The organism is Kitasatospora sp. NPDC089797, from assembly GCF_040684795.1.
In the GTDB taxonomy this organism is placed as follows: Bacteria; Actinomycetota; Actinomycetes; order Streptomycetales; family Streptomycetaceae; genus Kitasatospora.
The window spans coordinates 113,073-168,521 of the sequence record NZ_JBFBGS010000015.1; the positions used below are offsets into that span (position 1 = coordinate 113,073).

Annotated in this window: 52 protein-coding genes and 1 riboswitch (1 of these 53 cut by a window edge); of the genes, 29 read left to right on the top strand and 23 right to left on the bottom strand. The window is 74.5% G+C overall.

Annotated features, from left to right (window positions below):
- Positions 1 to 771, top strand: partial view of an SDR family NAD(P)-dependent oxidoreductase gene (locus tag AB0O91_RS14335; protein WP_363431867.1) — the 3' portion only. The gene continues 63 nt to the left of window position 1, outside the view; only the last 771 of its 834 coding nucleotides appear in the window; its start codon lies off the left edge, out of view; its stop codon occupies positions 769 to 771.
- Positions 768 to 1,835, top strand: coding sequence for an S-adenosylmethionine:tRNA ribosyltransferase-isomerase (locus AB0O91_RS14340; protein ID WP_363431870.1), 1,068 nt, complete (start codon positions 768 to 770; stop codon positions 1,833 to 1,835). The genes AB0O91_RS14335 and AB0O91_RS14340 overlap by 4 nt, the downstream gene beginning before the upstream one ends.
- 107 nt (positions 1,836 to 1,942) lie before the next feature.
- Here the strand turns inward: AB0O91_RS14340 and AB0O91_RS14345 are convergent, their stop codons facing one another.
- From AB0O91_RS14345 to AB0O91_RS14355, 3 genes are all read right to left on the bottom strand, one after another.
- Positions 1,943 to 2,377 (bottom strand): nuclear transport factor 2 family protein, encoded by a 435-nt coding sequence (locus AB0O91_RS14345; RefSeq protein ID WP_363431873.1) that lies wholly within the window; start codon positions 2,375 to 2,377, stop codon positions 1,943 to 1,945.
- A gap of 144 nt (positions 2,378 to 2,521) precedes the next feature.
- Positions 2,522 to 6,205, bottom strand: coding sequence for a SpoIIE family protein phosphatase (locus AB0O91_RS14350; RefSeq protein WP_363431876.1), 3,684 nt, complete (start codon positions 6,203 to 6,205; stop codon positions 2,522 to 2,524).
- Positions 6,206 to 6,944: 739 nt separating this feature from the next.
- Positions 6,945 to 8,468 (bottom strand): MFS transporter, encoded by a 1,524-nt coding sequence (locus AB0O91_RS14355; RefSeq protein ID WP_363431878.1) that lies wholly within the window; start codon positions 8,466 to 8,468, stop codon positions 6,945 to 6,947.
- A 58-nt stretch (positions 8,469 to 8,526) separates the two neighbouring features.
- On the opposite strand from AB0O91_RS14355, the gene AB0O91_RS14360 reads away from it, so the two are divergent.
- On the top strand, positions 8,527 to 9,063 hold the full coding sequence (locus AB0O91_RS14360) for a helix-turn-helix domain-containing protein (RefSeq protein ID WP_363431881.1): 537 nt from the start codon (positions 8,527 to 8,529) through the stop codon (positions 9,061 to 9,063).
- A gap of 177 nt (positions 9,064 to 9,240) precedes the next feature.
- Here AB0O91_RS14360 and AB0O91_RS14365 read toward each other — a convergent pair whose 3' ends face one another.
- The 6 genes from AB0O91_RS14365 to AB0O91_RS14390 all read right to left on the bottom strand — a co-directional run bounded on the left by AB0O91_RS14365 (position 9,241) and on the right by AB0O91_RS14390 (position 15,882).
- On the bottom strand, positions 9,241 to 10,488 hold the full coding sequence (locus tag AB0O91_RS14365; RefSeq protein ID WP_363431883.1) for an alpha/beta hydrolase: 1,248 nt from the start codon (positions 10,486 to 10,488) through the stop codon (positions 9,241 to 9,243).
- A gap of 100 nt (positions 10,489 to 10,588) precedes the next feature.
- Complete coding sequence (locus AB0O91_RS14370; protein ID WP_363431886.1) at positions 10,589 to 11,773, bottom strand: thiolase family protein; 1,185 nt, start codon at positions 11,771 to 11,773, stop codon at positions 10,589 to 10,591.
- A 79-nt stretch (positions 11,774 to 11,852) separates the two neighbouring features.
- Positions 11,853 to 12,713, bottom strand: a complete 861-nt coding sequence (locus AB0O91_RS14375) for a hypothetical protein (RefSeq protein WP_363431888.1) — start codon at positions 12,711 to 12,713, stop codon at positions 11,853 to 11,855.
- A gap of 292 nt (positions 12,714 to 13,005) precedes the next feature.
- Positions 13,006 to 14,061, bottom strand: a complete 1,056-nt coding sequence (locus tag AB0O91_RS14380; protein ID WP_363431891.1) for a serine hydrolase domain-containing protein — start codon at positions 14,059 to 14,061, stop codon at positions 13,006 to 13,008.
- Between the two features lie 204 nt (positions 14,062 to 14,265).
- Complete coding sequence (locus AB0O91_RS14385; RefSeq protein ID WP_363431894.1) at positions 14,266 to 15,174, bottom strand: glycoside hydrolase family 19 protein; 909 nt, start codon at positions 15,172 to 15,174, stop codon at positions 14,266 to 14,268.
- Positions 15,175 to 15,465: 291 nt separating this feature from the next.
- Positions 15,466 to 15,882, bottom strand: coding sequence for an HIT family protein (locus AB0O91_RS14390; protein ID WP_363431896.1), 417 nt, complete (start codon positions 15,880 to 15,882; stop codon positions 15,466 to 15,468).
- A 192-nt stretch (positions 15,883 to 16,074) separates the two neighbouring features.
- Here AB0O91_RS14390 and AB0O91_RS14395 point away from each other — a divergent pair, with 192 nt between their 5' ends.
- A complete protein-coding gene (locus tag AB0O91_RS14395; protein ID WP_350517509.1) occupies positions 16,075 to 16,263 on the top strand; it encodes a DUF1508 domain-containing protein in 189 nt (62 codons plus the stop codon).
- A 99-nt stretch (positions 16,264 to 16,362) separates the two neighbouring features.
- On the opposite strand, the gene AB0O91_RS14400 is transcribed toward AB0O91_RS14395, so the two are convergent.
- Positions 16,363 to 17,058, bottom strand: coding sequence for an MSMEG_1061 family FMN-dependent PPOX-type flavoprotein (locus tag AB0O91_RS14400; RefSeq protein WP_363431899.1), 696 nt, complete (start codon positions 17,056 to 17,058; stop codon positions 16,363 to 16,365).
- Positions 17,059 to 17,270: 212 nt separating this feature from the next.
- Here AB0O91_RS14400 and AB0O91_RS14405 point away from each other — a divergent pair, with 212 nt between their 5' ends.
- The 11 genes from AB0O91_RS14405 to AB0O91_RS14455 all read left to right on the top strand — a co-directional run bounded on the left by AB0O91_RS14405 (position 17,271) and on the right by AB0O91_RS14455 (position 27,110).
- Entirely contained in the window at positions 17,271 to 17,585 is a 315-nt protein-coding gene (locus AB0O91_RS14405) for an antibiotic biosynthesis monooxygenase family protein (RefSeq protein ID WP_363431901.1), read from the top strand.
- Between the two features lie 254 nt (positions 17,586 to 17,839).
- Positions 17,840 to 17,967, top strand: a riboswitch (FMN riboswitch).
- A gap of 217 nt (positions 17,968 to 18,184) precedes the next feature.
- Positions 18,185 to 18,886: a riboflavin synthase gene (locus AB0O91_RS14410; protein ID WP_363431904.1), complete on the top strand. Its 702-nt coding sequence runs from the start codon at positions 18,185 to 18,187 to the stop codon at positions 18,884 to 18,886.
- Entirely contained in the window at positions 18,883 to 19,530 is a 648-nt protein-coding gene (locus AB0O91_RS14415) for a nicotinamide mononucleotide transporter family protein (RefSeq protein WP_363431907.1), read from the top strand. The genes AB0O91_RS14410 and AB0O91_RS14415 overlap by 4 nt, the downstream gene beginning before the upstream one ends.
- Positions 19,527 to 20,828, top strand: coding sequence for a bifunctional 3,4-dihydroxy-2-butanone-4-phosphate synthase/GTP cyclohydrolase II (locus tag AB0O91_RS14420; RefSeq protein ID WP_363431910.1), 1,302 nt, complete (start codon positions 19,527 to 19,529; stop codon positions 20,826 to 20,828). The genes AB0O91_RS14415 and AB0O91_RS14420 overlap by 4 nt, the downstream gene beginning before the upstream one ends.
- 31 nt (positions 20,829 to 20,859) lie before the next feature.
- Positions 20,860 to 21,333, top strand: coding sequence for a 6,7-dimethyl-8-ribityllumazine synthase (gene ribH, locus AB0O91_RS14425; RefSeq protein ID WP_363431913.1), 474 nt, complete (start codon positions 20,860 to 20,862; stop codon positions 21,331 to 21,333).
- A gap of 103 nt (positions 21,334 to 21,436) precedes the next feature.
- On the top strand, positions 21,437 to 21,709 hold the full coding sequence (locus tag AB0O91_RS14430; RefSeq protein ID WP_363431915.1) for a phosphoribosyl-ATP diphosphatase: 273 nt from the start codon (positions 21,437 to 21,439) through the stop codon (positions 21,707 to 21,709).
- A gap of 151 nt (positions 21,710 to 21,860) precedes the next feature.
- Positions 21,861 to 22,709, top strand: a complete 849-nt coding sequence (hisG, locus tag AB0O91_RS14435; RefSeq protein ID WP_363431917.1) for an ATP phosphoribosyltransferase — start codon at positions 21,861 to 21,863, stop codon at positions 22,707 to 22,709.
- 103 nt (positions 22,710 to 22,812) lie between these two features.
- Entirely contained in the window at positions 22,813 to 23,253 is a 441-nt protein-coding gene (locus AB0O91_RS14440) for a PH domain-containing protein (RefSeq protein WP_363431919.1), read from the top strand.
- 345 nt (positions 23,254 to 23,598) lie between these two features.
- A complete protein-coding gene (locus AB0O91_RS14445) occupies positions 23,599 to 24,942 on the top strand; it encodes a hemolysin family protein (protein ID WP_363431922.1) in 1,344 nt (447 codons plus the stop codon).
- A complete protein-coding gene (locus AB0O91_RS14450; RefSeq protein WP_363431924.1) occupies positions 24,939 to 25,982 on the top strand; it encodes a hemolysin family protein in 1,044 nt (347 codons plus the stop codon). Before AB0O91_RS14445 ends, AB0O91_RS14450 begins: the two co-directional genes overlap by 4 nt.
- Positions 25,983 to 26,123: 141 nt before the next feature.
- Positions 26,124 to 27,110 carry an NAD-dependent epimerase/dehydratase family protein gene (locus AB0O91_RS14455; RefSeq protein ID WP_363431926.1) on the top strand — a complete coding sequence of 329 codons (987 nt, stop codon included), beginning with the start codon at positions 26,124 to 26,126 and terminating at the stop codon, positions 27,108 to 27,110.
- Positions 27,111 to 27,170: 60 nt separating this feature from the next.
- On the opposite strand, the gene AB0O91_RS14460 is transcribed toward AB0O91_RS14455, so the two are convergent.
- Complete coding sequence (locus AB0O91_RS14460; RefSeq protein ID WP_363431995.1) at positions 27,171 to 29,183, bottom strand: AAA family ATPase; 2,013 nt, start codon at positions 29,181 to 29,183, stop codon at positions 27,171 to 27,173.
- A gap of 384 nt (positions 29,184 to 29,567) precedes the next feature.
- Positions 29,568 to 30,212, bottom strand: a complete 645-nt coding sequence (locus AB0O91_RS14465; RefSeq protein WP_363431998.1) for a hypothetical protein — start codon at positions 30,210 to 30,212, stop codon at positions 29,568 to 29,570.
- A gap of 304 nt (positions 30,213 to 30,516) precedes the next feature.
- On the opposite strand from AB0O91_RS14465, the gene AB0O91_RS14470 reads away from it, so the two are divergent.
- Positions 30,517 to 31,680 (top strand): acyl-CoA dehydrogenase family protein, encoded by a 1,164-nt coding sequence (locus AB0O91_RS14470; RefSeq protein WP_363431929.1) that lies wholly within the window; start codon positions 30,517 to 30,519, stop codon positions 31,678 to 31,680.
- A gap of 193 nt (positions 31,681 to 31,873) precedes the next feature.
- Here AB0O91_RS14470 and AB0O91_RS14475 read toward each other — a convergent pair whose 3' ends face one another.
- A complete protein-coding gene (locus AB0O91_RS14475) occupies positions 31,874 to 32,344 on the bottom strand; it encodes a hypothetical protein (RefSeq protein WP_363431932.1) in 471 nt (156 codons plus the stop codon).
- 229 nt (positions 32,345 to 32,573) lie between these two features.
- Here AB0O91_RS14475 and AB0O91_RS14480 point away from each other — a divergent pair, with 229 nt between their 5' ends.
- The 5 genes from AB0O91_RS14480 (at position 32,574) to fxsA (ending at position 37,573) form a co-directional block, all read left to right on the top strand.
- Entirely contained in the window at positions 32,574 to 33,014 is a 441-nt protein-coding gene (locus AB0O91_RS14480) for an Lrp/AsnC family transcriptional regulator (protein WP_350883567.1), read from the top strand.
- 31 nt (positions 33,015 to 33,045) lie between these two features.
- Positions 33,046 to 34,653 carry an amidohydrolase gene (locus AB0O91_RS14485; protein WP_363431935.1) on the top strand — a complete coding sequence of 536 codons (1,608 nt, stop codon included), beginning with the start codon at positions 33,046 to 33,048 and terminating at the stop codon, positions 34,651 to 34,653.
- 86 nt (positions 34,654 to 34,739) lie between these two features.
- Positions 34,740 to 35,192 carry an N-acetyltransferase gene (locus AB0O91_RS14490; protein WP_363431938.1) on the top strand — a complete coding sequence of 151 codons (453 nt, stop codon included), beginning with the start codon at positions 34,740 to 34,742 and terminating at the stop codon, positions 35,190 to 35,192.
- Between the two features lie 106 nt (positions 35,193 to 35,298).
- Complete coding sequence (lnt, locus tag AB0O91_RS14495) at positions 35,299 to 36,939, top strand: apolipoprotein N-acyltransferase (RefSeq protein ID WP_363432000.1); 1,641 nt, start codon at positions 35,299 to 35,301, stop codon at positions 36,937 to 36,939.
- 55 nt (positions 36,940 to 36,994) lie between these two features.
- Complete coding sequence (gene fxsA / locus AB0O91_RS14500) at positions 36,995 to 37,573, top strand: FxsA family membrane protein (RefSeq protein WP_363431941.1); 579 nt, start codon at positions 36,995 to 36,997, stop codon at positions 37,571 to 37,573.
- Between the two features lie 187 nt (positions 37,574 to 37,760).
- On the opposite strand, the gene AB0O91_RS14505 is transcribed toward fxsA, so the two are convergent.
- The 3 genes from AB0O91_RS14505 to AB0O91_RS14515 all read right to left on the bottom strand — a co-directional run bounded on the left by AB0O91_RS14505 (position 37,761) and on the right by AB0O91_RS14515 (position 40,326).
- The gene (locus tag AB0O91_RS14505) at positions 37,761 to 38,135 is read right to left on the bottom strand and encodes an RNA polymerase-binding protein RbpA (protein WP_350517527.1); all 375 of its coding nucleotides are present in this window, start codon (positions 38,133 to 38,135) and stop codon (positions 37,761 to 37,763) included.
- A gap of 276 nt (positions 38,136 to 38,411) precedes the next feature.
- The gene (locus tag AB0O91_RS14510) at positions 38,412 to 40,022 is read right to left on the bottom strand and encodes a hypothetical protein (protein WP_363431944.1); all 1,611 of its coding nucleotides are present in this window, start codon (positions 40,020 to 40,022) and stop codon (positions 38,412 to 38,414) included.
- Positions 40,023 to 40,131: 109 nt separating this feature from the next.
- Positions 40,132 to 40,326 (bottom strand): hypothetical protein, encoded by a 195-nt coding sequence (locus AB0O91_RS14515; RefSeq protein WP_097238968.1) that lies wholly within the window; start codon positions 40,324 to 40,326, stop codon positions 40,132 to 40,134.
- Between the two features lie 416 nt (positions 40,327 to 40,742).
- On the opposite strand from AB0O91_RS14515, the gene AB0O91_RS14520 reads away from it, so the two are divergent.
- From AB0O91_RS14520 to AB0O91_RS14535, 4 genes are all read left to right on the top strand, one after another.
- Complete coding sequence (locus AB0O91_RS14520) at positions 40,743 to 41,135, top strand: ankyrin repeat domain-containing protein (RefSeq protein WP_363431947.1); 393 nt, start codon at positions 40,743 to 40,745, stop codon at positions 41,133 to 41,135.
- Between the two features lie 24 nt (positions 41,136 to 41,159).
- A complete protein-coding gene (locus AB0O91_RS14525) occupies positions 41,160 to 41,678 on the top strand; it encodes a GNAT family N-acetyltransferase (RefSeq protein ID WP_363431949.1) in 519 nt (172 codons plus the stop codon).
- Between the two features lie 29 nt (positions 41,679 to 41,707).
- Positions 41,708 to 42,781, top strand: coding sequence for a serine hydrolase domain-containing protein (locus AB0O91_RS14530; RefSeq protein WP_363431951.1), 1,074 nt, complete (start codon positions 41,708 to 41,710; stop codon positions 42,779 to 42,781).
- A gap of 95 nt (positions 42,782 to 42,876) precedes the next feature.
- A complete protein-coding gene (locus AB0O91_RS14535) occupies positions 42,877 to 43,377 on the top strand; it encodes an NUDIX hydrolase (RefSeq protein ID WP_363431953.1) in 501 nt (166 codons plus the stop codon).
- Between the two features lie 10 nt (positions 43,378 to 43,387).
- On the opposite strand, the gene AB0O91_RS14540 is transcribed toward AB0O91_RS14535, so the two are convergent.
- The 3 genes from AB0O91_RS14540 to AB0O91_RS14550 form a co-directional block, all read right to left on the bottom strand.
- A complete protein-coding gene (locus AB0O91_RS14540) occupies positions 43,388 to 44,038 on the bottom strand; it encodes a vitamin K epoxide reductase family protein (RefSeq protein WP_363431955.1) in 651 nt (216 codons plus the stop codon).
- A gap of 110 nt (positions 44,039 to 44,148) precedes the next feature.
- A complete protein-coding gene (locus AB0O91_RS14545; RefSeq protein WP_363431957.1) occupies positions 44,149 to 44,967 on the bottom strand; it encodes a thioredoxin domain-containing protein in 819 nt (272 codons plus the stop codon).
- A gap of 142 nt (positions 44,968 to 45,109) precedes the next feature.
- Positions 45,110 to 45,784, bottom strand: a complete 675-nt coding sequence (locus AB0O91_RS14550) for a hypothetical protein (protein ID WP_363431960.1) — start codon at positions 45,782 to 45,784, stop codon at positions 45,110 to 45,112.
- Between the two features lie 157 nt (positions 45,785 to 45,941).
- Here AB0O91_RS14550 and AB0O91_RS14555 point away from each other — a divergent pair, with 157 nt between their 5' ends.
- Complete coding sequence (locus AB0O91_RS14555) at positions 45,942 to 46,817, top strand: CHAD domain-containing protein (protein ID WP_363431963.1); 876 nt, start codon at positions 45,942 to 45,944, stop codon at positions 46,815 to 46,817.
- Positions 46,818 to 46,878: 61 nt separating this feature from the next.
- Here the strand turns inward: AB0O91_RS14555 and AB0O91_RS14560 are convergent, their stop codons facing one another.
- Entirely contained in the window at positions 46,879 to 47,697 is an 819-nt protein-coding gene (locus AB0O91_RS14560) for a uracil-DNA glycosylase (RefSeq protein WP_363431966.1), read from the bottom strand.
- A gap of 148 nt (positions 47,698 to 47,845) precedes the next feature.
- Between AB0O91_RS14560 and AB0O91_RS14565 the strand changes: the two genes are divergently transcribed.
- The 3 genes from AB0O91_RS14565 (at position 47,846) to AB0O91_RS14575 (ending at position 49,963) form a co-directional block, all read left to right on the top strand.
- Entirely contained in the window at positions 47,846 to 48,856 is a 1,011-nt protein-coding gene (locus AB0O91_RS14565; protein ID WP_363431969.1) for a slipin family protein, read from the top strand.
- A gap of 77 nt (positions 48,857 to 48,933) precedes the next feature.
- A complete protein-coding gene (locus AB0O91_RS14570) occupies positions 48,934 to 49,386 on the top strand; it encodes a CBS domain-containing protein (RefSeq protein ID WP_363431971.1) in 453 nt (150 codons plus the stop codon).
- 70 nt (positions 49,387 to 49,456) lie between these two features.
- Positions 49,457 to 49,963, top strand: coding sequence for a hypothetical protein (locus AB0O91_RS14575; protein WP_363431974.1), 507 nt, complete (start codon positions 49,457 to 49,459; stop codon positions 49,961 to 49,963).
- Here AB0O91_RS14575 and AB0O91_RS14580 read toward each other — a convergent pair.
- From AB0O91_RS14580 to AB0O91_RS14590, 3 genes are all read right to left on the bottom strand, one after another.
- Positions 49,960 to 52,872: an FAD-binding and (Fe-S)-binding domain-containing protein gene (locus AB0O91_RS14580; RefSeq protein ID WP_363431976.1), complete on the bottom strand. Its 2,913-nt coding sequence runs from the start codon at positions 52,870 to 52,872 to the stop codon at positions 49,960 to 49,962. The two genes, AB0O91_RS14575 and AB0O91_RS14580, sit on opposite strands and share 4 nt — an antisense overlap.
- 90 nt (positions 52,873 to 52,962) lie before the next feature.
- Positions 52,963 to 53,967: a glycosyltransferase family 2 protein gene (locus AB0O91_RS14585; RefSeq protein WP_363431978.1), complete on the bottom strand. Its 1,005-nt coding sequence runs from the start codon at positions 53,965 to 53,967 to the stop codon at positions 52,963 to 52,965.
- A gap of 210 nt (positions 53,968 to 54,177) precedes the next feature.
- Positions 54,178 to 54,837, bottom strand: a complete 660-nt coding sequence (locus AB0O91_RS14590) for a transglycosylase SLT domain-containing protein (RefSeq protein WP_363431980.1) — start codon at positions 54,835 to 54,837, stop codon at positions 54,178 to 54,180.
- Positions 54,838 to 55,449 lie beyond the last annotated feature (612 nt).

Genomic DNA, 55,449 nt, shown 5'->3' on the forward strand with positions numbered 1-55,449 from the left:
CTCGGGCTGGCCCTCGCGCACGCCCTCGCCGCCGACGGCTGGCAGCTGGTGATCACCGCCCGCGGCGCGGCCGAACTGGCCCGGGCCGAAGCCGAGTTGGCGGTCGTCACCAGGGTCGTCGCGCTGGCGGGATCGATCGTCGACGACGACCACCGCGCCCACCTGGCCGAGGCCGCCGAGGCCCTCGGCGGCGCGAGCCTGCTGGTCAACAACGCCGGAACGCTCAACGGATCCGCTGTTCCGGGCGCCGAACCGCTGCCCCGGCTTGCCGACTTCCCGCTGCCGGACCTGCTGGAGGTCTTCGAGGTCAACGCGCTCGCCCCGATCGCGCTCACCCAACTCGTCCTGCCCCAACTGCGCGCCCACTCCGGGGCCGTCCTCAATATCAGTTCGGACGCCGCCGTGGTGCCCTACCCCGGGTGGGGCGGGTACGGCGCCGGCAAGGCCGCGCTCGACCTGGCGACCGCCGTGCTCGCCCGGGAGGAGCGGGAGTTGAGCGTCTGGGCGGTCGACCCGGGCAGCATGCGCACCCGGATGCTGGCGGAGGCGAGCCCCGGTGAGGACATCTCCGGTGAACCCCTGCCCGAGCGGATCGCGCCCGTCCTGCTCGGCCTGTGGCGCGACCGCACCCCCTCCGGCCGCTACCGTGCCGAGGACCTGGCGGCCGACCTCCCGGCCGTAGCGGGCCGAGCCGTGGTGGGCGGATCCCCGGTGGGCGGAGCCGCGGCGGGCCCGGTCGCGGCGCCGGACACCGCCCGGGGTGCACGATGACGACCCTGGCCGGGCTCGGCCTCGACGTCACCGTGCCGTCCGAACTCTCCGCCCGCGCACCGGCGGAGGCCCGCGGTACCGCCCGGGACGGGGTGCGGATGCTGGTCGGCCGGCGGGCGACGGGTGCGGTGGAGCACCGCCGCTTCACCGACCTGCCCGAGGTGCTGCGCCCGGGGGACCTCCTGGTGGTCAACAACTCGGCCACCCTCCCGGCGGCCGTGCCGGGCCGCCTGCCCGACGGGACCCCGGTCGCACTGCACCTCTCCTCCGCCCAGCCCGACCATCGGGGCGCCCACCTGGTCGAGTTGCGCCGGTCGGTGCCGGGCGCGGCGGCCGCCTACTACCCGCCGGCCGAGTCCCCGGCCCGTCCGGGCCTGCGGGTCACGCTCCCGGCCGGTGGCGCGGCCGAGCTGGTGCAGCCGTTCACGGCCCGCCTCTGGTACGCCGAACTCGTGCTGCCCGCACCCCTGGTGCGGTACCTGGAACTGCACGGCCGGGCGATCCGGTACGGGTACGTGGACCGCGACTGGCCGATCGAGGCCTACCAGACGGTCTTCGCGACCGTCCCCGGCAGCAGTGAAATGCCCAGCGCGGCCCGGCCGTTCACCGCCACGACGGTGGCCCGGCTGGCCGGCCGCGGGGTGCTGGTCGCGCCCGTCACCCTGCACACCGGGGTGGCCTCGCCGGAGGCGCACGAGGCCCCGTACGCCGAGCGCTTCCACGTCCCGGCGGCCACCGCCCGGTTGGTCGGCCACGTCCGGGCCGACGGCGGCCGGGTGATCGCCGTCGGCACCACCGTCGTGCGCGCCCTGGAGTCGGCGGTCGCACCGGACGGCACGGCCCAGGAGGCGGACGGCTGGACGGAGTTGGTGATCACCCCGGAGCGCGGGGTGCGCGTCGTGGACGGCCTGCTCACGGGCTGGCACGAGCCGCTGGCCTCCCACCTGCTGATGCTGGCCGCGGTGGCGGGTCGCCCGCTGCTGGCCGCCTGCTACCGGGAGGCCGTCCGACAGCGCTACCTGTGGCACGAGTTCGGGGACGTCAACCTGCTGCTGCCCGGTTAGCCGGGGCCGGTTCCCGGCGGGCCCGGGCGGCGGGTGGCTGGGGAGGCGGGTGGCTTGGGCAGCGGGTGGCTTGGGGGTCCGGACGGTGCCGGGCCTCGCCCGGCGGTTCAGGCCAGCAGGGTCTGCGCCACGTGGTGGGTGTCCAGGTACTCGCGGACGGCGGTGATCAGGCCGTTCTCCACGGTGAACACGCCCAGGCAGTGGTTCTCGTACGCCGCGCCGTTGGCGGCCGTCCCGACGGCGGTCCACTCGGCCACGGCCTGCGGGCCGTCGGCGAGGACGGCGGTGAGGGTGAGGACCGGCAGGCCGTCGGCGGCGAAGAGGGTGCCGACCCGGCCGAGGAAGTCACCGAAGATCTCCTGCTTGCCGCGCCAGGTGCGGGAGAGCGCGAGGCCGCCCGGGTAGGTCCAGGTGGCGTCCTCGGCGAACAGGGCGACGGCGGCGTCGAGTTCGCCCGCGGCGAGCCGGGTGACGTACTCGGTGACGACGGTGCGGGCATCGGTGTCGGCGGCAGTGCCGGTGGTGGTGTCGGTCTGCGGCATGGCGGGCTCCTGGTCGCGGTGGTCCGTCCGGTCCGTTCGGCCCGTCCGGTCCGGCCGGGGTCCCTCCGGCCGTGGCACCAGCAAAGCCCCGCGGCCGCAGCCGTGGCCAACAACCCCGGGAGAACACCGACAACCACCGGTTGTTCAGGCAGCCGGGGCCTCCGGCGGCAGCTCCAGCTCGAACCAGACCACCTTGCCGTCCGCGGTCCGGCGACTGCCCCAGCGGTGCGCCAGTTCGTTGACCAGGTGGATGCCGCGCCCGCCCTCGTCCTCGCTGTGGGCGCGCCGGATCCGGGGCGCCTCGTCGTCCCGGTCGGCGACCTCCACGGTGAGCACCCCCCGGTCGCAGAACAGCCGCAGCTGGGTGGGGGATCCGGCGTGCACCAGGGCGTTGGTGAGCAGTTCGCTGGTGAGCAGCTCGGCGGCGTCGGTGAGTGCGGCCAGGCCCCACCCGGCGAGGGTCTCGCGCGCGAACCGGCGCGAATGGGCGACCATCGCCCGGTCGCCGCTGAGCGGCAGGACGGCGATCCGGTCGGCGCCCTCCGGGCGGACCTGCGCCATGATGACGGCGATGTCGTCCTCGGCGGTCGGCCCGGTGAGCCGGGTCAGCACGGCGTCGCAGGTCTGCTCCAGCGAGTGGCGCCGGTCGGCGACCGTCCGGCAGAGCAACTCCATTCCCTCGTCCAGGTCGTGGCCCCGGCGCTCGACCAGCCCGTCGGTGTAGAGGGCCAGGATGGCCTGCTCGGGGAGGGTGAACCCGACGCCCTCGAAGGGGACTCCGCCCACGCCCAGCGGCGCGCCGGGCGGCAGCTCGACCAGCCGGGCGTTCCCCTCGGTGTCGGCGACCACGGGCGGCAGGTGGCCGGCGCAGGCGGCGCTGCAGCTGCGGTCCGCCGGGTCGTAGACCACGCAGACGCAGGTCGCGAACTGGCCCTCGCCGAGTGCCGCGGTGGCCTCGTCCAGCCGGTGCAGGACCCGGGTCGGGTCCAGCTCCAGGGTGATCAACGTCCTCGCCACCGTGCGGAGTTGCCCCATCGTCGCGGCGGCTCGGATGCCGTGGCCCATCACGTCGCCGACGATCAGCGCGACTCGCCCGGACGACAGCGGCACCACGTCGAACCAGTCGCCGCCGACCTCGCTGACCACGCTGCTGGGCAGGTAGCGGTAGGCCAGTTCGAGGCCGAGGGTGCGATGGATCTCCTGCGGCAGCAGGCTGCGCTGGAGGGTCAGTGCGGTGTCGCGCTCCCGCCGGTAGAGCCGGCCGTTGTCGATCGCCAGCGCGGTGCGGGCGGCCAGCTCCTCGGCCAGCGACCGGTCCGCCGGCCCGAACGGCACCGGATTGCGGGTGCGGACGAACTCGGCGCCGCCCAGCACCAGTCCACGCGCCACCAGCGGCACCATCAGGTACGAGTGCACCCCGGCGGCCAGTCCCGGCTGCACCCGGTCGGGGGAGGCGACGATCCTCCGCAGCTCCTCCTCGGTCACCTCGGAGACCAGGATCGAGCGGCGGGTGCGCAGGCTCTGCGCGTACACCTCCGCGGACTGCGAGGTCTCGCCCAGCTGGTCGGAGGACGCCGTCAGGCCGCTGTCCGGTCCCGAATCGCCGACCGCCACCGCGCGCATCAGCACCGGCCCGGTCCGCGGCACCGGGCCCGGCTCCTCGCCGCCGAGCACGGCGTCGCGCAGGTCCACCGTGACGAAGTCGGCGAAGCGCGGAAGCACCACGTCCACCAACTCCCGTGCGGTGCGGTGCAGATCGAGGGTCGTGCCGATCCGGTTGCTGGCCTCGTTCAGCAGGCCCAGGCGCTGCTGGGCGGCCCAGGCCTCGTCCAGCGCGCGCTGCCGGGCCGCCGCCGCGTCGCGTTCGCGGGTGAACAGCAGCGCGTTGTCGATCGACACCGCCGCCCGCACCGCCAACTCCCCGGCCAGGGCGAGGTCCTCGTCCTCGTACGGGCGCTCGACCACCGTCCGGTAGAAGCCCGCGACGCCGACCGGATTGCCGCGCGCGATCAGCGGCACGACCATGAACGACAGCACGTTCTGCTCGCGCACGGCCGCGGTGCGCACCGGGTCGTCGGCGAACCAGGCCATGCCCTCCTCGTCCATCCGCGGCACCAGCACCGGCCTGCGGTGCGCCAGGCTCCACGCGTACGGCGATCCGGGCAGGAAGCGGTGCACCCCGCCCAGCCGGGCGATCGGCTCCAGGGTCGAGCCCTGCACCGAGTGGAACGCCATCCGGCGCAGCAGCGCCGAGCCGTCCGCGGGCGCACGGGCCTCGCGCTCGCCCCGGACCAACTCGTCCAGCACCTCCACCACCACCGTGTCGGCCAGTCTGGGCGTCGCCACCTCGGCCAACTCGTGGGCGGTGCGGTCCAGATCGAGGGTGGTGCCGATCCGGGCGGACGCCGCGTTGACCAGCGCGAGCCGCTCCTGGGCGGCCTTCGCCTCGCGCAGCGCCTGCTGCCGGGCCAGCACCGTCTGGTGCTGGCGCAGGTACAGCCGGGCGTTGTCGATCGCGACGGCCGCCCGCGACGACAACTCGTCACCGAGCGTGATGTCGGCCTCCGCGAAGGACTCCCGGTCACCGCGCCGCGAGTACACCACCATGCCGAGCGTGGTGCCGCGCGCCACCAGCGGGGTGATCCGCACCGAGCGCGGCCGGTCGCCCAGGAACGCCCGGCGGCGGGTCTCGTTGATGGCCGTGCTCAGCGGCGACAGCTCCCAGGACGGCACCACCACCGTCTGCCCGCCGGCCAGCGCCCGCGCGTACGGGGAGTCCGCGGGGAGCTCGTACACGCTGTCCACCGGCAGCGCGTCGGCCGGGTACAGCGGGTCGGCGGTGGCCATCGCCAGCCGGCGCACCAGCAGCGGGGCGCCCGGGGCGGGCGGCTCGACGGTACGGCCCGCGATCAACGCCTCCAGCGCGAACACCCCGCTGACGTCGGCGACCCGGGGCACCATCGCGTCCGCCAGCTCCCGGGCGGTCTGCCGCAGGTCGAGCGTGGTGCCGATCGAGGCCGTCGCGTCGACCAGCAGCGCCAGCCGCTCCTGTGCCCGGGCCGCTCGGGCATCGGACCGGTAACGCTCGGTGACGTCGACGATGGTCGCGCTCACCCCCAGCACCCGGCCGGCCGGATCCGCCAGCCGGAAGTACGAGGCGGACCAGGCCCGGTCCCGCTGCGGATCGCCGGGCGTGCGGCCGTGCGCCCGGAAGTCCACCACGGGCCGGCCGCTCGCCAGTACCTGCCGCATCACCGCCTCGGACTCGACGGCGTTGATCCCCGGCAGCACCTCGGAGATCCGCCGCCCCACGTGCTGCTGCGCGGCCACGCCGTTGGTCAGCGCCAGCGCGTCGTTCAGCCGGACGAACCGCAGCTCGGTGTCGAACACGGCCATCCCGACCGGGGACTGGGTGAAGAAACCGTCCAGCACGGCCAGGTCCGCCTGGATCCGGCGCAGCGTCGTCACCTCGGACGCCACCGCCAGCACCAACGGCACCCCGCCGGGCCCGCGCACCGGATGGGTGCGGAACTCCAGGTTCACCAGGTGCCCGTCCCGGTGCCGGACCGGGAACACCCCGGACCACTCCCGGCCCGCCAGGACCTCCGCGAACAGTTCCAGGACCTCGGGCCGTCTTTCGTCCGAGGTCAGCAGCCGCGCTGCCTTCGCCCCCACCGCCTCGTCCGCACGGTAACCGAGCAACGCCTCCGCGTCGCCGCTCCAGTGCAGGATCCGCCCGTCGGCCTCGATCAGCGCCGTGGCGATCGGCACCATCAGCAGGGCGTCCTGCCGAGGCTCCCGCCGGCGCTGCGCGTCGTCGTCCACCATGGCCAGAGAACCGCCCGGAGCTCGTTCCCCCCAGCCCTGCCATCCTCGCACGCGGCCCCCACGCCCCGCCCCTCGTGGCCGCCACCGACGTCCCCCCGCCGCCGTGCACGAGAAGTCGGCCGGTCCGACTTCCTGCGCGGGCGCGGACGCTGATCGTTCGGCCGGGGCCAGCTCGAGGGCCGGGCGGCGACGGGGGCGACTTCCTGTGCGGGTTCGGTGGTGGGGCCGGTAGGAGTGGGATGGCGTGGAGTAGCCGTGACGTTCACGGCGCGGCGGGATCTGCTGCGGTGCGCAGGAAGTCGGCGGGGTCGACTTCCTGCGCGGGTTCGATGGTGGCGCCCAGTGGTCGTGACGTTGACGGTGTGGTGGGACCTGTTGCCGCACGCGGGAAGTCGGTGGGGTCGACTTCTCGTGCGTGAGTGGGTCGTGGTGGCTTGGTGGGTGGTGCGTCGTTCGGTGGTGTGGTGCCGGGTGACCGGGCGGTGTCCGTGGCAGGGGTGGGTGTTGCGGGTCGGGCGGGGTCGGCGGGATCTGCCGGGATGCGCAGGAAGTCGGTGGGGTCGACTTCCTGTGCGCGCAGGCCTCCGGGGTGGGGTCTGTGCAGCGGGGGCGGGCCGTGTGGTGCCGGGTAGTCGTGATGTTCACGGTGCGGCGGGATGTGTTGCCGCACGCAGGAAGTCGGCGGGGGCGACTTCCTGTGCGCAGCTGCCCGGTGTCGGCGAGGAGGTGGCCGGGCCGGTCAGGGGGTGGGGGCCGCGGGGGCGGTGCGGGATTCGGCGGTGCGGGCTGCGAGGGCGAGGGCGGCGCCCAGGAGGCAGAGGGCGGCGGCGACCAGGACGGCGCGGTCGGTGCCGGTGGCCAGGGCGGCGGCCGCGGGGCCGGCGGGGCCGACGGTGTGGGCGGAGCCCGCGACGGCGACCGTCACGGCGACGCCCAGCGCGGAACCGATGTAGCGCGAGGTGTTGTTGGCGCCCGAGCCCATGGCCGCCCGGTGGGCCGGGACGCTGCTGACGGCGAGCCGGGCGAGGGCCGCGTTCAGGACTCCGCTGCCGATCCCGGCGACCGCGAGTCCGGGGGCCAGTCGGAGCCAGGACGAGCCGGGGGTGAGCCCGTACAATCCGGCCTCGCCGAGGCCGCAGATCAGCAGGCCGAGGGAGACCTGGGCGGTGGCGGACAGGTGGGCGGCCAGCCGTCGGGCCTGGAGGGCGGCGACCACCGACAGGCCGGACCAGAGCGCGAGCACGCCGCCCGCGGCGAGGCCGGAGAGGCCGAGCACACCCTGCAGCAGGGTGGGCAGGTAGCTCATGAAGCCGACCAGCGAGAGCCCGGTGAACAGGGCGCCGCCGGTCGCGGCGACGAAGCCGGGGTCGCGGAACAGGGCCAGGTCGAGCATCGGCTCACGGACCTTCGCCTCGACCGCGACGAAGCCCGCGAGCAGCACCACCCCGGCTGCCAGCAGTGCCACCACCACGGGCCGTCCCCAGCCGCCGCGCCCCTCGGCGAGTCCGGCGATGAGCAGGGACGTCCCGGCGGCGAGGGTGAGCACGCCGTACGGGTCGAGCGCGCGGGGCCGCTCGGCCCGGGACTCGGTGAGGCCGACGACGGCGCATCCGGCCACGGCGGCCGAGACCACGGCGAGCCCGCCGCCCACCGCGCGCCAGCCGACCCACTGCTGGACGAGGGCACCGTAGACCGGCCCGACCGCGATGCCGAGGCCGACGGAAGCGCCCCAGATCCCGAGCGCCCGGATCCGTTCGGGGCCGGCCGGGTGGGCGTGGCTGATCAGGCCGAGCGCGGGGGCCAGGACGGCGGCCGAGGCGACGCCGAGGAGGACGCGGGCGGCCAGGTAGACGGTGCCGCCGGGGGCCAGCGCGGCCAGGGCCTCGGCCGTGGCGAACAGCAGGACACCGAGGGTGAAGACCCGCTTGCGGCCGTGGTCGTCGGCGGCGCTGCCGGCGGTGAGCAGGAGTGCCGCCGACGACCAGCGTGCCGGTGAGGATCCAGGTGCGGCCCGTGGCGCCCAGGTGGGCGGCCTGGGCGGTGGCGGCGAGGGAGGCGGTGGGGGCGGTGTAGGCGACGGTGACCAGGGCGGTCGCGGCCGCCGTGACGGCCAGGGGGGCGCCGGGGCGGACCGTCCTGGCGGGTGCGACGGACGGGGAGACCGGGACGGGTGGGGCGGAGCCGGATGGTGCGGGGGACATGGCGTTCCCTCCGGAGGGCGGACCCTTAGGTCTGGTGAATGAACCTTCGTCTCGGACAGCACGCTACCACCCAAGGGCTGTTCATTGAACCCACTCGTCGAGTGGACTACCCTGGCCCGCATGGCCCTGGGAACCGACTACGAACTGCAGGAATGCGCCCTGGCCCGCGCCCTGGAGGTGGTCGGCGAGCGCTGGAGCCTGCTGATCGTCCGCGACGCGTTCTACGGAGTGCAGCGCTTCAACGACTTCCTCGCCCACCTCGGCATCCCGCGCGCCGTGCTCACCGCCCGCCTCAACGCCCTGGTCGCGGCCGGGGTGCTGCGCAAGGAGCCGTACCAGCAGGCGCCACTGCGCCACGGCTACCTGCTCACCGACGCCGGTCTCGAACTCTGGGGCCCGCTGTACCAGTTGAGCCGCTGGGGCGGCCGGCACGCGACCCCGGACGGCCCGCACCACCTGTTCGCGCACGTGGCCTGCGGCACCGACCTGGACTTCGTCGGCGCCTGCCACACCTGCGGTGGCGGTCCCGTCCCGCCGGCCGAGGTCGTGATGCGGCCCAACCCCGCTCGCGCCGACGGCCATCGCGACGACCCGGTCTCCCGTGCCCTGGTCCGCCCGCACCCGCTACTGGAACCGATCGCCTCGGCGGCCGCGTAGCGGGACCGACCGCACCGCCCGGCGGGCCGACGAGGCCGCCGGCAACGCGCCGACGACCTCGCAGGTGGAGCGGGTGCAGCAGGTGGAGCAGGTGCACGGGTGCAGCGGGTACGGCGGGTACGGCGGACCGAACGGGGGCCACGGCTACAACCGGGCGCACCCGCAGCGGCGTCCCGGTCAGGCGTGGAACCGGACCTCCGGGTCGGCGGCGGTCGGCCCGTCGAGTAGTGGCTGGTCGATGCCCTTCAGCTGGAGGTCGAAGAACGCCGCGACGTACCGCCGGGTGAGCTCGACGGCGCGCGATCCGCTGATCGTGGTGCCGGGGTCCTGGGGGACGCCGAGCGCCTGGAGGAAGAGCGGGTAGTCGGTGAAGCTGCCGTGGTCGGTGCCGTCGAAGGTCAGCCAGCGCTTCCAGCCGTCCAGCCGGGGCCAGCTGTCGGTCCAACTGGTGTCCTCGTCGCCGCCGGGCAGCGGGTGGCCGATCATCAGGTACGGCTTGCCGCCGATGCCGGACGCGGGGACCTCGTAGTCCATCGAGCCGTCCAGGTCGACCCCGGCCCGGATCCGGTCGTCGGTCACCAGGGCGGGGACGCTGGCCGCGCCGCCGGCCGAGTGCCCGGCCATGCCGATCCGGTCGCGGTCGATCATGCGGGCGTAGCGCCAGGCCGGATGGGGGCGCCCGGTGAGCTGGTCGATGACGAAGGAGACGTCCTTCGCCCGGCTCTCGTCCAGGCCCTTCCAGTCCTCGGGGGTCTTGAGCCGGTCGCACACCGTGCAGGGCAGGGTCTGCCCGTCCGGGAAGGTGGTCCCGGTGTTCTCGTAGGTGTGGTCGACCAGTGCGACCACGTACCCGCGGCTGCCCAGGTCCTCGGCGAGGCTGGAGAGCGAGGCGCGCGGCATGGTGAAGCCGGGGGAGAGGACGACGAGCGGGTAGTGGCCGCCCTGCGGTCGGGCGTCCGTCCTGGACCAGGTGCGGGTGCCGGTCACCGTCGCGGTCGGGACGGTGTTGCCCGGCACCTTGCCGTCGAGCAGCAGCCGGGCGGCCGCGGCGGTCATGTACGGGGCCGGGCTGCCCGTCCCGGCGTGCGCGGGGTAGTACATCGTGACCATCAGCTGCCGCGGACCGGCGGCGGGGACCCAGGGGTCCGGGCGGTTCCGGTCGACCAGGTGCAGGACCTCCTGCCCGACCGCGTGCGGACCGGTCGGGCGCGGGAGTGCGAGGTGGACGGCGCTCGGAGTATCGGCGGTGGCGGCGGCGCCGGTCGTGCCGGCGGCCGCTGCCACCGGCGCGGCCGGCGCCGGTGCCGCGGCGGCGAGGGACAGGGGCAGCGCGAGCAGCAGGGCTGTCGCGGCGGTGGCACCGCGAAGTCGGCCCGGGTGTCGGCCTGGGTGTCGGCTCACGTGTCGGCTCTTGTGTCGGGTCATGGGCCGACGGTAGGTCGACCGCAAGGGAGTTGACGTCGACTCAGCGGTGTATTGATCCCCTCCGGAGGCGCCGGGTGCGGCCCCTAGGGGGCGAGCGGGATCAGCGGATCGCCTCCAGGACCGTCGCGTTGGCCAGGCCGCCCGCCTCGCACATGGTCTGCAGTGCGAACCGCCCGCCGCTGCGGTGCAGTTCGTGCACCAGCGTGGTCATCAGCCGGGTGCCGCTGGCGCCCAGCGGGTGCCCGAGGGCGATCGCGCCGCCGTTGACGTTGAGCCGGGCCGGGTCGGCGCCCGTCTCCTGCGACCAGGCCAGGACGACGCTCGCGAACGCCTCGTTGACCTCGAACAGGTCGATGTCGGCGAGCGAGAGCCCGGCCCGGCGCAGCACCTTCTCGGTGGCGGGCAGCACACCGGTGAGCATCAGCAGCGGATCCGAGCCGGTGACCGCGAAGGAGTGCAGCCGGGCCAGCGGGCGCAGGCCGAGCCGGGCGGCGGTCTCGCTGCTGGTGATCAGGACGGCGGAGGCGCCGTCGTTGATCGGGCTGCTGTTCCCCGCCGTCACCGACCAGCTGATCTCCGGGAAGCGCTCGGCGTAGGCCGGGTCGGCGAAGGCCGGCCGGAGGCCCGCCAGCACCTCGGGCGTGCTGCCCGGGCGCACCGACTCGTCCATGGACACCGGGCCCTCGGGCGTGGGCACCGTGACCAGCTCATCCGCGAACCGGCCCTCGGCGTGGGCCCGGGCGGCCTTGGCGTGCGAGCCCGCCGCGAACTCGTCCATCGCCTCCCGGGAGATCGACCACTTGGCGGCGATCAGCTCGGCGCTGACGCCCTGCGGAACCAGGCCACCGGGGTAGCGGGCCGCGACCGAGGCGCTGAACGGGTCCGCGCCCGGAGGCACGTTGGACCACATCGGTACCCGGCTCATCGACTCGATCCCGCAGGCCACCACCAGGTCGTAGGCCCCGGCGATCACCCCCTGCGCCGCGAAGTGCACGGCCTGCTGGGAGGAGCCGCACTGCCGGTCGATGGTGGTCGCCGGGACGGAGTCCGGGAACCCCGCGGCCAGCCAGGCGTACCGGGTGGTGTTCATCGCCTGCTCCGCGACCTGGTCGACGCAGCCGCCGATCACGTCGTCGACCAGGGCCGGATCGACGCCGCTGCGCCCGATCAGGGCCTGGAGGGTGTGGGCGAGCAGTTCGACCGGGTGGACGGCCGAGAGTGAGCCGCCCGGCTTGCCCTTGCCGACGGGTGTGCGGACGGCTTCGACGATCACGGCATCGCGCATGGCTGGCCGCCTCTCCTCTACTGGAGTGGATAGGAAAAGCAAACTCACCATAGGTCCGTGAGTTTGGAAATCCAACCCCCTAGTGGACAGTCGTGGCGCTCCGGGACCGCACCTCCTCCAGGAACTCCGCCGCCGCGCGGGCGTTGGGCACCGGCAGGGTGATCGGCAGCCCCGTCGACCGCGTCCGGATCTCCAACTCCCCGAGGCCCGACGCCCGTGCGGAATGCACCTCCGCCCACCGGTGGGCCTCCGTCGCGGCCAGGGGGTGCGGCGACCGGTGGACCAGGCCGACGGCCGTCACCCTCAGCCGTCCGCAGGCGAACCGGACGCTCCCCTCGACCCGCAGGGCCTGGTGCAGGGCGGCCCGGAGGCCGGGGGCGAGGCGCTCGTCCAGCTCCCGGATCAGCCCGTCCAGGCCGTGCAGCCCGGTCAGCACCAGCGGCTCCTCCGCCCCGACGGGCCATATCCGCCCCTGTTCGGGCGCCCCGCGCCGCCTGCCGGGGGCGTACTCGACGGCCTCGATGCCCGCCCACGGCAGCAGCCGCTCCCCGCCGTCCGCCCCGACCAGGGCCAGCCCGCCTTCGTGGACCCGGGCGGACCGGAGCCCGGGCGCGGGCCGCACCGACGCGTACCCGCTCACGGCCAGCACCGCGACGGCGGCCGCCACGGGCGCGGGCCACCACTCGCCGAGCGCCAGGCAGGCCGTCAGGGCGAGGGTGGCGGCCACCGTGTCCAGCCACGTCCGCGCCCGCCACGGAACCGGCCGGAACCCCCGGTGCACCCGGACCACCCGCCCGAGCGGACCGACCGGCCCGCGCCGGGGCTGACCGCTCTCCACGAGCGACCGCGCCCACCCCGGCGACCACACCATCGCCATCTCGGCCTCCTTGCCCTCACCGGCCCCCAACCGGAACTGCGACTGTCGGAACACCAGGATCAATCGCCCGTCACCTCGGCGACCAGTGCCAATCGACACCCTTTGGCCCGAAACAGCCGGAGTGTGTCCGGAGTAGATGTGCCGTTCGGCCCAGGATTGTCACCGGCCATCGTCGAATATCGAACATCAGGGGGCGAACACCGGACGTCGGACCGCAGTCACCGGACGCCGGACATCAGGCATCGGACATCAGGCGGTGGGCCTCAAGCGGTGGGCTCCGAGCAGTGGGCTCCGAGCAGTGGACCTCAAGCGGTGGACTTCGAGCACCGGTCGAGGAACCGAAGCCGTCGCCCCGTCAGCGCCCCGCCGCACCGAGGTCCGTCTGCAGTCTCCGCAGCAGCGCGGTGCCCGCCGGGTCCACCGACCGCCGGCTGTTGGCCAGCACCACCACCCCGACCCGCTGCTCCGGGTCGAAGGCGACGAAGGAGCTGAACCCGCCCGTCCCCCCGTTGTGCCACAGCTGCAGGTGCCGCCCCTGCTGGGCGTGCAGCCGGTGCCCGAGCCAGCCGAGGTGCGCCCAGGCGAAGGGGTTGACCCGGTGCCGGGTGTCCCGGGTGAGCAGGATCGCGGGTGCCAGCGGCGCCTCGGGCTCGTGCTCGGCGGCCAACTGGGCCCGGAGGAGGACGGCGAGGTCGGCCGCGGTGGAGCGGAGCCCGCCCATCCCGGGGAGCGCCGCGAAGTCCCAGGGCGGGACGGGCTGCCCGTTGGCGGCATGGCCGACCGCCTGCCGGGTGCTCTGCCCGGCGTCCGGCCGCAGGCAGGTGTCGGACAGCCCGAGCGGTGCGCAGACCTCGCGCGTCACCAACTCCCCGTATCCGGCGCCGGCCTGGTGGGCGAGGGCCAGCCCGAGCAGCCCGGCGCCGAGGTTGGAGTAGCGGAAGCCGCGCCCGGGAACGGAGCGCAGCCGCGTGCGGGCGAGCCCGGAGAGTATTCGCTCGCTCGTGCAATGGGCGTACGGATCTGGCCTGTTGGGTCGGAGCAGGGCCCGCATCAGCATCCCGCGCGGCAGTCGGGGCAGCCCCGAGGTGTGGGTGGCGAGGTGCCGCAGGGTGATCGCCTCCGCGCCCCGGACCGGGACGGCGGCCGGGGCGGGGAGCAGCTCCGCGAGCGGCTGGTCGAGGTGCACCGTGGTGTCGAGCGCCAGCCGCGCGAGCACGAGCGAGGTGAACACCTTGGTGACGGAGCCGATGTCGAACAGGGTGTCCGCCCCGGGCGCCGCCCCGCCGGGCCCCGTCCGCCCGGCGCCGTGGATCTCGACGGCGTCACCGGCCAGCCCGGCGACCACCACGCCGACGTGCCGGACCGCGAGCCGGTCGGTGGTCTGCTGCACGAGGCGGGCGAGTTCGTTCATGCCTGTGAGCCTAGGCGCCCCCGACCTGCGAAGCCGTCCGCCCGGATAATGATCCCGACCGCACCGGATGCTCCCACGGGTGTACACCGGCCTGCGCCGCCCGGGGAACGGACGGCGGCGCCGGCTGCTCCCCGCGGAGCAGCCGGGCCCTGGGCGCGGAACGGGCGGGCCCGCCACGTGCACGGGCCCGCCGCCGAACCGCCGTCAGCAGCTCAGGTTGTCCCCCGGCACCGTGCCGAGGATCTGGACGAAGCCCTGGTACAGGCTGATCCGGTGCTGCATCTGCGCGGTGTTGTTGCCGTTGCACTCCAGCGTGCCGTTGATGCTGCGGATCGTCTCGCCGAAGCCCCGGCCGTTGACCATCGCGTCGTGCGCGGTCATGGTGCCCGGGCCGTTCTGGGTGTTCCAGTACCAGAGGCCGGTCTTCCAGGCGACCGCCGGGTCGTTCTGCACCAGGTCGGGGTTGTTCAGCAGGTCGATGCCGAGGGCGTCGCCCGCCGCCTTGTAGTTGAAGTTCCAGCTGAGCTGGATCGGCCCGCGCCCGTAGTACGCGGCCTGCCCGGCCGGGCAGCCGTACGGCTGGGAACTGTCGCAGTAGTGGGGGTAGTTGGAGGTGTCCTGCTCGACCACGTAGACCAGTCCGCCGGTCTCGTGGCTGACGTTGGCGAGGAAGGCCGCGGCCTCCTGGAGCCGCACGGTGTCGCTGCCGGTGGTCGCGAAGCCGGGGTAGGCGGCGGTCGCGTCGAGCAGGCCCTGGTAGGTGTAGAAGGAGTTCCGGTTCGGGAACATCTGGTCGAACTGGGCCTGGCTGACCGGGAATCCGCCCGGCACCGAGGTCGGCGTGGACGTCGGGCCGGGGTCGCTGGGCCCGCCGCAGGGGCCCTGGTCGGCCCAGACCCCGGAGCCGCCGGTGCTCGGCGGCTCGTTCTGGGTCCACCACTTGGCGGTCCAGTTGTGGTTGTTGTACGACACGGCGGCGCCGCCGGTGTACACGGCGGTGGCGCTCCACGCGGTGCCGCACGCGGCGGCGTTGGCGGAGGCCGGCAGGAGCACCGCGAGCGCGAGCGCCGTGGCTAGCGCGGAGAACAGCGCGAGCAGGCGTTTGGTCGACACGTCATCACCCCTTGTGCGGTGGGGGCCGCACGTCGTCGGGACAGGGACCCGGCCGGGGCAGGGGAGCCGGGCCCGTGCGGGGGCGCGTCGTGGGGGACGGCCGACCGGGGTGCGGGCCGGTACCGGGTCGACACCGACTCAAGCGGAGTGGTCTATACCTGTCAAGAGGTCGGAGGGAAGTATCCCGACAGCTGCGGACCCGCCCCCGCCCCCGCGCCCCCCGTCACCCCTCCGCGCCCCTTGCCGCGCCCCGCTGCCCCTGGCCGCGCCCCGCCGCCCCTCTCGGCCGTCCTACTGCTCCCCGAGGGCCTCCCGCAGCCGCGCCGCGACCTCCGCCGCCCCCGCCTCGTCCGGGTACTTCCCCCGCGGCCAGAAGAACCCGCGCAACCCGTCCTTCGGGTTCCGCGGCACCACGTGGACGTGCAGGTGCGGCACCGACTGGCTGATCCGGTTGTTCGCCGCCACGAAGCTGCCCGCCGCGCCCAGCCCCCGTTCGACCGCCGCCGCCACCCGTTGCACCCGCAGGAAGAACGGCCCGACCAGCTCGGCCGGCAGGTCCGCCAGCGTCCGGTGGTGGGCGCGCGGCACGACCAGCACATGGCCGGGGAACAGCGGCCGACGGTCCAGGAAGGCCACCGCCGCCTCGTCGTCCAGCACCCGGTGCGCGGGCTCCTCGCCCGCCACGACCGCACAGAACACGCAGTCCATCCGTCCATTCAAACCACCGCCGGGGTTCCCGGCACCCCCGCAAACCCCGGTCCGCCCGACGTCACCCGTCCGGCGGCGGACCGGGTGCGCCCGCCCCCGCGCCGGGCGCACGGTGCTGCCAGGGGGAGGGACGAGGGCGGGGGACGACGGACCGACCCGGCGCATCCCGCGCCGCACGAGGAGGTGGCCCGGATGGCGGGCAAGTTCGAGGTCTACGAGGACGCCGGTGGCAAGTACCGGTTCCGGCTCAAGGCGGGCAACGGCGAGATCGTCGCCAGCGGCCAGGGCTACGGCAGCAAGGAGGCCGCCCACAAGGGCGTCGAGGCCGTCCAGCGGGCGGCCGAAGGGGCAGCGGTGGTCGACCTGCCGAAGGCGGCCTGACCGGGGAGCGCCCCCGGGCCCCGCGGTCGGCCCACCCGGACCGGTCGCGGGGCGCACCGGCCGCCCGCACCACGCGCGCCAGCCACCGGCACACCGCGGCTACTCGTACCGGTACTGCAGCGCGTCCCGCTCCGTCTGCTCGATCATCTCGACGGTCAGCGACGCGTCCCGCAGGTGCGACAGCGTGACCTCCGCCGATGTCGGCTGGGCGTCCACGGGCAGCCAGTTCTCCGGCTTCCACGCCGAGCCGCGCAGGAACGACTTCGGGCAGTGCGCGTACACCTCCTCCACGGCCACCACGATCGCGCTGCGCGGCGGCTTGCCGACGGCGGTCAGCTGCCGCAGCAGCTCGGGGTCGGTGGAGACGCAGGCCCGCCCGTTGACCCGCAGCGTGGAGTCCCGGCCCGGGACGACGAACAGCAGCCCGACCCGGCCGTTCGCCAGGATGTTGTGCAGGGTGTCCAACCGCTTGTTGCCGGTGGCGTCCGGAATGGCCAGCGTGTACTCGTCGAGCACCGAGACCAGCCCGGCCGGCCCGCCGCGCGGTGACACGTCGCAGCGGCCGTCGGCGTCCGAACTGGCCACGAACACCAGCGAGGAGCAGGCGATGAGCCGCTGGGCCACGTCGTGCAGGCGGTCCACCTGCTTGCGGCGCGCGTGGTCGCCCGGCTGCTCGTAGACCTCGCGCAGCTGGGCGGGGTCGGTGAGGGCGCCCGCACCGAGGGCGTCGAAGAGGGGGTTCGGCAGGCCCGGAACGGTGGTTGACGGAGCGGGGGTTTCCGGTACGAGGGTCATACCGGCAACTTAGCCGAGACCGGTTTCCGGCCCTTCCGCCGCGATGCCGGGGGGCCGGGCGCGCCCCCGCCGCGGACCGTGCTCCGGAACCGGGCGCCCCCACCCGCCCCGGTTTCCTCAACTCTCCGTGAAAGAGTCGGACCACCCATCCCCACCAGCGGTTTTCCGCTGATAATGGGGCCAGGGACTCCCGTCAGCCGGAGGTGGTGGCCGTGATCGTCAGAATCTGGGCCGGGCAGGTCACGGCCGATCGCATCGAGGAGTTCTGCGCGCACCTGGTCGGCCAGGTGATCCCGCAGCTGGGGCGGACGGACGGCTGTCTGGGCGGGGAGCTGTTGCGCTCCGTGAGCGAGGGCGGGCACCGGGTGCTCGTGGTGAGCCGCTGGCGCGACGAGGAGGCCCTGCGCGGGTACGCGGGGCCGATGTGGCGGATCAGGCCGGTCTGGTCGGAGGGGGAGCTGCACTACCTCATGCACCCCCCGGAGGTCACCCACTTCATGCCGGTCGCCGCGCCCGCCGCACTCTGAGCGGAGCCGGAGCCGGAGCCGGAACCGGAACCAGGGCCCGAGCCGGACCGGAACCGGTGCCGGTGCCGGTGCCGGCGCCGGAACCCGGACCCGGACCCCAATCGGGGCCGCCGACCGCCGGTCGACACGGAACCGCCTACGCCGCACGCACCCCGCCGCACATTCCCCGCAAGGCCGTGAAACAGGCCACAACGGAATACTCTCCCTGGGCTTGCGCCCCCCGTGGCACAATGACGTCATCAGCAGTGACGTTCAGCGCACTCCGGGGTCGGTGAAAATCCGAACCGGCGGTTACAGTCCGCGACCCGTCCGCAGCCAGCGGCCGGTTGACCAGGTGAAATTCCTGGACCGACGGTTAAAGTCCGGATGGGAGGCGTGCGCGGGCGGACGAAGAGCAGTACCCGTGGTCCCTCACGAACCGGAGCGGGCCACGGTCAGGTGAACAGCGGGAGCAGTGTCTCCCGGGCCGGGCGAGCGATCTCCCGGCGGCTCCGGCACCCCGGCGACGGGTCCTGCCGTCGGCCCTGCGCACCGCTGCCCGTCCGTGTCATCTCCCTCTGCCGCCCCGGAGTCCGCGCCCCAAGCGCGAGGAGACCCGGGTGTTCACCGGCATCATCGAAGAGCTCGGCGAGGTCGTGTCGATCCAGGAGATCGGCGACTCCTCGCGCATCCGCCTGCGCGGCCCGGTGGTTCGGGCCGGCGCGCGGCACGGGGACTCCATCGCGGTCAACGGCGTCTGTCTGACCGTCGTCGACAGCTCCGAGCAACTGGCCGTCGAGAACGGCGAGTTCAGTGCCGATGTGATGGCCGAGACGCTGCACCGGTCCAGTCTGGGCGAGCTGAAGCCCGGCTCCCGGGTCAACCTGGAGCGCGCGATGGCGCTCGGCGCCCGGCTCGGCGGTCACCTGGTCCAGGGCCATGTCGACGCCGCCGGACGGCTGTTGAGCCGCGAGCCCGGCGAGCGCGACGCGGACGGGAACCTGCGCTGGGAGGTGCTGCGCTTCTCGCTGCCCGGGTCCATCTCCCGCTACCTGGTGGAGAAGGGCTCGATCACGGTCGACGGCGTCAGCCTGACCGTGGTGGAGGCCGCCCGCGACAGCTTCACCGTCAGCCTCATCCCGGCCACCCTCGCGCTGACCACGCTCGGCGCCAAGGCCGTCGGCGAGAGCGTCAACCTGGAGGTGGACGTGCTCGCCAAGTACGTGGAGCGGCTGCTCGAATCGCGCACGCTGCCCAACCTGCCCAACCTGCCGCACGTGCCGGACCGGGCCGTCGGCGACACCACGGGGGAGAACGAATGAGCTGGCTCAGCGGAGAGGCGTTCACCGTCCTCGGTGAACACGTGAGATGGGCCGACATGATCGGCAACCTGCTCGGCCTGGGCGGTCTGGCGCTCGGCTGGCGCCGCTCGGTGTGGAGCTGGCCGGTCCAACTCCTGTCCGGTGCCGTGCTGATCGCCGCCTACCTCGGGGGCCACGTCCCCGGTCTGATCGGCAAGCAGCTGATCGTCATCGCCACCGCCGTGTGGGGCTGGCGGCAGTGGCAGCGCGGCCGCCGGGACACCGGTGCCATCGCGGTGCGGTTCGCCGCCTGGCCCGAGCGCGCGGCCCTGCTGGTCGGCACCCTGGTCGGCACGGTCGTCCTGGCCGAGGTGTTCGAGACCTTCCACGGCCTGTCCTGGAGCCCCTGGTCGGACGCCTACATCTTCGTCGGCACGCTCGCCGCGATGGTCGCCCAGGCGCGCGGCTGGCTGGAGTTCTGGTTCGCCTGGATCGCGGTCGACGCGGTCGGCGTCCCGCTCGCCTTCAACAGCGGCTACACCTTCTCCGGCCTCACCTACTCCGTCTACTTCGTCCTGGTGCTGCTCGGCCTGCGCTCCTGGTGGCTGAGCAGCCGTGAGCCGCGCGCCACGTCCGCCAACGTCCCGCAGGGAGTCACGGCATGACCGAGAACCAGTCCGCCGGCCGGACCGAGAGCCGGAGCACCAACGAAGGCCCCGGCACCGACCCCGAGCTCGTCCTCGACCCCGTCGAGCGGGCGATCGCCGACATCGCGCTCGGCCGCCCGGTGATCGTGGTCGACGACGAGGACCGCGAGAACGAGGGCGACATCGTCTTCGCCGCCTCCGCCGCCACCCCGGAGCTGATGGCCTTCACCATCCGCTACAGCTCCGGCGTGATCTGCGCCCCGATGACCGGTGCGGAGCTGGACCGCCTCAAGCTCCCGCCGATGACCCAGGTCAACGAGGACCGCAAGGGCACCGCGTACACCGTCTCGGTGGACGCCCGCGAGGGGGTGGACACCGGCATCTCCGCCGCCGACCGCGCCCGCACCGTACGGCTGCTGTCCTCGCCCGGCACCGAGCCCGGCGACCTCACCCGCCCCGGGCACGTCTTCCCGCTGCGGGCGGTCGAGGGCGGCGTGCTGGTCCGCCCCGGGCACACCGAGGCGGCCGTCGACCTGGCCCGGCTCGCCGGGCTGGCACCGGCCGGGGCGATCGCCGAGGTGGTCAACGACGACGGCACCATGGCCCGGCTGCCCGAGCTGGTCGCCTTCGCCCGCGAGCACGGCCTGGCGATCATCTCCATCGAGGACCTGATCGCCTACCGCCGCCGCACCGAACTGCACGTCGACCGGGCCGCGGTGACCGCCCTGCCCACCGTGCACGGCGAGTTCACCGCCGTGGGCTACCAGGGCACCATCGACGGCGTCGAGCACATCGCGCTGGTGGCCGGCGGCCTCGGCGCGGACGGACGGCTGGCGGACGGCGAGGACGTGCTGGTCCGGGTCCACTCCGAGTGCCTGACCGGCGACGTCCTCGGCTCGCTGCGCTGCGACTGCGGCCCGCAGCTGGAGGCCTCGTTGGCGCGGGTCGCCGGGGCCGGCCGGGGCGTGGTGCTCTACCTGCGCGGCCACGAGGGCCGGGGGATCGGCCTGGCCCACAAGCTGCGCGCCTACGCGCTGCAGGAGCAGGGCCGCGACACCGTCGACGCCAACCTGGACCTCGGGCTGCCCGCCGACGCCCGCGACTACAGCATCGCGGCGCAGATGCTGGTGGACCTCGGCGTCCGCTCGCTCACCCTGCTGACCAACAACCCGCAGAAGCTGACCGCGCTCACCGAGCACGGCCTCAAGGTCAAGGGGCGCGAGGCGGTCGAGATCGCGCCGGGTGAGCACAACCTGCGCTACCTGCGCACCAAGCGCGACCGGATGGGCCACGACCTGCCCGGCCTCGGCTCCTGAACCACCCACCACCAAGGAACGGAACACCGACATGAGCGGCCACGGAGCCCCCCAGCTGACCATCGACGGCGCCGCCGACCTCAAGGTCGCGGTCGTCGCCGCCCAGTGGCACGACCAGGTGATGAACGGCCTGCTGGACGGCGCCCACCGGGCGCTGAAGGAACTGGGCATCGCCGAGCCGACCGTCCTGCGGGTCCCCGGCACCTTCGAGCTGCCGGTCGCCGCCAAGCGGCTCGCCGACCGCGGCTACGACGCCGTGGTCGCCCTCGGCGTGGTCGTCCGCGGCGGTACCCCGCACTTCGACTACGTCTGCCAGGCGGCCACCGTCGGCCTCACCCAGGTCAGCGTGGACACCGGCATCCCGATCGGCTTCGGCGTGCTGACCTGCGACAACGAGGAGCAGGCGATCGACCGGGCCGGCCTGCCGGGCTCCGCCGAGGACAAGGGCCACGAGGCCGTCACCGCCGCCGTCGCCACCGCGGTGACGCTGCGCGACGCCCGCTGACGGGAACCCGTACGGTCCCGGCCCCGTGCCGGTCCACCCGACCGTCCACGGTCCGGGACCGTTTACCGTCCGTCCGTCCGCACGCCGTATGGTGAGTCCCATCATGGCTTCGAAGACATTCGAGGAGCTCTTCGCCGAGCTCCAGCAGAAGGCCGCCACCGGCGACCCCTCGTCCTCCCGTACCGCGCAGCTCGTCCAGCAGGGCGTCCATGCGATCGGCAAGAAGGTCGTCGAGGAGGCCGCCGAGGTCTGGATGGCCGCCGAGTTCCAGTCGGACGAGCAGACGGCGGAGGAGATCTCCCAGCTCCTCTACCACGTTCAGGTGATGATGATCGCCCGTGGACTGACGCTCGACGACGTCTACGCGTACCTCTAGAAGTCCCGTCCCTCCAGAAGACCCGCACCCCTAGAGAACCCGCACCTCCGGAACACCCGGGACGATCCGGAACGCCCGGACGGCCCGGAACACCCGCTCCGCCGGGCACCACCCCTTCCAACAGGTCCAACAGGTAAGGAAGCAACCTCCCATGCTGCGTATCGCCGTCCCCAACAAGGGTTCGCTCTCGGGTCCCGCGGCGGAGATGCTCCATGAGGCCGGCTACCGCCAGCGCAAGGACCCCAAGGAGCTCGTGCTCGTCGACCCGAACAACGAGGTCGAGTTCTTCTTCCTCCGCCCGCGCGACATCGCCGTCTACGTCGGCTCCGGCCGCCTGGACGTCGGCATCACCGGCCGCGACCTGCTGCTGGACTCGCACTCCAACGCGGAGGAGGTGCTCGCCCTCGGCTTCGCCGGGTCGACCTTCCGCTTCGCCCGCCCCGAGGGCCTGGACGTCAAGGACGTGCAGGGCCTGGAGGGGCTGCGGATCGCGACCTCCTACACCGGTCTGGTCGAGCAGCACCTGGCCGACCACGGGGTGACGGCGACGGTCACCAAGCTGGACGGCGCGGTGGAGACCGCGGTGCAGCTGGGCGTCGCCGACGTGATCGCCGACGTGGTGGAGACCGGCACCAGCCTGCGCAACGCCGGCCTGGAGGTCTTCGGCGAGCCGATCCTGATCTCGGACTCCGTGGTGATCCGCCCCAAGGGCGCGGGCGAGGACACCCGGGTGGAGCAGTTCCTGCGCCGCCTCCAGGGTGTGCTGGTGGCCCGCCGCTACGTGCTGATGGACTACGACATCCGCGCCGAGAAGGTCGGCGCCGCGGTGGCGCTCACCCCCGGCCTGGAGTCGCCGACCGTCTCCCCGCTGCACACCGAGGGCTGGGTGGCCGTCCGCTCGATGGTGCTCCGCAAGGAGGCCCAGCAGATCATGGACGACCTGTGGGGCATCGGCGCCCGGGCCATCCTGGTCACCAACATCCACGCCTGCCGCCTCTGACCTGGCCGCACGGCCGGGAGTAAAGAACGGTTCAATGGGGCGGGACGCCGACCGGTGTCCCGCCCCCCGTGCTGTCGCAACCCAGAACCACCGGAGACCCCACGTGTCCACGCCGCCCGTCGAGTTCCCCGTCACCTGGGCGCCCCGCCGCACCCGTGTGGTGCTGCTGCCGGTCTGCGCCGTGCTGGTGGTGCTGTTCGTGGTGCTGGCCGTGCTGCTCCCGGAGAACTGGCAGCTCAACGACCGGATCATGATGATCGCCAGCGGCGTGCTGTTCGCCGGCGTGGGCCTGATGCTGGCCCGCCCCCGGGTGCGTGCCGACGCGGAGGGCGTGACGGTGGTCAACTTCGTCCGCAGCCGCCGACTGGCCTGGGCCGAGATCGTCCGGGTCAACTTCCGCCAGGGCGACCCGTGGGCCAGCCTCGACCTCGCCGACGGCACCTCGCTGGCCGTGGTGGGGATCCAGTCCGGCGTCGGGAAGGACCAGGCGATCGCGGACGCCCGCGCGCTGCGCGACCTGGTCGAGCACCACGCCCAGGTCTGAGCCCGGCCCGCGACCGGCGGCCCCGGGCACCGCGACCGGCGGCCCCGGGCACCGCGACCGGCAGCCGCGACGGTCGGTCCCCGGTCCGTGACCGCCGGTCCCCGGACGGCGCTCCCCGGGCCCGGCGGGTCCGAACACCCCTCCTGCTGTCGCGCCGGTATGGTCTACGCTGGTAAAAGCGGGGCAAAACTTCGGCCCCGTCCGAGAACGACCCGAACCGACCCGAACCGACTCGGACCGACCCGGTCCGAGCCGACCTGAGGAGTGACTCTCCCCCTCGATGGACGATCCGTCCGGTAGTACCTGCGCCGCCTCGCTTCCGATCTCCGGAAGGCAGGCGGCACTGTGATCACCGCCTGGCTGCTGTTGCTCGCGGCCCTGCTCCTGATCCTCGCGAACGGTCTCTTCGTGGCCGCCGAGTTCGCCTTCGTGACCGCCGACCGCGGCGAGGTGGAACGTTCCGCCAAGAGCGGCGACGCCAAGTCCGCCCGGGTCTCCCGGGCCCTGCGGCACCTCTCCTTCGAACTCTCCGGCGCCCAGCTGGGCATCACCGTCACCTCGCTGGTGGTCGGCATGCTCGCCGAGCCGGCCCTGTCGACCCTGCTCCAGCCCGTGATGTCGGGCCTCGGGGTGCCGGACTCGGCCGCCCGCGGCGTCGCCGTGGTGGTCGGCATGGTGCTGGCCACCGTCGTCCAGATGGTGATCGGCGAGCTGGTCCCGAAGAACTGGGCGATCTCCCGCCCGCTCCAGGTGGCCCGCGCGGTCGCCGCCCCGCACATGGCCTTCTCCTTCGTCTGCCGCCCGCTGATCAGCTTCCTGAACGGCGCGGCCGACCGGACGGTCCGGGCCTTCGGCATCGAGCCGCAGGAGGAGCTGGAGCACGCCCGCACCCCCGCCGAGCTGGTCTCGCTGGCCCGGCACTCGGCCAAGGCCGGCGCGATAGACGAGGAGTCGGCGACCCTGTTCGTCCGCACCCTCGGCCTCGGCGACCTCACCGCCGAGTCGGTGATGACCCCGCGGATCGACGTCGCCGCGCTCCAGCGCGACGCCACCGCCTCGGACGTCATCAACCTCACCCGGGCCACCGGCCTGTCCCGCTTCCCGGTCTACACCGACACCGTGGACGAGGTCACCGGCATCGTGACGCTCAAGGACGCGCTCGCCGTCCCGGCCGCCCGCCGCGGCCTGGTCCGGGTCGCCGACCTGGCCTCGCCGCCGCTGCTGGTGCCCGAGACGCTGCCCGCCGAGCGGCTGCTCGACCAGCTGCGCCGGCTCCAGCCGATGGCCATCGTGGTGGACGAGTACGGCGGCACCGCCGGCGTCGTCACCGTCGAGGACATCGTCGAGGAGATCGTCGGCGAGGTGCAGGACGAGCACGACCCGGCCGACCACCCCGACCTGCTGGCGCTGCCGGCCGTCGACGGCCTGCCCGCCTGGCAGGCCGACGGCCGGGCCCGGCTGGACCAGCTGGAGGCGATCGGCCTGCACGCCCCGGACGGCCCGTACGAGACGCTGGCCGGCCTGGTCTCCGACCTGCTCGGCAAGCTGCCCGAGGTGGGCGAGCAGGCCGCGCTGCCCGGCTGGCGGTTCACCGTGACCGGCGTCGACCGGCACCGCACCAGCCAGGTCCGGGTGGAGCGCACCAGCGCCCCCGGCCGGTTCGGCGAGAGCGGGGAGGACGTCCGATGACCGTGCTCCAACTCGCCGTCGCCGTGCTGCTCCTGCTCGGCAACGCCTTCTTCGTCGGCGCCGAGTTCGCCGTCGTCTCGGTGCGCCGCAGCCAGATCGAGCCGCTCGCCGAGGCCGGGCACAAGCGCGCCTGCATCGTGCTGCACGCGCTGTCCAACGTCTCCGCGATGCTGGCCGCCGCCCAACTCGGCATCACCGTCTGTTCGTTGGGTCTCGGTGCGCTCGCCGAGCCGACCATCGCCGGACTGCTGGAGGGCCCGTTCCATGCGATCGGCGTCCCGTCCGCGCTGATGCACCCGCTCTCCTACGGGATCTCGCTGGCCCTCGTGGTCTTCCTGCACATGGTCATCGGCGAGATGGTGCCGAAGAACATGGCCATGGCCGGCCCGGAGCGGGCCGCGCTCTGGCTCGGCCCGCCGCTGGACCGGCTGGCCCGCTGGCTCGCCCCGGTGATCAGGCTGTTCAACGCCTGCGCCAACGGGGTGCTGAAGCTGTTCCGGGTCGAGGCCAAGGACGAGGTCGAGTCGGTCTTCACCACCGAGCAGCTGATGTACCTGCTGGTCGACTCCCGGGACGCCGGCCTGCTCGACGAGGACCGCCAGGAGCGCCTGGAGGACGCCCTGGAGATGGGCCGCCGTCCGGTCACCGACGTACTGCTGCGGCCCGAGCAGCTGGTCACCGTCGACCCGAAGGCGACCGCCGCCGAGGTCGAGGAGCTCGCCCTGCGCACCGGCTTCTCGCGCTTCCCGGTCACCGACGGCGACCCGGCCGGCCACGGCTACCTGGGCTACCTCCACCTCAAGGACATCCTCGACGTGGAGGACCCGTCGGCGCCCGTCCCGGCCCGGCTGTGGCGGCCGATCACCGTGCTGCGCGGCAGTCTCCCGCTGGACGACGCCCTCGGCGCGATGCGCCGGGCCACCTGCCACCTGGCCGCCGTGCTGGACCAGGACGGCCGGACCATCGGCGTGGTCATGCTGGAGGACGTGCTGGAGGAGCTGGTCGGCGAGATGCACGACCCGGACCACCGCACGGCCTGACGGACCCCGGACCCCGGTCCACGGACACTGCGTCCGCGGACCGGGGTCCGCGCGTTCACGGACCCCGGTCCACGGCCGGAGATTCTGCCGTGAGCAGGCAGGGGTTCCCCTGCCGGCCACCCGCGGAGCAGGGTGGTCGGCATGAGACTTCTGCTGCTGGGTGGGACGGGGTTCGTCGGGCGCACCGTCGTCGAGGAGTCGCTGGCCAGGGGATGGGAGGTGACGGTCCTCAACCGCGGCAACCGGCCCGCACCCGAGGGCGTGCGGGTGCTGCTCGGGGACCGCACCGCCGAGGACGGCCTCGCGGCGCTCGGCACGGGGGAGTGGGACGCGGTGGTGGACACCTGGTCCTCGGCCCCGGTGGCGGTCCGCGACAGCGCACGGCGGCTGAACGGCCGGATCGGCCACTACGCGTACGTCTCCAGCCGCTCGGTCTACGACCACCCGCTGCGCGCCGGGGCGGACGAGACCGCCCCGGTGGTGCCCTCCGCCCCGGACCTCACCGGCGGGGTCGCCTACCCGGAGGCCAAGCGCGGCGCCGAGCTGGCGCTGGAGGCCGAGTTCGGCGGGCGTGCCCTGCTGGTCCGCGCCGGACTGATCCTCGGCCCGTACGAGGACATCGGCCGGCTGCCCTGGTGGCTGAGCCGGATCGCCCGCGGGGGGCCGGTGCTCGCCCCCGGCCCGCGCGATCTGCCGCTCCAGTACATCGACGGCCGCGACCTCGCGGTCTGGACCCTGGACGCGGTGGCGGCCCGGCTGGGCGGCCCGTACAACGTGGTCGGCCCGGCCGGCCACACCACCATGGGCGGGCTGCTGGAGGCCTGCGTCCGGGCCACCGGCTCGGACGCCGAACTGCGCTGGACCGACCCGGAGCGGATCCTCGCGGCGGGCGTCCAACCGTGGACGGAGCTGCCGGTCTGGCTGGCGCCCGGCGAGCTGTACGACTTCCTGCACGGCGCCTCGGTGGCCCGCGCCGTGGAGGCCGGGCTGCGCTGCCGGCCGGTCGCCGAGACGGTCGAGGACACCTGGGCCTGGCTGCGGTCGATCGGTGGCACCGCCCCGCAGCGCGCCGACCGGCCGGCCGTCGGTTTGGACCCCGAGCGGGAGGCGCGGCTGCTCGCCGACTGACCCGCCGCGCGGTCGGCCCGCCGCACGGCCCGCCCGGCCCCGGCGGCCGACGGTGCGGACTCAGCCCCGGCCGTCGATCAGCTCCCCGTACGCCTGGACCAGGTCCGGCAGCCGCAACGTCGCCAGGTCCTCCCGGCCCGGCGGCTCGCGCAGCAGGGACAGCCGGAGGTCCCGGTAGGCGCAGGACTTCTCGTACAGGGTGCGGATGAACCGGCCGTTGCCCAGCTCGTCAATCCAGCCCTCGCGCACCACGTGGACGCAGATGCTGGCCAGCTCCTCGGCGGCGTCCTCGTCCCAGCCGTCGCCGTCCCGGCCGGCCAGGGCCGCGCCGATCGCGGTCAGCTCGTTCGGCCGGTAGCTCGGGAAGTCGACCCTGGTGGTGAAGCGGGAGTTGAGCCCGGGGTTGGTGGCGAGCAGCCGGTTCATCCCCTCGGGGTAGCCGGCCAGGATGACCACCAGCCGGTCCCGGTTGTCCTCGGCCCGCTTGAGCAGCACCTGGAGCGCCTCGTCGCCGTACGCGTCACCCTTGGTGTAGCCGGAGTTGGACAGGCTGTACGCCTCGTCGATGAACAGCACGCCGTCCAGCGCGGAGTCGATCAGCTCATTCGCCTTGACCGCCGTCTGGCCGAGGAACTCGCCGACCAGGTCGGCTCGTTGGGCCTCCACCAAGTGGTCGCCGGAGAGCAGGCCGAGGGCGTGGAAGACCCGGCCGAGGATCCGGGCCACGGTGGTCTTGCCGGTGCCGGAGGGGCCGGAGAAGACGAAGTGCCGCTTCGGCGGCTGGACCGGCAGCCCCTGTTCGGCCCGCAGCCGGGACATCCTCAACTGGGCCGACAGGGCCCGTACCTGGCGCTTGACCGGCTCCAGGCCGACCATCAGCGAGAGTTCGGCCAGCGCGGCGTCCAACTCCCGCTCGCTGGCCACCGGACGGGGCTCCGGGAGGGCGGCGGTACGGGGCTGGGCCTCGCCGCCCCGCACCGGCAGCGGCAGGGCGGTCGGGCCGGCCGGGGAGCCCGAGCCGGAGCGCTCCCCGGCGGCCTGCGGCGCGCCGTCCGCCGGGGCGGTGTCCGCCTCCGGTCCGGCGAGCGGGCCGTCCACCAGCGTCGCGTCCACCGAGGGGCCGCCGCCGGCCGGGGCGGCGCCGGTGCCGAACTCGGCGTCGTAGAGCGCGCCTTCGACGTACCCCGGGTCGTCCTGGAAACCCGGCCCGGCGCCGTCGAGCCCGACCCCGTCCAGCCCGCCGCCGTCCAGTCCCACGCCGTCCAGTCCGGGGCCGTCGAGCCCCACGCCGTCCAGCCCGCCGCCGTCCAGGCCCACGCCGTCCAGCCCGCCCGAGCGTCCGTCCGCGAGCAGCCCGTCCGCGAGCGCGTCCTCCGCCGAGATCGCCGCCAGTCGGGCCGAGGTGTCCATGAACGCCGGATCGGCCCGGTGCACCGCGCGGTAGAGCGGCAGGGCCGCCGCGCTGCGCCCGGCCCCCTCGTAGGCCCGGGCCAGCCAGTAGCGCAGCTCCTTGCGCTGGGGCTGCTCGGAGCGGCAGCGCGCCAGCGAGGCGGCCAGCGGGGCCTGGGCCTGGGCGCACATGTCCAGCCGGACCCGGGCCATGCCCGCGAACAGTCCGGCCTCGATGCCCAGCAGCGGGTCGTCCAACAGCCGGTCGGTGTCCCGGATCAGCTGCTCCCAGTCCTTCAGCAGGTAGGACCGGCAGGCGTACAGGAACTGCGCGGACGGGTCCTCGCTGGGCGCCGGGCACTGCTCCAACGCCCGGTCCAGCTCGGCCAGGTGGCGGCCGTCCAGCCAGTGCGAGGCGTGCGCCAGCGCGAGGTCACGGGCGTCCTCCAGCACCGGCTGCACCCACCAGCCCAGCCAGTACCAGGAACTGAGCGGACGCCGGTGCAGCCGCCGCTGCTCGCCGAAGCGGTGCTGGTTGCGGTACATGGCCAGCAGCGCCGCCGAGGTGTCGCTGCGCAGCGCGTGCAGGCCGAGCCAGGCGTCGGCCATGCCCGGGTCCAGCCGGACGGCCGCCCGGAACTCCTCCTCGGCCCGGGTGTAGGCACCCGCCGTGTAGGCGTCCATGGCACGCAGCCAGGCCCGGTCGGCGAGCCGGTCCGGGCCCGCCGTGCTGTCGGAACTGTCCACCGTCGTCACTCACGCCCCCCGCGGTGTGGCCCGGGGATCGGCCGGCGGATCGCCTGTGCGCAGCCGGGCCGGTGGTCGTCGAGCCCCCGGGGCGCATATGCGCCTACCGGGAATCGTACCGGCGCGGCGCTGATCCGGAAGGGTGCCGCACAGGGTCAAATGCGATCGTGCGCATGGTGGTTGAGCAGGCGAATGGCCGAAAAACCGCCGCTGGGCGGACGGCCGGAAGGACCGGACGGCGCCCCCGGCTCACGGGGGAACAAGCCGGGGGCGCCGGGTCCGAGGCGGCCGGAACGGTGGGTTCCGGCGGCTGAGGAGAACCTAGATCCTGGTGATGTCGCAGGTCAAGGGCCTGTCGGCGGGCTCACCGACGGTGCCCGGCAGGATCCGTCCGGTCACCCCGTCGACCCGGGTCGCGGCGTACGGGCGGCTCGGGTCGGCGGCGAAGTGCGCGGCCTCCGCGCGGGCCCATCCGGCCCAGAATCCGGCGAGTTCCGGTCCGTCCCGCTGTTCTCCCCGGCGCCGGGCCGCGGCGGCCTCCAGCTCCATCCAGATCACCCGGGCCAGCCACGGCCGCACCTCCCGGCGGCCCGCCCCGACCCCCTCCACCAGCACCACCGGCGCCGACGGCACCCGGACGGTGCCCGCGAACCGGCGCAACGTCCAGTCGTACACCCGGTGTTCGGCGTCCCGGCCGGCCGCCAGCGGCTCCAGCACCTGGGTGCGCAGCCGGTCGGTCCAGCCGAAGAGCTCGTGGTGGGTGGCCAGGTCGTCGAGGTGGACCACCGGAGCCCCGCCGAGCGCCGTCGCCAGCCGCCCGGCGAAGGTGGTCTTGCCGGAGCCCGCGTGCCCGTCCACCGCGACCAGTCGCACCGGCCCGCAGGAGGGCGGCAGTGCGCGCAGCTCCCCGGCCAGCGCGGCCAGCGGGTCGACGCCGCGCTCGCTGCCGCACCCGACGCCGCGCAGGCCGCCGAGCGCGCCGGCGCGGGCGTCCTGCCCGGTCAGCGGGCCGGCGGGAGCGGGCGGACGGGAGGAGGGGGCGGTTCCGGATGCAGCCACAACGTCAACCCTACGGTGCCGTAGCCCACCACTGCGTCCAGTTCATCTGTGCAGGTCGTGACGGCAGCGCGGGTTTCGGGCATACTCGCCTTCGCCACGCCTGTGAACGGCCGTTCACCGCAACCCGGTGCCGGTCGGGCCGACCTGCCACCCCCCGCGCCGACCTCCCGCCACCCCGGGCCGGCGCCCGATCGAGGAGGCGACCCTCGCCATGACCACCTCCCCCGTGAAAGCCGTGGAGCGCCAGCTGCCCAGCGAGGAGGCCCACGAGCTGCTCGGCCTCACCCGTGACCTGGTCCAGCGCGAACTCCAGCCGCGCGCGGCGGAGGACGAGGCCGCCGGCCGCTTCCCCCGGGAGGTCTTCCGCACCCTCGGCGAGGCCGGCCTGCTCTCCCTCCCGTACGACGAGCGGTACGGCGGCGGCTCGCAGCCCTACGAGGTCTACCTCCAGGTCCTGGAGGAGCTCGCGGCCGGCTGGCTGGCCGTCGGTCTCGGCGTGAGCGTGCACACCCTGTCCTGCCACGCGCTGGCCACCTTCGGCAGTGACGAGCAGCGCGACGCGTGGCTGCCCGGCATGCTCTCCGGCGAACAACTCGGTGCCTACTGCCTCTCCGAGCCGCAGTCCGGCTCCGACGCGGCCGCCCTGCGCACCCGCGCCGACCTCGACGGCGCGGAGTACGTGGTCAACGGCACCAAGGCGTGGATCACCCACGGTGGCCGGGCCGACTTCTACAGCGCCATGGTGCGCACGGGGGAGGGCGGCCCCAAGGGCATCAGCTGCCTGCTCGTCCCCGGCACCCAGCAGGGCCTGTCGGCCGCGCCGCCGGAGCACAAGATGGGCATGCGCTCCTCGCCGACCGCCCAGCTGCACTTCGACGGCGCCCGGGTGCCCGCCGAGCGGCTGGTCGGCGAGGAGGGCCAGGGCTTCCAGATCGCGCTCGCCGCACTGGACTCCGGCCGGCTGGGCATCGCCGCCTGCGCGGTCGGCGTCGCCCAGGCCGCGCTCGATCTCGCGGTCGACTACGCCCGCACCCGCCGCCAGTTCGGCCGCCCGATCGCCGAGTTCCAGGGCCTGTCCTTCCTGCTCGCCGACATGGCCACCCAGATCGAGGCCGGCCGCTCGCTCTACCTCGCCGCCGCCCGGCTGAAGGACGCGGGCCGCCCGTTCTCCAAGGAGGCGGCGATGGCCAAGCTGTTCTGCACCGACGCGGCGATGCGGGTGACCACCGACGCCGTCCAGGTGCTCGGCGGCTACGGCTACACCCAGGACTTCCCGGCCGAGCGCTACATGCGCGAGGCGAAGGTGCTGCAGATCGTCGAGGGCACCAACCAGATCCAGCGACTGGTGATCGGCCGCCACCTCACCAAGGGCTGAGGCCGGCCCCGACCAAGGGTCGGCCCCGCCCCGACCAAGGGCCGGACCCGTCCCGACCGAGGGCCGCGAGCCCTCCCGAAAACGGCCCCCGGCCGCCGCTCCAGGGTGCGGAGCGACGGCCGGGGGCGATGTCATGTGGCCTGACGGGGCGTCAAGTCACTTCCGCCGGACGGGAATCGGCGCCGGGCGGAGGTCAGCGCCGGGCGAGCCGGCGGCGCTGCTCCGGGATGGTGGCCAGCGGGACGGCCGCGGCGATGGCGACGGCCGCCTCCCGCGCCGGGCGGTGCACCAGGGCGTGCGAGAAGGGCTGGGTGCGCCAGTCGAGTCCGTTCGGGAGCTTGAACAGCGCGGCGAACCCGGCCGGTTCGGCGTCCTCCGGGGCCTCGACCTCGGCCAGGTCCTCGGTCGGGAGGCCCGAGCCGGGGCAGATCGCGGGGGCGAAGGGGTTCCAGGCGGTGGGCAGCAGCGCGTGCTGCGGCAGCCGCTCCTCGTCCGCCACCAGGGCGATGGGGCGGCGGCACTCGGGGCAGTGGACCCGGAAGATGTCCCAGTTCTCGGCCTCGCCGGGGTCGATGCCCGGCATGTGGTCGACCACGAGGCCGTCGCTGCCGGTCGGTTCGTCGGTCTCGTCGGCGGCCAGCACGCGCTGGTCAGTAGCAGGCATGAGGATCCCCCTAGGATCGGGCCCGGCGTGGTCGCTCAGGGCCACAACCAGCACTTCCCTGCCTCCCGGGCTCATAACCCTGCGGAGTTGTGCACCGTGATGCACCGGGTGTGTCCTTGGCCACACCGCCCGCCACATTCACCCGGCACTTGCCCGCCTGACACCTGCAATCCCACCCCGTGCCACCGCGTGCGCCCCCCGTGCTCCCGACCGGGTAGGTTTGCGCACTGTGGAGGATCTCGACCAACGCATCGTCCAGCTGCTCCTAGAGGACGGCCGGATGAGCTACACGGACCTGGGCAAGGCCACCGGCCTGTCCACCTCGGCGGTGCACCAGCGGGTGCGCCGCCTCGAGCAGCGCGGGGTGATCCGCGGCTACACCGCGATCATCGACCCCGACGCCGTCGACCTGGCGCTGACCGCGTTCATCTCGGTCAAGCCCTTCGACCCCAGCGCCCCCGACGACACCCCCGAGAGACTGGCCGGCCTGCCCGAGATCGAGGCCTGCCACAGCGTCGCGGGGGACGAGAACTACATCCTCAAGGTGCGGGTCGGCGCCCCCGGCGACCTGGAGGACCTGCTCGCCCGCATCCGCAGCGCGGCCGGCGTCTCCACCCGCACCACCGTGGTGCTCTCCACCCCGTACGAGGCCCGACCCCCGCGGCTCTGAGTCCGGGGCGGCGAGGTGCAGACTTAGCGGCATGACCGAAAGCACCTCCCCGACCGTCCTGCTGCGCGGCGGCGCCGTCTACAGCCCTGCCGACCCCTTCGCCACCGCGATGCTCGTGGAGGGCGGGCACATCGCCTGGGTCGGCAGTGACGGCGCCGCCGAGGCGTACGCCGCGATCGCCGACGAGATCGTCGAACTGGACGGCGCCCTGGTCACCCCCGCCTTCGTCGACGCCCATGTGCACGCCACCGCCACCGGACTGGCGCTCACCGGCCTCGACCTCACCGGCAGCCCCTCGCTGGCCGCCGCCCTGGCCGCCGTCACCGCCTTCGTCGACGCGCAGCCCGAGCCCGGCGGCGTGCTGATCGGCCACGGCTGGGACGAGACCGGCTGGCCCGAGGGCCGCCCGCCCACGCGCACCGAACTCGACGGGGCCGCCCGCGGCGCCGCCCTCTACCTCTCCCGCACCGACGTGCATTCCGCGCTCGCCACCACCGCGCTGCGCGCCCTCACCGAGGGCCTCGCCGGGCGGCCCGGCCACGACGCCGAGGGCCCGCTCACCAAGGACGCCCACCACGCCGTCCGGCAGACCGCGCTCGCCCGCCTCACCCCCGAGCAGCGTCGCCGCGCCCAGCGCGCCACCCTGGCCCGCGCCGCCGAACTCGGCATCGGCGCCCTGCACGAGTGCGCCGGCCCGGAGATCTCCTCGGAGTCGGACCTGACCGCTCTGCTGGCCCTGGCCGCCGACGGTGAGGGGCCGGAAGTCTTCGGCTACTGGGGCGAGTTGGGCGGAGTCGAGACGGCCCGCCGGCTCGGCGCCACGGGCGTCGGCGGCGACCTCTTCGTGGACGGCGCGCTCGGCTCGCACACCGCCTGCCTGCACGCCCCCTACGCGGACGCCGAGCACACCGGCACCGCCTACCTGACCGCCGAGCAGGTCGCCGACCACGTCGCCGCCTGCACCGAGGCCGGGCTGCAGGCCGGCTTCCACGCGATCGGCGACGCGGCCGTGGGCGCCGTCATCGAGGGCGTCCGGGCGGCCGGCGAGCGGGTCGGCGCCGACCGGGTCAGGGCGCTGCGCCACCGGGTCGAGCACGCCGAGGCGCTGGACGACAAGGCCATCGCGGCCTTCGCCGAACTCGGCCTCACCGCCTCCGTCCAGCCCGCCTTCGACGCGGCCTGGGGCGGCCCGGACGGCATGTACGTGCAGCGTCTGGGCGCCGAACGGGCAGCCGGCCTCAACCCGTACGCGGCGCTGCTGCGGGCCGGCGTCCCGCTGGCCTTCGGCTCGGACGCCCCGGTCACCCCGCTCGACCCCTGGGGGACGGTGCGCGCCGCGGCCTTCCACCGCACCCCGGAGCACCGGATCTCGGTCCGCGCCGCCTTCACCGCCCACACCCGCGGCGGCTGGCGCGCGATCGGCCGCGACCACGACGGCGTCCTGGTGCCCGGCGCGATCGCCAACTACGCGATCTGGGCCGCCGACGACCTCGTCGTCCAGGCCCCCGACTCCCGGGTGGCCGGCTGGTCCACCGACCCGCGCTCCGGCACCCCCGGCCTGCCCGACCTCACCCCGGGGCGCGAACTGCCGGTCTGCCTGCGCACGGTGGTCCGCGGCCGCACCGTCCACCAGCGGTAGACGGAGCGTCCGCCGGCGGTAGACGGACCGCCCGCCGGCGGTAAACGGGATGAGCCGGCGGGCCCCGGCCCCGTAGGTTGACCGCCATGACCGCACTGGTGCCCGCCGACTTCACCGTCCCGCGCGAGCTGCTCGCCCAGGGGTTCCGCCTGGAACCCCTGGGCACGCGGCACAACGCCTCCGACCACGCCGCCTGGAGCGGCAGCGTGGAGCACATCCGCGCCACCCCCGGCTGGGCCGGCCGCAACTGGCCGCCCGCCGACGGCATGTCCGCCGAGGAGAACCTCGCCGACCTGCGCCGGCACGCCGCCGACTTCGAGGCCCGCCGGGGCTTCACCTACACCGTCCTGGAGCCGGACCGCGACGAGGTGATCGGCTGCGTCTACATCTATCCGGACCGCGAGGACCCCGCCGCGGTCTCGGTCAGCTCCTGGGTCCGCGCCGACCGCGCCGAGCTCGACGCCCCGCTCCACCGGGCCGTCCACCGCTGGCTCACCGACCACTGGCCGCTCGCGCGGTTCCACTACGCGGAGCGCTGACGGGCCGGCCCCACCACCCTGACCTCACGCGTTTCCGACCTTCCGGGGTACCTTCTTCGCACAGCGTCCGAACAGCAAGCCCCAGGAAGATGGTGCGCCGGTGGCCATGCCCGTCACCCAGGAGCGGTCCGGGACCGCTCCCGAGCAGCCGGAACCGGCCCCGAAGCCCGGCCTCGCCGCCCGCGCCCTGGCCAAGGTCCGCGCCGGGCTGCCGCGCACCGGCCTCGCCGCGCTGGCCGGCCTGCTGCTCGCGCTCGCCTTCCCGCCGTACGACCTGTGGCCGCTGTCGCTGGTCGGGGTCGCCGCGCTGTCCCTGCTGACCCGCGGCCGGACGTTCCGCCAGGGCGCCTGGACCGGCTTCGCGTTCGGCTTCCCGTTCTTCCTGATGCTGCTCAGCTGGCTGCGGGTGGTCGGCTGGGACGCCACGGTCGGCCTGTCGGTCATCGAGGCGCTGTTCCTGGCCCTGCTCGGCGGCGCGCTGGCGCTCACCTCCCGGCTGCCCGGCTGGCCGCTCTGGGCGGCGGCCCTGTGGGTCACCCAGGAGTGGGCGCGCGACCGGCTGCCGCTCGGCGGCTTCCCCTGGGGCCGGCTCGCCTTCGCCAACACCGCCACCCCGTACACCCCGCTGGCGGCGCTCGGCGGTGCGCCGCTGGTGACCTTCGCGGTCGCGCTCTCCGGCGCCCTGCTCGGCTGGGCGGCGCTGCGCCTGCGCGGGCCGGGCCGGGCCCCGAAGGCGGCCGCGCTGGCGGCGCTCGGCGCGGTGGCGACCCTGCTGGCGGGCTACCTGGTGCCGGTGCCCACGGCCGCGGCCGACACCGTGAAGGTCGCCATCGTCCAGGGCAACGTGCCCAACCCGGGCATGGACTTCCTCGGCCGCCCGATGATGGTGCTCAACAACCACGCCGCGGCCACCGAGCGGCTCGCCGCCGACGTCCGGGACGGCAAGGTCCCGAAGCCCGACGTGGTGATCTGGCCGGAGAACTCCTCCGACCTCGACCCGTTCAGCGATCCGCTGGCCCGCCAGCGGATCGACGAGGCGGTCAAGGCCGTCGGCGTGCCCACCCTGGTCGGCACCCTGGTCGACGGCCCGGACGCCCAGCACGTCCAGAACGAGGGCATCGTCTGGGACCCGGTCACCGGCCCCGGTGCGTCCTACACCAAGCAGCACCCCGTCCCGTTCGGCGAGTACGTGCCGTTCCGCGCCCAGCTGATGAAGGTGATCACCCGCCTCCAGCGGGTCGCCCGGGACTTCTACCCCGGCGACCACAACGGTGTGATGCAGCTCGGCCCGGCCCGGATCGGCGATGTGATCTGCTTCGAGGTCGCCTACGACGAGATCGTCCGGGACACCGTGGACAGCGGTGCCCGGGTGCTGGTGGTCCAGACCAACAACGCGACCTACGCCAAGACCGGCCAGCCCGAGCAGCAGCTCGCGATGAGCCGGCTGCGCGCGGTCGAGCACGGCCGGGCCGTCCTGATCGCCGCCACCAGCGGGATCAGCGCGGTGATCGCCCCGGACGGCACCGTCGAGCAGCGCACCGCCGAGCTGACCCCGGCCGAGCTGTCGGCGACCGTCCCGCTGCGCGACGGCACCACGGTCGCCGACCGGGTCGGCGCCGTCCCGGAGTGGACGCTGGCGATCGGCGGCCTGCTGGCCTGCGCCGCGGCCGTGCTGGTCGGCCGCCGCAAGAAGGCCGTGGACGGAACACCGGCCGCCGGGGAATCGTTGGACCAGGTGGTGCCGTAGCCGGCCCGGACCTCCCGTGCGGCGCGCAGAGCACCGCTTGGAGTGGATTCGTACCGTGACCCAGCAAGCTACCCCCACCCGTCCGGTCCCGCGCAGCAGGCTCCGCCGGGTGCTGCCGCTGCTGATCACCGCCTGGCTGGTGCTGGAGATCTGGCTGCTGGTCCTGGTGGGCTCCTGGCTGGGCGGCTTCGCCGTCCTGCTGCTGCTCATCGGCGGCGGCCTGATCGGCGGCTCGCTGATCAAGCGGGCCGGGCTGAAGGCGCTGTCGGCGGCGATCGAGCAGAGCAAGAACCCGCAGTCCCAGCAGCCGCAGACCGGCACGAGCATGACGGTGCTGGCCGGGTTGCTGCTGATCATCCCGGGCTTCCTGTCCGACCTGGTCGCGCTGACCCTGCTGTTCCCGCCCACCCGGGCGCTGTGGCGGGCCGTCGGGCGCCGGGTCGCGGACAAGGCGATCCGCAGCACCACCGGCACCGGCGCGGACCCGTTCGCGGACGCGATGCGGCTGCAGGAGCAGCTGCGGATCCACCGCCCGGACGGCAAGGTGATCCAGGGCGAGGTGGTCGAGCCGGAGGCGGGCCCGCGCGGCCCGCAGGGCCCGGACACCGGGTACCGGCCGCCGATCACCGGCTGACACCGCCGGAGGCACCGCGCAGCCACCCGTGGGCCGCCCGCACCGGGCGGCCCACCGCCGTGCGCTGCGAGGCCGGATCCGGCAGCGCGAAGGCCACGCGACGAGGACGGATCCGGCAACGCGAAAGGGACCCTGGTGACCAGGGTCCCTTTTCGCGTCCTCCCGCACTCGGCGGGAGCGAGGTGTGTCAGGCGCTCTTGCGGGTGTCCCGCGGGTGCACCGCGAGGTTCATCCCACCGGAACGGAGCACGGCCAGCCGCTCGGCCAGCACCTCCTCCAGCTCCTCGCGCGTCCGGCGCTCCATCAGCATGTCCCAATGGGTGCGCGTGGGCTTGACCTTCTTCTCCTCCGGCTCGTCACCGTCGAGGAGCATCGCCTCCTGGCCGCAGAAGCGGCATTCCCAGGTCTGGGGGATCTCCGCCTCGACCGAGAAAGGAACCTCGAATCGGTGTCCGTTCTGACATGCGTACTCGACGGTCTGGCGGGGAGCCAGATCGATACCACGGTCGGTCTCGTAGCTAGTGGCCCCGAGTCGCGTGCCGCGGAGAGCTCGCTCGCTCATGAATCGTGCCTCCCGGGCTTATGGCCCACAGGACTAGTGGTCGCTGTTCTTCGTCGTTCGGTCAACGCTCGGCTTCCGACGAAGATTCCCGTCCCGGGACATGCGTCGTCTGTCGTGCCGCCCCTGTTTGTACCCATCAACGCCCGATTTGTCACATCTGGCCGGTGATATCACCCCAGGTGTCACCTATTTCACATCTGGTGATCGGGCGGACTTTCCGTGACGAGCCTACCGGGAGCGGATTCCGCGGCGCCCGCCGCCCCCGGGGTGCGGCGGTCAGGAGATCGGCCTGGAGCGGATCATCGGCTCGGTCTTGCCCAGGTCGACCGAGTGTACGGGCGGGGCGTCGACCGGTACCAGCGGCGGGCCGTCCGGGCGGGGCGGGGCGGCGGAGGCGGGCTCGGTCCGGCTGCCGCGGTGCGGCAGCAGCGCGATCACCGCGTCCCGCAGCGGGGCCGGGGCGTCCTCGTCCAGCGGGTCGACGGTGGCCGGCACCTGGAGGCGCACCGGGGTGCCGTTGCCGATCCGGGCGTAGCCGCGGCCGACCGGGGCGTGCGCGGCGGGCGCGATGCCCAGCGGGGCGCCCAGCGCGGCCTGCGCGTCCTCCGGACCGGCCGGGCCGAGCAGCACCCGGGCCCGGGTGGTGGTCCGGACGGTCGGGGTGAGCCGGTCGGCGGCCTCGACGTCGTCGGCGACCACCACGGTGACCCGGGCGGCCCGGCCGTGCCGCAGCGGCAGCTCCAGCAGGTCCTGCGGGTCCGGGCGGCCCTCGGCGTGGGCGAGTTCGCTCAGCTCGGTCGGGTGGTCCAGCAGCAGCCACAGCGGCCGGGTGACGTCCTCCGGCAGGGGCGCACCGGTGTGCCGGGCGGAGTTCAGCGCGGCGAGCCGGCGCTCGGTCTCCTGCGCGGCCCAGTCCAGCGCGGCCAGCGCACCGTGCAGGCTGGTCTCCACGGTGTGCACGCCGGGCCGGTTCACCAGGCAGGCGTGCTCCCCGGTCCCGGCGCCGTCGATCACCATCAGGTCGGCGTACGGGAGGGCCTGGAGGGCGATCGAGCGGACCAGGCTGGAGGTGCCGTAGCCGGTGACGCCGAGGGCCAGCAGGTGCGGCTCGGAGGAGCGCGGGCCGGTGCGCCAGATCACCGGCGGCTGCTGGGCGGTGGTGCCGCCCCGGGTGACCGGGATGGTGCGGGCGGTGCCGTCCTCGTCGGTGAAGCCGAGCACGATCTCGCCCGGGGTGGCCACGAAGCGCTGGGCGGCGATGTCGGTGGGCAGCGGGGTCAGTGCGGTGATCCGCAGCCGGTTGGACTCCTCGTCCCAGTCGAAGCGGTACTCCCGGGCCCGCCCGGCCTTGCCCTGGACGACCTGCTCGATCCGGGCCCGGGCGGCCGGCTCGGTGTCGGTGAAGTACGCGGGGTAGCCCAGCTCCAGCCGGGCGAGCCGGCCCTCGCCGTCGAACTCCCAGGAGCCGAAGGCGCTCTTGTAGCTGCCCTCGAAGTGGTACAGCGGGTTGGCGTCCTCGGGGCCGCACAGGTACGGCGTGAGCGCGGAGTAGAGGGCGCCGAGCTTGACGTCCGCGACGTCCGGCGCGGGCGGTGCGGGCGCCGCCTTGGGGGCCCGGCCGGCCCAGGCGGCGCTGGCCATCAGGGCGACCAGTGCGAAGAGCAGGCCGTGCGGCAGCAGGTAGATCCCGACCAGCATCGCGGCGGACAGGAACAGCGTCGGGCCGCGGCGCTCCTTGGGCGTGGCCTGCCAGCGGTCCTTGGCCCAGCCGGCGTGGTGGCGCAGCCCGCGGCCGATCACGCTGAGCGGCGCGACCATGTCGGTGGCGTGGTCCCCGGCGGTTCGGGCGAACTCGCGGCCCTTGCTGAGATGGCGGTGCAGCGGCATTCCGTGACTCCCCGGACGAGTGGGACGGGTGGGGTGAGGGGGGACTGCTCGGCGGTACGACGGGGCCCGGGGCGGTGGGATCCGCCCCGGGCCGGTGGGGGAGTGGCGGCTAGAAGCGAATGCCGCCGAGCAGGCTCGCCAGGCTGGCACCGCCGGCGGTGATGCTCGGAGCGATCGAGGAACCGGCGACGTAGAAACCGAAGAGGGCGCAGACGATGGCGTGCGAGACCTTCAGTCCGTCCCTGCGGAAGAACAGAAAGGCGATGGTGCCGAACAGGACGATGCCGGAAATCGAGAGGATCACTTCTGCTCCTCGGAGAGGGGACGGGGACAGTGTTACTTAAAGTGCCCTAATCGTGACAAAAAGTAATAGATGATGGAACGGCGCAAATGGGTGGTTCTGCCGTTCAATACGGCCCCGGAAGCCGGACGGGGGTACGCGAACCGGCTCGGACGGGGGCCTCGTCCCCGCGCGGATGCGGCGTGGATTCGGTGCCGCGAGGCATTCCCGGGGGGCGGGTGGGAAGTTTCCGGGGGGTCCCGGAAGTTCGCTCGAATGGCTGCGCAACCCGTGCGGCCGCACGTCGTACCGTTCGGCGGCCCTCCGCGCCGGTCCGGTCGTCGTCCGGATTCCGGACGGCCGCTGGCCCGGGGCCGGTACCGGCCGCTACGGTGCGGTACGCACCAGCCCCCGCCCGTCCTCAGGAAAGGCAGCCCGCCATGACCGATGCCCCCGACGCCGAGGTGATCGCGCTCGCCGGGAAGCTCTTCGACGCCGCCCGGGCCGGAGACACCGCCACCCTGGCCACCGCGCTCGACGCGGGCGTCTCCGCCGACCTCACCAACGACAGCGGCGACACCCTGGTGATGCTGGCCGCCTACCACGGCCACGCGGCCACCGTCGGGGCGCTGCTCCAGCGCGGCGCCGACCCGAACCGCGCCAACGACAAGGGCCAGACGCCGCTGGCCGGGGCCGTCTTCAAGGGCGGCTCGGACGTCGTGGACGCCCTGCTGGCCGGCGGGGCCGACCCGAGGGCGGGCGTGCCGTCCGCCCTCGACGCCGCCGCGATGTTCGGCAAGGCCGAGTTGCTCGCCCGGTTCGAGGGTCGCTGAACCGACGCCGTAGGCTCTTCCATCATGGAGAGCACCACCACCGCCCAGGACACCGGCACCGTCGAGTTCCGCATCACCGGGTACGCCCACCCCGACGCCCAGGCCCTGGCGGCGGAGGTGCAGCAGGAGTACGTCCGCCGCTACGGCGGCCCGGACGAGACCGCCATGCACCCCGCGGACTTCGAGGCACCGGCCGGCCTGTTCCTGATCGCCTACCTGGACGGCCGCCCGGTCGCCTGCGGCGGATGGCGGGCCAAGCAGGCCGGCCCGGACGGGCTGCGGGACGGCGACGCCGAGGTCAAGCGGATGTTCGTGGTGCCCGGGGCCCGCGGCCGCGGCCTGGCCCGGGCGGTGCTGCGCCGACTGGAGGGCACCGCCGTCGAGGCCGGGCGCACCCGCTTCATCCTGGAGACCGGCACCGAGCAGCCCGAGGCCGTCGCGCTGTACGGCTCCGAGGGCTACGCGGCGATCCGGAAGTTCGGCATCTACAAGGACCACGAGCAGAGCATCTGCCTCGGCAAGGAACTCGCCGCCGCGGTCTGAGCGGCCCGCCCGCCGGGTAGACACCCGTGGTGAACCCCCGACCCCCCGGAGCCGACCGCCTGCCCGCCCTGGCCGCACCGGGCGGGGAACTGGACCGGCTGGTCCGGGCGGGCGCGCACGCCATGGGCACCGGGGCGGTCTGGGCCGTCGGCGACGCCCGGGGCGCGCTCGGCGGCGGCCGTCACGGCGCGCTCGGGCAGGGCCCGTACGCCGGGCTCCGGCCGGGGCCGGACACCCGGTACGACCTCGCCAGCCTCACCAAGATCATCGCGCTCTGGCCCTGCGCCGGAGCGCTCCGGCAGGCCGGCCGACTGCCGCTGGACGAACCGCTCGGCCACTGGTGGCCGCCCGCCGAGGGGCGTCCGGCGGGCCGGGTGACAGTCCGTCAACTCCTGGCCCACACCGCAGGAATGCTGCCGTACACCCGGTTCGAGCGGCTCTACGGACGGGACCGCGCGGCGGTCCGGACCGGGGTGCTGGCCGCCCCGCTGTACCGGGAGCCGGGCAGCGCCGTCGAGTACACCGACCGCGCCGCCGTCCTGCTCGGCTACCTGGTCGAGGACCTCGGCGGTGCGCCGCTGGACGAACTCGCCGCCCGCTGGGCCTGGTTGCCGCTCGGCATGACCGACACCCGGTACGGGCCGCTTGACGCGGCCGAGCTCGAACGGACCGCGCCCACCGAGTACCACGAGCCGATCGGCGCCCACCTGCGCGGCGTCGTGCACGACCCCTCCGCCCGGCTGCTCGGCGGCGTCTCCGGCAACGCCGGCGCCTTCTCCACCGCCCGCGACCTCGGCCGCTTCCTCACCGCCCTGCTCGCCCCGCCGCCCCGACTCCCCTGGGGCGAACCGTGGATCGCCGAATCGCTGCGCGAGCAGACCGGCGGTCTGACCCCCGCCCGCGGCCTGTCCTGGCTGTACGCCGCCGGCACCGAGCCCGCCGAGGGCACCTTCGTCCACTACGGCTTCACCGGCACCGGCATGTGGGTCTCCCGCCGGCTCGGCCGCTGGGCCCTGCTGCTCACCAACCACGTGCACCGCAGCCGGGTCACCCAGCCGCTCACCGACCTGCGCAACGCCTACCGGCAGGCGGTCTTCGGGTAGTACCCGATCGGGTGGATTAGGTACGAACCGCCGCTGCCGCGGCGGTGGTTGCGGCAGAGTGACCGCGACGGACGGCAGCCGGCGGAGGAGGCGCGATGACGGAGACCTGGGCCCTCACCGAGGAGGAGTGGCTCTCCCGGATAGTGCGCGCCTACATCGGGTGCAGCGTGCTGCTCACCGACCGGGGCGGCAAGGTCCTGCTGCTGAAGGCCAGTTACCGCGACCAGTGGCAGTTCCCCGGTGGCGGGATGGACCCGGGCGAGGACCCGGCCGAGTGCGCGGCCCGGGAGCTGCGGGAGGAGACCGGGCTGACCGCCGGCGAGCTCCGGCTGCTGGTGGTGGAGTGGCGGGAGGCGATCCCCGCCCAGGGTGAACACGCCCACCCCGCCGTGCACTTCATGTTCGACGGCGGGACGGTCGAGCCGGGCGCGGTGGTCCGGCTCCAGCCGGAGGAGATCGCCGACCACGGCTACTTCACCCCCGCCCGGGCCGCCGCCGTGCTGCACCCCAGCGCGGCGAGCCGGCTCACCGGGGCCCTGGAGGCCCGGCGGACCGGCACCGCCGCGCTGCTGCACTCGCCGGGGTACGTCGGGTGATCCGGGCAGGTCAGAGCAGGGTGCTCCAGTAGTACCAGAACCGGTTGAGCACCAGCAGCGCGATCACCGCCGCCCACAGCACCGGCAGCGCCCAGTGGTAGCGCGCCGCCTCCCGGACCGCCGTCCCCAGCCGCGGACCGACCGGGATGACGCCGGTGCGCAGGTTGTGCAGCGTGGTGTACCAGAACAGCAGCACCACCGTCGCCCACACCACCATGCAGTACGGGCAGAGCGCGCCGATGTCGTACAGCGCCTGGACGACCAGCCAGTGCACGAACACCACGCCCAGCGCCGTCCCGGCGTTCAGCCCCAGCCAGAACCAGCGCCGGTAGGCGGCCCCGGCCAGCAGCCCCGCGCCGATCGCCGCCAGCGCACCGAACGCGGCCAGGCCGAGCAGCGGGTTCGGGAAACCGAAGACCGAGGCCTGCTCGGTGCGCATCACCGAGCCGCAGCTGATCACCGGATTGATGTTGCAGCTGGGGACGTACGACGGGTTCTCCAGGATGCGGAGCTTGTCGAAGGTCAGGACGGCCGAGGCGGCCAGCCCGACGAGTCCGCCGAGGAACAGCAGGACGGCGAGGGCCCGGCTCGCGCCGATCGGAGCCCGGGCGGCGGCGTCGGGAGCGGGTGGGGAGAGGTGCACGGTGGTCGCGGCGGTCATGACAGCACACTCCGGTGGCTGGCTGGGAGGGGCCGGCCCGGCCGGGAGTTCGGCCGGACCGGTGGTGCCGTGCGGTGCGAGGGGTGGAGCGGGGCTGGGCTGAGCGGGGCCTACTGGAGGCCGGCGGCCTGCTTGACCTGGGCGGTGAACTGCTCCGGAGTCGCCGCGGAGTTGCCCGCGAACACGTTGATCGTCTTGCCGTCCACCTTGACCGTCGGAGTGCCGGTCACCTGGCTGTTGTTGAACGCGTCGGCCACCTTCGCCGCCCACGGCGCGTACGTCCGGTCGGTGACCGCCTTCACGAAGGCGTCCGTCTTCAGCCCGGGCACCTGGCCGGCCAGGTCCAGCAGGTGGTTGACGTCACCGAAGTCGTCGCTGCGCTCGTCCGGCTGGTTGGCGTACAGCACGTCGTGGAAGGCCTTGAACTTGTCCACGCCCTCGTTCAGCGCGGCGCCGGCCGCGGCCAGCGCGGTGCGCGAGCCCTTGCCGCCCAGGTTCTTGTCCAGGAAGGCGGCCAGGTGGAACTCCACCTTGATCTGGCCGTCCTGGGTCAGCGCCTTGACGGTCTGGCCGTTCGCCGCCTCGAAGTGCTTGCAGACCGGGCAGCGGAAGTCCTCGTAGATCTCCATGGTGTGCGGGGCGTCCGCCTTGCCGTAGGTGATCACCGTGCCGTCCGGGCCGGAGGCGTTCGCCGGGACGACCAGCGGGGCGTTCGAGGCCGCGGCGGAGGACTTGTCGTCCTTGCCCGAAGCCGAGTTGATCGCGATCGCGACACCGCCCCCGAGGGCGAGCACGACGACGGCCGACACCGTGACGACGATCCGCTGACGGCGCTTGGCGGCCTGCTCCTCGCGGCGCTGTGCCTCCTGGATCCGCTCGCGGGCGCTGATGCGCTTGGCCTCGCGCTTGCTGGGCTGGTTCTGAGCCATGGGAAGTCAACTCCTGTACGCGGCGCGCGGGTGCGCGCGGGTGGCCGCACGGGGTGCGGCGGGGGTGGGTTTACGCGGGAGTTGTGCGCACTGCCTGCGGACGTGTGCGGACCGGGCTCGGGAGAGCCGGGGGCGCGGGACTTCAGCAGGCAGGCGCGAGGACCGGCGGACCACGCCGGGGAGCCGGGCTCAGCACCACGTCCTCGCGGCGCGGCCGCTCGTGGTCCGACACCGGCAGCGGCACCCGCAGCACCGGACGGACCGGCGCGGGGACCAGCAGGAGGAGCAGTGCCCGCAGCGGGCGGGCCACCGACTGGCGCAGCGCGCACAGCGCCCGGGCCAGGCCCGACAGCGCCGCGTCGCCCAGCCGCAGCCAGGCCGAGGCCGCCAGGGCGATCACCAGGTGCACGAAGAGCAGCATCAGCTGGGTCGTGGCGGGCGCCAACTGCCCGGCGTGGCCGAGCGGGCCGCCCAGCAGCGAGCCGTCCACCGAGCCGCCGCCGCAGACCAGCAGGTTCACCCCGCGCGCGGAGACGTGCTCGGACAGCACCGGCCCACAGCCGGTCTGGCCCAGGTTGAACGTGGTGTTCAGCAGCAGCTCGACCGGCACCATCACGCCGGAGATCTGCAGCATCCGCCGCTCCCCGCCGGCCAGTACGGCCGCGACCAGGAACACGACGACGCTCGCCGTGGCCACCAGCGACAGCGGCAGCGGGCGACCGGTGATGACGACCTGGCCCAACGCGGCCATCGGCACGGCGAGCGCGGTGAACACCGCGGCCCGCAGGGCCCTGGTCGTGTGGGTGGAGGTCAGCACGCTCCGGAGTATGCCATGCCCCTTACGCCGGGCACGAGGGCGCGTACCGGACTCCCTCCGGGTGATGACCCCTCAACCGGTCGCGGGGTCGACAGCCGCCGCCGCGCGACTAGCCTGGAAGGCACTCCCGCTGACCCCGACGAGGGGGTGGACGCTCATGGCGCGGCCCGACACCACGGTCGGACAGGTCCTGCTCGACCGCATCGAGGCCCAGGCGGTCGTGCTGGCCGGGCTGGACGACGCCGTCCGGGCGGACGAGCCCGACGCCGTGCACCGGATGCGGGTCGCCTGCCGGCGGCTGCGCAGCGCCCTGCGGACCTTCCGCCGGCTGCTCGCCCCCGGCGCCACCGACGCCCTGGTCGCCGACCTGCGCTGGCTCGGCGCCGCGCTGGGCCGGGCCCGGGACCGCGAGGTGCTCGCCGAACGGCTGGCCGCCCGGGCCCGCGCGCTGCCGGCCGGGTTCGGGCCGGAGCGGGTCGCGGGCGTGCTGGCGCAGTGGGGCGAGGCGGAGTCCCGCCGGGTGCGGCCCGAGGTGGTGGCCGCCCTCGACAGCCCCCGCCGGCGCTCCCTCACCGCCGGACTGACCGCCCTGCTGGCCGACCCGCCGCTGCGCCCGCGCGCCGCCCGGGCCGCCGCACCCGAGCTGTCCCGGATCGCGGCCCGGGAACAGCACCGTACGGCGGACCGGGTGCGCACCGCCCTCGCCGCCGGGCCCACGGAGCGCGACACGGCTCTGCACGAGGCCCGCAAGGCGGCCAAGCGCGCCCGCTACGCCGGAGAGGCGGCGGCGCCCGCGGTGGGGAGGGCGGCGGAACGTTTCGCCGAGCGGATGAAGGATGTCCAGGAGGTGCTGGGCGAGCACCAGGACGCGGTGGTCGCCGCCGCGGCCCTGGCCGGACAGGCCGCCGAGGACGGCGAGCCGTTCGCCTACGGGGTGCTCTGGGCGGGGCAGCTGGCGGCGGCCGAGGCGGCCCGGCGACGGCTGCCGGAGGTGTGGGCGGGGGCGTCGGGGCGGAAGCTGGCGCGGTTCTAGGCACGGCCGCCGGGCGGCGGTGGCGCGGCGACCCGGCGGTTCGACCGGGCGCGCCACCCGATCACCGGCCGGCCGGCGCGCCCGGTTCGGGGTGGGGCTCGGGCTCGGGCCTGGGGTCGAGCCCGGCCGAGCGTGCCGCCTCGCGCAGCAGGCCGCGGAGCATCGGGGTGGTCAGCCGGCCGGTGTTCGTGTTGCGCGGGCTCACGTGGTAGCAGCCGTAGAGGCGCAGGTCGGGGCCGCCGTCGCGGGCCGGGAGGGTGACCCGGGCGGCGTGGCCGAAGGCCGGGCGGGGGCGCGGGACGCTCCAGCCGGCGTCGGCGATCACCGGGAGCATCGCCTGCCAGGCGAAGCCGCCGAGTGCGACGACGGTCCGTACGGTCGGCCGCAGCAACTGGAGCTCGCGGGTGATCCAGGGGCGGCAGGTGTCGCGCTCGGCGGTGCTGGGCTTGTTGTCGGGCGGGGCGCAGCGGACCGGGTCGGTGATCCGGACGCCGTACAGCTCCAGGCCGTCGCCGTGCCGGACGGACTCGGCGCGGTTGGTGAGCCCGAGGTCGTGGAGGGCGGCGTAGAGGAGGTCGCCGGAGGGGTCGCCGGTGAAGATCCGGCCGGTGCGGTTGGCGCCGTGGGCGGCGGGGGCCAGGCCGACCAGGACGAGCGGGGCGTCGGGCGGTCCGAAGCCGGGGATCGGGCGGGCCCAGTAGTCCCAGTCCTGGTAGGCGCGGCGCTTGGTGCGGGCGGTCTCCTCGCGCCAGGCGACCAGGCGGGGGCAGGCCTGGCAGTGGGTGACGACGCGGTCGAGGGCGGTGAGCCCGGCGGCGCGGGCCGCGGCCTCCGCGGGGTGCCGGGGGTGACCGGGGTCGTCGGCGGGGGCCAGCTGCATGGCCCCGATCCTAGGGCGTCTCCGGCGTCCGACCCGCCGGATTCCGGGCAGGCGTAGCGTTGAAGGAGTTGCTCCGGTGGCCCCCGGCCCGGCCGGGCCGGCGGCGGCCGGACCTGCCGGTGTGCGCGGAGGCCGCGAGGAGGCCGCGATGATCGTCGATGCGGTGCTGGGGGCGCTCGGGGGGCTGGCCGGGCTGGGGGCGCTCTGGGCGGGGCTGAGCATCCGGGTGGTGCAGCAGTTCCAGAAGGGCGTGGTGTTCCGTTTCGGGAAGGTGCGCCGGGAGGTCCGGGAGCCGGGGCTGGTCGCGCTGATGCCGATCGCGGACCGGATGCGCCGGGTGAACGTGCAGATCGTGACGATGCCGATCCCGGCCCAGGAGGGCATCACCCGCGACAACGTGACCGTGCGGGTGGACGCGGTGGTCTACTACCGGGTCGAGGACCCGGTGAAGGCGACCGTCAACGTGCAGGACTACAACTTCGCGATCTCCCAGGTCGCGCAGACCTCGCTGCGCTCGATCATCGGCAAGAGCGAGCTGGACGACCTGCTGGCCAACCGCGAACCGATCAACCAGGGGCTGGAGTTGATGATCGACAGCCCGGCGCTGGGCTGGGGCATCCAGATCGACCGGGTGGAGATCAAGGACGTCGCCCTGCCGGAGTCGATGAAGCGCTCGATCGCGCGGCAGGCGGAGGCCGAGCGGGAGCGGCGGGCGCGGATCATCACGGCGGACGGCGAGTACCAGGCCTCGGAGCGGCTGTCGGAGGCCGCCGCGGTGATGAGCGCGACCCCGGCGGCGCTGCAACTCCGTTTGCTGCAGACCGTGGTGGAGGTGGCGGCGGAGAAGAACTCGACGTTGGTGCTGCCGTTCCCGGTGGAGCTGCTGCGGTTCCTGGACAGCGCCACCGAGTCCCAGCAGCGGGACCTGCTAGCGGCCGCCGCGGTGGCCGCGGCCGCGAAGTCGGCGGAGCAGGCGGTGGAGCGCGGCGAGGTGCCCGACCACGAGGTCGCCCGGGAGGTCCCCAAGCACGAACTCCCTCCGCTGGACGATGTGTTGACCAGGTCGCCACTGGAAGGCGCGGAGCGCGGGGGCGAGTCGGCGGCGCCGGACGGAGAGCCGGGGGCGGCGGAGCGCGGCGGGCCCGCGGAGGTGGCCTGAGCGGTGCCCGGTGGCGTCGGCCACCGGGCCGGACCAGGATGGACGAGGGGGCGGAAAGCCAGGTCAGGAGGCGGATCATGACCAGAGCCGGCGACATCATGCACCCCGGGGCGGAGTGCGTCCGCGAGCACGAGACGCTCGCCGCCGCCGCCCGGATCATGCGGGAACGGGACGTGGGCGCGCTGCCCATCTGCGGGGAGAAGGACAGGCTGCTGGGAATCGTGACCGACCGTGACATCGTGCTGCGCTGCGTCGCCGAGGGCCGCGATCCGGACACGGTGACGGCGGGCGAACTGGCCCAGGGCCGGCCGATGACGGTCGAGGTGGACGAGGACTGCGAGCAGGTGCTACGGGTCATGGAGCAGTACCAGGTCCGCCGCCTGCCGGTGATCAACCACCCGGAGCACAAGCTGGTCGGCATGATCAGCGAGGCCGACATCGCGCGCGGGATGCCGCAGTCCCGGGTCGCGGAGTTCGTGTCGGCGGTCTGTGCGGAGGAGGCGCCGAAGAAGGAGGCCCTGCGGGGCTGAGCCGGTCTGCCGAACCCTCGCGCGGTAACTTTGGTTGTCGAATCGGATATCGGTAACTATGGTTGTCGTCATGACTGCCGTGGAGATCACCCCCGAGGAGCGGGCCCGACTGGCCGAGGCCCTCCTCGGCGCACTCGACCCGCTCGCCGTCGCCGTACGGTCCCGGGCGACCGGGCTGCCCGAGGGGCGGATGTGGCACGGTGAGCCGGCCGAGGTCGCGCTCTCCGTGCTGTCCGCCTGGAAGCTGCTGGACGCCGAGGTCCGGCGGCTCACCGCCGTCGCGGCCGCCACCGCCGGCTCCTACGGCGCCAGCTACGAACAGCTGGGCGCCGCCTGGGGCATCACCCGGCAGGGCGCCCGGAAGAAGTGGCCGGAGGCCGTCGGTCGCCCGGCGGCCCGGCCGGGTTCGCTCGAACTGTTCGGCGGTAGCGCCGAGTTGGTCCAGGACGAGGCGGCCGGCGGCTGGTGCTGGACGGCCGTCGGCGCCGACGGCAGCACCGGCGAGGCGGCCGCCGGTCACCCGACCCGCGAGGAGGCCGCAGCGCACGCCGGGGCCTTCCTCGCGGGGCACGCCTAGGCCCTGTCCGGCAGCTCCCGGGCGATCAGCTCCGCCAGGTGCAAAGCGCGTCGGCCGTCGGCGAGTTGGGCGATCTGGGTGCGGCAGCTGAAGCCGTCCGCCAGGACCACGGTGTCCGGTCCGGCGGCCCGGACCTCGGGGAGCAGCACCCGTTCGGCGATCGCCTCGGACACTTCGAAGTGCCCCTTCTCGAAGCCGAAGTTGCCCGCCAGTCCGCAGCAGCCGGAGTCCAGTACCCGGTTGTGCAGGCCCAGGCGCGCCTCGACCCGGCGGTCCGCGGCGCTGCCGAGGACGGCGTGCTGGTGGCAGTGGGTCTGGGTGACGGCGTCCCGCCCGATCCGGGGGAGCGGGGCGTCCGGGGCGTACTCGTCGATGAACTCGGCGAAGGTGCGGGTCCGTTCGGCGAGCGGGCGGCCGTCCGGGCCGAGCAGTCGGGGCAGGTCCTCGCGCAGGGTGGCGGTGCAGCTGGGGTCCAGGCCGACCACGGGGGTGTCGGCCGGCAGCCCGGTGGCCGCCAGGGCGCCCAGGCTGCGGCGCAAGACCTTGCGGGCGGCGCCGAGTTGGCCGGTGGAGTACCAGGTGAGCCCGCAGCACACCGGTCCGTCCGGCAGCCGGACGTCGAAGCCCAGGTGCTCCAGGACCTCGACGGCCGAGCGCAGCACGTCCGGCTGGAGGTGGTTCGAGAAGGTGTCCGGCCACAGCAGTACCGGCCGGGCGCCCGCCGGGACCGGGCGCTCCCGCCGCCGGTACCAGCGGGTGAAGGTCTCGGGCGGGAAGACCGGCAGCACCCGGCGCCGGTCGATCCCGCCGAGCCGCTTGAGCAGGGCGCCGGCCGGCGAGCGGACCAGGGAGTTGGCCGCGCCGGGCGCCCGCGCGACGGCCCGCAGCCAGAGCGGCAGCCGGCCCATCGAGTAGTGCGCGAGCGGGCGCGGCCGGTGCCGGTAGTGCTGGTACAGGAACTCGGTCCGGTAGGTCGCCATGTCGACGTGCACCGGGCAGTCGCTCGCGCAGCCCTTGCAGCCCAGGCAGAGGTCCAGGGCCTCCCGCACCTCCGCCGAGCGCCAGCCGTCCGGGACGGCTCCCCCGGCCTGGCCGGGAGCCGCCGCCAGGCCGCGCAGCATCTCGGCGAGCAGCCGGGCCCGGCCGCGGGTGGAGTGCCGCTCCTCGCCGGTGGCCATGTAGCTGGGGCACATCACCCCGGTGGTCGGGTCCACGCACTTGGCGACGCCCACGCAGCGGTGCACCGCCCTGGTCAGGCTGCCGCCGTCCTGCTCGTACGGCAGCGCCAGCGGCAGCTCGCGGCGCGGGGCGGTGACGAAGCGGAGGTCGGCGTCGAGCGGGCGGGGGTCCACCACCGCGCCCGGGTTGAGCAGGTTCCCGGGATCCCAGATCCGCTTGAACTCGCCGAACAGGCCGATCACTTCGGGCGGGTACATGCGCGGCAGCAGTTCGCCGCGGGCCTGCCCGTCGCCGTGCTCGCCGGAGAGCGAACCGCCGTACGAGACCACCAGGTCGGCCGCCTGCTCCAGGAACTCCCGGAAGACCAGGACTCCTTGGGGCTCGCCGAGCGGGAAGTCGATCCGCAGGTGGACGCAGCCGTCGCCGAAGTGCCCGTACGGCACGCCGCGCAGGCCGTTGCGGCGCAGCAGGGCACGCAGGTCCCGCAGGTAGTCGCCGAGCCGCTCGGGCGGGACGGCGGAGTCCTCCCAGCCGGGCCAGGCCTCGCCGCCTCCCGGCAGCCGGGTGACGATCCCGGCGCCGGCCTCCCGGACGGCCCACAGCTGCCGCTGCTCGACCGGGTCGGTGACCAGGGAGACGGCGGCGGAGCGTTCCCGGCGCACCGCGTCGGCGAGTCGGCGGGCCGTCTGGTAGGCCTCCAGGGCGGTGGCGCCGCCGGTCTCCAGGAACAGCCAGCACTCGCCCGCGGGCAGCCGGTCCAGGGCGGGCGGGCGCGGGCCGGCGGCGAGCAGGGCGGCGATCAGGTCGGCGGCCATGCCCTCGGCGGTCAGCGGGCCGTACTCCAGCAGGGCGGGGACGGCGTCGGCGGCGGCGCCCTCGTCGGGGTAGCCGGCGACCACCAGGGCGCGGGCGGGCGGGTCCTCGACGAGCCGGATGGTGGCGCCGAGCAGCAGTGCGCAGCTGCCCTCGGTGCCGGTCAGCGCCCGGGCCAGGTCGTGGCCGTGCTCGGGCAGGAGCGCGTCCAGCGGGTAGCCGGAGGTGCGGCGGGGCAGCCGGGGCAGGCCCTGCCGGATGGTGGCCAGGTTGCGGTCGGTGAACTCCTGGAGCCGGGTGTGCAGTTGGCCGACCCGCCCGGGCAGCGCGCGGAGCGCGGCCCGGTCGTCCGGGGTGAGCCGGCCGCCGACGGTGAGTTCGGTGCCGTCCGAGAGCAGCAGTTCCAGCCGTTCGACGTTGTCGGCGGTGCGGCCCCAGGCGAGCGAGTGGGAGCCGCAGGAGTCGTTGCCGATCATGCCGCCCAGGGTGCAGCGGCTGTGCGTGGACGGGTCGGGTCCGAAGCGCAGCCCGTACGGCCGGGCGGCGCGCTGGAGGTCGTCCAGCACGGTGCCGGGCTGGACGCGGGCGGTGCGGGCCGCGGGGTCGATCTCCAGCACCGAGCCGAGGTGGCGGCGGAAGTCCAGCACCACCGCGCCCGGGCCGATCGCCTGCCCGCCGATGCTGGTGCCGGCGCCGCGGGCCACCACCGGCACCCGGTACCCGCGGCACAGCGCCAGCGCGGTGCGCACGTCGTCCAGGTCGGCGGGCTTGACCACCCCGAGCGGCAACTGCCGGTAGTTGGAGGCGTCGTGGCCGTAGACCGTGCGCTCGGCGGCGCCGAAGCGCACCTCCCCGCGCAGCACGGCGGCCAGCTCACGGGCCAGTTCGGCCCCGGGCGCGGCGGACGGACGGCTCACCAGGGCCTCCCAGGAAGTGGACTCCGCCGATGATCGCAGCCCCGCCCGCGTCCGGGAACGGGCACGGCGCCCGGCTCACCCGGCTGGGGGCTACTTCCGGCCGGTGAGGGTGCCGCGCGCGATGTGGGAGAGCTTGGCGACCTCGAAGGCCGGGTAGGCGCCGCCGGCCAGCAGGGAGAACTTGATGCCCTCGCGGCCGCCGGGCCTGCGGTGGCCGGGCGGCAGGAAGCGCCGGTGGTGCTCGGCGGCGCGGTGGAAGAACTGGGGGCGTTCGGCGCGGGTGACGCAGCCGGCGAGGTCGAAGACGAAGAGGTAGTGCCGGATCATCCGGACGAACAGGGCGTCCCGGACCGCGTACAGGTGGGGCTGGTCCTCCAGCAGGGCGAAGCTGCGCTCGTACTGGTCGAAGAGGTCGAAGACGCTGCTGCCCGGGCCGCCGGCGGGGTGGACGGTCTCCCGGCGGCGCAGCTGGACGCACTCGCGGGGCAGGACGGCGGCCTTGCGGGCGCCGAGCAGCGCGGCGTGCACGACCGGGATCTCCTCGTAGCGGCCGTCGGGGAAGGCCAGCGCGAGCTCCTCCCAGTGGCCGCGGCGGATCAGCCGGTCCCAGACCAGCGGGGGCGCGCCGAGGAGTTCGGGCCGGTCGAAGGGGGCGAACGGCTCGGGGCCGGCCTCGGCGAGCAGGGCCTCGGCGCCGCCCGGCCAGTCCCGGCCGTTGTGGCGGCGGGAGTGGCCGAACAGCAGCACGTCGACCGGGCCGGTCTCCCGGAGCCGGTCGGCGAGCGTCCGGAGGGCGTCCGGGGGGAGCAGGTGGTCGGCGTCGAGGAACAGCAGGTGCTCGCCGGAGGCCCGCGCCGCACCCGCGTTCCGGCTCACCCCGACCCCGACGGCCGCGTTCAGGCGCAGCACCGACACCCGGGGGTGCCGTGCGGCGTAGGTGTCGGCGAGCTCTCCCGCGGTCTCGGGGGAGCGGTCGGCGACCACGATGACCTCGACGTCCGTCAGGGACTGGGCGAGCAGCGAGTCCAGGCAGTCGGCGAGCTGTCCGTGCTGGTCGTAGGCGGGGAGCACGACGCTGATCAGGGGTGAGGGCATGACGCCGGAGCGTAAGAGGGAGCGCGAAAGGTGGCAAAGCGCTGACCGTACGTATTTCCGAGCAATTAGCAGCAAATCGTACGAGCGTGCGCCATATCTTCACTCCGCCTGCTGGGCGTGCACACGCCGACCGGGACGTGCGCCGGGCCCGTGACGCGGAGTGCGTCACGGGCCCGGGGCGGGTGCGGGGGAGGCCGGAGCCGGGTCGGCTCAGTACCAGTGGTGGGACTGCCAGAACGCCCAGGCGCCGCAGGGGCTGCCGTAGCGGGAGTTCATGTAGTCCAGGCCCCACTTGATCTGGGTGGCCGGGTTGGTCTTCCAGTCCGAGCCGGCGGAGGCCATCTTGGAGCCGGGCAGCGCCTGGACCAGGCCGTAGGCGCCGGAGGAGGCGTTGACGGCCAGCGGGTTCCAGCTGCTCTCGCGGGCCACGATGTTGCTGAAGCACTGCAGCTGGCCGGCCGGCACGATCTGCGCGGCGATCTGCTGCGGGGTGCCGGTGGGGGCGGCGGCGAGGGCCTGGCGCTGCTGGGAGCGGGAGGCGGCGGCGTCGGCCTGGGCCTTGGCGTCCGCCTGGGCCTTCGCCTCGGCCTGCGCCTTCGCCTGGGCGTCGGCCTGGGCGGCGGCGTCCGCCTCGGCCTTGGCCTGGGCGTCCTGGGCGTCCCGGGCGGCCTGCTCGGCGGCGGCAGCGCTGTCGGCCTGCACCTGGTCCGCCACCGGCTTGTCGTCCACGGTGACGGCGGCCACCGGGGCGGCGGCCTCGGCGGAGGTCGCGGCCTGCGGGATGGCGAGTGCGGCGGTGGCGGCGCTCGCGACCACGAGGGTGGCGACGCCGGTGATCAGGGAGTTGCGGCGGGCATGGCTGAGCTGCATGGAGCGGTCGATCCTCTTCCGTCGGGGCCGTGCCGGGGGTACCGGGCGCGGGGCATCGCACGGGCTCCGGGTGAGCGGGGCCCGCGCGGCCGTCCGGGACGGCGGTGGCGCCCCGGCCGGGGGCGGCGGGGCGGGCGGGCTGCGCACGGCGGACGGGACCGGCCGGCGCTGCCTGGCGACGGGCCATTCTTGGCAGGGCCGGGGACCGCTGGCAAAGGCGCTCGCTACTACCCCGGGTAGTGGCTCCGGGGGGTTCACGGCCGGGTCGGCCGATGACTTTGGTGGCGTTTGTCCGCTTTTGCCATCCGCGGGTCACGGGTCGGCCGCACCGGCGGACGATGGGGCCGGGAGGCTCGACGGCCTGGGTTCTTCAGGGCGGGCCCGGTGTCGGGTCCGGTGGCCGGGTGGCGGCGGCGGGCGCCGCGGTGCGGGGTCGCCGGCCCTGACAACTATCCGGGGCAGTAGAAGCGAAACCCCCTGTGGGCGGGCTCACACGCCGGCGGTGCCGAGGTCGACGCAGCGTGACGATCCGGTGGCGGCCCGGCGGCGGCCGGGAACGGCACCGGGCCCGGGAGCCTCCGCAACGGCTCCCGGGCCCGGTGTTCCGGCGCG

What these genes read in the sequence shown, in the direction of transcription:
- AB0O91_RS14340 (WP_363431870.1), top strand. Translation starts at nt 768, where the DNA reads ATGACGACCCTGGCCGGGCTCGGCCTCGACGTCACCGTGCCGTCCGAA.
- AB0O91_RS14345 (WP_363431873.1), bottom strand. Translation starts at nt 2,377, where the DNA reads ATGCCGCAGACCGACACCACCACCGGCACTGCCGCCGACACCGATGCC.
- AB0O91_RS14350 (WP_363431876.1), bottom strand. Translation starts at nt 6,205, where the DNA reads ATGGTGGACGACGACGCGCAGCGCCGGCGGGAGCCTCGGCAGGACGCC.
- AB0O91_RS14360 (WP_363431881.1), top strand. Translation starts at nt 8,527, where the DNA reads ATGGCCCTGGGAACCGACTACGAACTGCAGGAATGCGCCCTGGCCCGC.
- AB0O91_RS14365 (WP_363431883.1), bottom strand. Translation starts at nt 10,488, where the DNA reads ATGACCCGACACAAGAGCCGACACGTGAGCCGACACCCAGGCCGACAC.
- AB0O91_RS14370 (WP_363431886.1), bottom strand. Translation starts at nt 11,773, where the DNA reads ATGCGCGATGCCGTGATCGTCGAAGCCGTCCGCACACCCGTCGGCAAG.
- AB0O91_RS14380 (WP_363431891.1), bottom strand. Translation starts at nt 14,061, where the DNA reads ATGAACGAACTCGCCCGCCTCGTGCAGCAGACCACCGACCGGCTCGCG.
- AB0O91_RS14390 (WP_363431896.1), bottom strand. Translation starts at nt 15,882, where the DNA reads ATGGACTGCGTGTTCTGTGCGGTCGTGGCGGGCGAGGAGCCCGCGCAC.
- AB0O91_RS14395 (WP_350517509.1), top strand. Translation starts at nt 16,075, where the DNA reads ATGGCGGGCAAGTTCGAGGTCTACGAGGACGCCGGTGGCAAGTACCGG.
- AB0O91_RS14400 (WP_363431899.1), bottom strand. Translation starts at nt 17,058, where the DNA reads ATGACCCTCGTACCGGAAACCCCCGCTCCGTCAACCACCGTTCCGGGC.
- AB0O91_RS14415 (WP_363431907.1), top strand. Translation starts at nt 18,883, where the DNA reads ATGAGCTGGCTCAGCGGAGAGGCGTTCACCGTCCTCGGTGAACACGTG.
- AB0O91_RS14420 (WP_363431910.1), top strand. Translation starts at nt 19,527, where the DNA reads ATGACCGAGAACCAGTCCGCCGGCCGGACCGAGAGCCGGAGCACCAAC.
- ribH (WP_363431913.1), top strand. Translation starts at nt 20,860, where the DNA reads ATGAGCGGCCACGGAGCCCCCCAGCTGACCATCGACGGCGCCGCCGAC.
- AB0O91_RS14430 (WP_363431915.1), top strand. Translation starts at nt 21,437, where the DNA reads ATGGCTTCGAAGACATTCGAGGAGCTCTTCGCCGAGCTCCAGCAGAAG.
- hisG (WP_363431917.1), top strand. Translation starts at nt 21,861, where the DNA reads ATGCTGCGTATCGCCGTCCCCAACAAGGGTTCGCTCTCGGGTCCCGCG.
- AB0O91_RS14450 (WP_363431924.1), top strand. Translation starts at nt 24,939, where the DNA reads ATGACCGTGCTCCAACTCGCCGTCGCCGTGCTGCTCCTGCTCGGCAAC.
- AB0O91_RS14455 (WP_363431926.1), top strand. Translation starts at nt 26,124, where the DNA reads ATGAGACTTCTGCTGCTGGGTGGGACGGGGTTCGTCGGGCGCACCGTC.
- AB0O91_RS14460 (WP_363431995.1), bottom strand. Translation starts at nt 29,183, where the DNA reads ATGGACGCCTACACGGCGGGTGCCTACACCCGGGCCGAGGAGGAGTTC.
- AB0O91_RS14470 (WP_363431929.1), top strand. Translation starts at nt 30,517, where the DNA reads ATGACCACCTCCCCCGTGAAAGCCGTGGAGCGCCAGCTGCCCAGCGAG.
- AB0O91_RS14475 (WP_363431932.1), bottom strand. Translation starts at nt 32,344, where the DNA reads ATGCCTGCTACTGACCAGCGCGTGCTGGCCGCCGACGAGACCGACGAA.
- AB0O91_RS14485 (WP_363431935.1), top strand. Translation starts at nt 33,046, where the DNA reads ATGACCGAAAGCACCTCCCCGACCGTCCTGCTGCGCGGCGGCGCCGTC.
- AB0O91_RS14490 (WP_363431938.1), top strand. Translation starts at nt 34,740, where the DNA reads ATGACCGCACTGGTGCCCGCCGACTTCACCGTCCCGCGCGAGCTGCTC.
- lnt (WP_363432000.1), top strand. Translation starts at nt 35,299, where the DNA reads ATGCCCGTCACCCAGGAGCGGTCCGGGACCGCTCCCGAGCAGCCGGAA.
- AB0O91_RS14505 (WP_350517527.1), bottom strand. Translation starts at nt 38,135, where the DNA reads ATGAGCGAGCGAGCTCTCCGCGGCACGCGACTCGGGGCCACTAGCTAC.
- AB0O91_RS14510 (WP_363431944.1), bottom strand. Translation starts at nt 40,022, where the DNA reads ATGCCGCTGCACCGCCATCTCAGCAAGGGCCGCGAGTTCGCCCGAACC.
- AB0O91_RS14520 (WP_363431947.1), top strand. Translation starts at nt 40,743, where the DNA reads ATGACCGATGCCCCCGACGCCGAGGTGATCGCGCTCGCCGGGAAGCTC.
- AB0O91_RS14525 (WP_363431949.1), top strand. Translation starts at nt 41,160, where the DNA reads ATGGAGAGCACCACCACCGCCCAGGACACCGGCACCGTCGAGTTCCGC.
- AB0O91_RS14535 (WP_363431953.1), top strand. Translation starts at nt 42,877, where the DNA reads ATGACGGAGACCTGGGCCCTCACCGAGGAGGAGTGGCTCTCCCGGATA.
- AB0O91_RS14540 (WP_363431955.1), bottom strand. Translation starts at nt 44,038, where the DNA reads ATGACCGCCGCGACCACCGTGCACCTCTCCCCACCCGCTCCCGACGCC.
- AB0O91_RS14545 (WP_363431957.1), bottom strand. Translation starts at nt 44,967, where the DNA reads ATGGCTCAGAACCAGCCCAGCAAGCGCGAGGCCAAGCGCATCAGCGCC.
- AB0O91_RS14555 (WP_363431963.1), top strand. Translation starts at nt 45,942, where the DNA reads ATGGCGCGGCCCGACACCACGGTCGGACAGGTCCTGCTCGACCGCATC.
- AB0O91_RS14560 (WP_363431966.1), bottom strand. Translation starts at nt 47,697, where the DNA reads ATGCAGCTGGCCCCCGCCGACGACCCCGGTCACCCCCGGCACCCCGCG.
- AB0O91_RS14565 (WP_363431969.1), top strand. Translation starts at nt 47,846, where the DNA reads ATGATCGTCGATGCGGTGCTGGGGGCGCTCGGGGGGCTGGCCGGGCTG.
- AB0O91_RS14570 (WP_363431971.1), top strand. Translation starts at nt 48,934, where the DNA reads ATGACCAGAGCCGGCGACATCATGCACCCCGGGGCGGAGTGCGTCCGC.
- AB0O91_RS14575 (WP_363431974.1), top strand. Translation starts at nt 49,457, where the DNA reads ATGACTGCCGTGGAGATCACCCCCGAGGAGCGGGCCCGACTGGCCGAG.
- AB0O91_RS14585 (WP_363431978.1), bottom strand. Translation starts at nt 53,967, where the DNA reads ATGCCCTCACCCCTGATCAGCGTCGTGCTCCCCGCCTACGACCAGCAC.
- AB0O91_RS14590 (WP_363431980.1), bottom strand. Translation starts at nt 54,837, where the DNA reads ATGCAGCTCAGCCATGCCCGCCGCAACTCCCTGATCACCGGCGTCGCC.